This is a genomic window from Propionigenium maris DSM 9537 (assembly GCF_027925155.1).
In the GTDB taxonomy this organism is placed as follows: Bacteria; Fusobacteriota; Fusobacteriia; order Fusobacteriales; family Fusobacteriaceae; genus Propionigenium; species Propionigenium maris.
Map to the genome: position 1 here is coordinate 1 of NZ_BSDY01000018.1, position 56317 is coordinate 56317.

General features: G+C 41.7%; 58 protein-coding genes, 19 tRNA genes and 1 rRNA gene (1 of these 78 cut by a window edge). 61 read left to right on the forward strand and 17 right to left on the reverse strand.

The window, feature by feature from the left end:
- Position 1: 1 nt before the first annotated feature.
- Positions 2-118: ribosomal RNA gene (gene rrf, locus QMG11_RS14730) — 5S ribosomal RNA — on the forward strand.
- A 115-nt stretch (positions 119-233) separates the two neighbouring features.
- Here rrf and QMG11_RS14735 read toward each other — a convergent pair.
- From QMG11_RS14735 to pdhA, 6 genes are all read right to left on the reverse strand, one after another.
- Complete coding sequence (locus tag QMG11_RS14735; protein ID WP_281837020.1) at positions 234-1016, reverse strand: hypothetical protein; 783 nt, start codon at positions 1014-1016, stop codon at positions 234-236.
- An 89-nt stretch (positions 1017-1105) separates the two neighbouring features.
- Positions 1106-2440, reverse strand: a complete 1335-nt coding sequence (locus QMG11_RS14740; RefSeq protein WP_281837023.1) for a DUF1576 domain-containing protein — start codon at positions 2438-2440, stop codon at positions 1106-1108.
- Between the two features lie 131 nt (positions 2441-2571).
- Positions 2572-3948 (reverse strand): dihydrolipoyl dehydrogenase, encoded by a 1377-nt coding sequence (gene lpdA, locus QMG11_RS14745; protein ID WP_281837025.1) that lies wholly within the window; start codon positions 3946-3948, stop codon positions 2572-2574.
- Between the two features lie 13 nt (positions 3949-3961).
- Positions 3962-5260 carry a dihydrolipoamide acetyltransferase family protein gene (locus tag QMG11_RS14750; RefSeq protein ID WP_281837026.1) on the reverse strand — a complete coding sequence of 433 codons (1299 nt, stop codon included), beginning with the start codon at positions 5258-5260 and terminating at the stop codon, positions 3962-3964.
- A 12-nt stretch (positions 5261-5272) separates the two neighbouring features.
- Positions 5273-6250 carry an alpha-ketoacid dehydrogenase subunit beta gene (locus QMG11_RS14755; RefSeq protein WP_281837028.1) on the reverse strand — a complete coding sequence of 326 codons (978 nt, stop codon included), beginning with the start codon at positions 6248-6250 and terminating at the stop codon, positions 5273-5275.
- A complete protein-coding gene (pdhA, locus tag QMG11_RS14760; protein ID WP_281837030.1) occupies positions 6250-7335 on the reverse strand; it encodes a pyruvate dehydrogenase (acetyl-transferring) E1 component subunit alpha in 1086 nt (361 codons plus the stop codon). The genes QMG11_RS14755 and pdhA overlap by 1 nt, the downstream gene beginning before the upstream one ends.
- Positions 7336-7463: 128 nt before the next feature.
- Here pdhA and QMG11_RS14765 point away from each other — a divergent pair, with 128 nt between their 5' ends.
- The 4 genes from QMG11_RS14765 (at position 7464) to QMG11_RS14780 (ending at position 9783) form a co-directional block, all read left to right on the forward strand.
- On the forward strand, positions 7464-7775 hold the full coding sequence (locus QMG11_RS14765) for a GIY-YIG nuclease family protein (RefSeq protein ID WP_281837033.1): 312 nt from the start codon (positions 7464-7466) through the stop codon (positions 7773-7775).
- Positions 7776-7783: 8 nt separating this feature from the next.
- A complete protein-coding gene (locus tag QMG11_RS14770) occupies positions 7784-8323 on the forward strand; it encodes a sigma-70 family RNA polymerase sigma factor (protein ID WP_281837034.1) in 540 nt (179 codons plus the stop codon).
- Positions 8324-8544: 221 nt separating this feature from the next.
- The gene (locus QMG11_RS14775) at positions 8545-9501 is read left to right on the forward strand and encodes a permease (RefSeq protein ID WP_281837035.1); all 957 of its coding nucleotides are present in this window, start codon (positions 8545-8547) and stop codon (positions 9499-9501) included.
- A gap of 84 nt (positions 9502-9585) precedes the next feature.
- The gene (locus tag QMG11_RS14780; protein ID WP_281837037.1) at positions 9586-9783 is read left to right on the forward strand and encodes a hypothetical protein; all 198 of its coding nucleotides are present in this window, start codon (positions 9586-9588) and stop codon (positions 9781-9783) included.
- Positions 9784-9994: 211 nt separating this feature from the next.
- On the opposite strand, the gene QMG11_RS14785 is transcribed toward QMG11_RS14780, so the two are convergent.
- From QMG11_RS14785 to QMG11_RS14795, 3 genes are read right to left on the reverse strand one after another with little or no spacing between them, the layout of a single operon-like run.
- A complete protein-coding gene (locus tag QMG11_RS14785; RefSeq protein ID WP_281837039.1) occupies positions 9995-10726 on the reverse strand; it encodes an amino acid ABC transporter ATP-binding protein in 732 nt (243 codons plus the stop codon).
- Positions 10716-11516, reverse strand: coding sequence for an amino acid ABC transporter permease (locus QMG11_RS14790; RefSeq protein WP_281837040.1), 801 nt, complete (start codon positions 11514-11516; stop codon positions 10716-10718). Before QMG11_RS14790 ends, QMG11_RS14785 begins: the two co-directional genes overlap by 11 nt.
- Before the next feature lie 15 nt (positions 11517-11531).
- Positions 11532-12311: a transporter substrate-binding domain-containing protein gene (locus tag QMG11_RS14795; protein WP_281837041.1), complete on the reverse strand. Its 780-nt coding sequence runs from the start codon at positions 12309-12311 to the stop codon at positions 11532-11534.
- Between the two features lie 218 nt (positions 12312-12529).
- On the opposite strand from QMG11_RS14795, the gene QMG11_RS14800 reads away from it, so the two are divergent.
- The 14 genes from QMG11_RS14800 to QMG11_RS14865 all read left to right on the forward strand — a co-directional run bounded on the left by QMG11_RS14800 (position 12530) and on the right by QMG11_RS14865 (position 17656).
- Complete coding sequence (locus QMG11_RS14800) at positions 12530-14695, forward strand: UvrD-helicase domain-containing protein (protein WP_281837043.1); 2166 nt, start codon at positions 12530-12532, stop codon at positions 14693-14695.
- On the forward strand, positions 14670-15383 hold the full coding sequence (locus QMG11_RS14805; protein ID WP_281837045.1) for a PD-(D/E)XK nuclease family protein: 714 nt from the start codon (positions 14670-14672) through the stop codon (positions 15381-15383). Before QMG11_RS14800 ends, QMG11_RS14805 begins: the two co-directional genes overlap by 26 nt.
- 94 nt (positions 15384-15477) lie before the next feature.
- Positions 15478-15565 (forward strand) — tRNA-Leu (locus tag QMG11_RS14810).
- Between the two features lie 37 nt (positions 15566-15602).
- Positions 15603-15678 (forward strand) — tRNA-Met (locus QMG11_RS14815).
- Between the two features lie 11 nt (positions 15679-15689).
- Positions 15690-15765 (forward strand) — tRNA-Gly (locus QMG11_RS14820).
- 3 nt (positions 15766-15768) lie between these two features.
- Positions 15769-15844 (forward strand) — tRNA-Lys (locus QMG11_RS14825).
- 14 nt (positions 15845-15858) lie between these two features.
- Positions 15859-15935: transfer RNA gene (locus tag QMG11_RS14830), tRNA-Arg, on the forward strand.
- 26 nt (positions 15936-15961) lie between these two features.
- Positions 15962-16038, forward strand: a tRNA-Ile gene (locus tag QMG11_RS14835).
- Between the two features lie 7 nt (positions 16039-16045).
- Positions 16046-16120 (forward strand) — tRNA-Glu (locus QMG11_RS14840).
- Positions 16121-16126: 6 nt separating this feature from the next.
- Positions 16127-16212 (forward strand) — tRNA-Ser (locus QMG11_RS14845).
- A gap of 4 nt (positions 16213-16216) precedes the next feature.
- Positions 16217-16292: transfer RNA gene (locus QMG11_RS14850), tRNA-Phe, on the forward strand.
- An 18-nt stretch (positions 16293-16310) separates the two neighbouring features.
- Positions 16311-16386, forward strand: a tRNA-Val gene (locus QMG11_RS14855).
- Positions 16387-16393: 7 nt separating this feature from the next.
- Positions 16394-16470 (forward strand) — tRNA-Asp (locus QMG11_RS14860).
- A gap of 268 nt (positions 16471-16738) precedes the next feature.
- On the forward strand, positions 16739-17656 hold the full coding sequence (locus QMG11_RS14865) for a DMT family transporter (RefSeq protein WP_281837048.1): 918 nt from the start codon (positions 16739-16741) through the stop codon (positions 17654-17656).
- A 108-nt stretch (positions 17657-17764) separates the two neighbouring features.
- On the opposite strand, the gene QMG11_RS14870 is transcribed toward QMG11_RS14865, so the two are convergent.
- The 5 genes from QMG11_RS14870 to QMG11_RS14890 all read right to left on the reverse strand — a co-directional run bounded on the left by QMG11_RS14870 (position 17765) and on the right by QMG11_RS14890 (position 21345).
- The gene (locus QMG11_RS14870; RefSeq protein WP_281837050.1) at positions 17765-18271 is read right to left on the reverse strand and encodes a hypothetical protein; all 507 of its coding nucleotides are present in this window, start codon (positions 18269-18271) and stop codon (positions 17765-17767) included.
- Positions 18272-18700 carry a GNAT family N-acetyltransferase gene (locus QMG11_RS14875; RefSeq protein WP_281837051.1) on the reverse strand — a complete coding sequence of 143 codons (429 nt, stop codon included), beginning with the start codon at positions 18698-18700 and terminating at the stop codon, positions 18272-18274.
- Between the two features lie 12 nt (positions 18701-18712).
- Entirely contained in the window at positions 18713-19450 is a 738-nt protein-coding gene (locus tag QMG11_RS14880) for a YaaA family protein (protein ID WP_281837053.1), read from the reverse strand.
- Between the two features lie 15 nt (positions 19451-19465).
- Positions 19466-19912 (reverse strand): Smr/MutS family protein, encoded by a 447-nt coding sequence (locus QMG11_RS14885; protein ID WP_281837055.1) that lies wholly within the window; start codon positions 19910-19912, stop codon positions 19466-19468.
- A gap of 89 nt (positions 19913-20001) precedes the next feature.
- Positions 20002-21345 (reverse strand): MATE family efflux transporter, encoded by a 1344-nt coding sequence (locus tag QMG11_RS14890; RefSeq protein WP_281837056.1) that lies wholly within the window; start codon positions 21343-21345, stop codon positions 20002-20004.
- Positions 21346-21501: 156 nt separating this feature from the next.
- On the opposite strand from QMG11_RS14890, the gene QMG11_RS14895 reads away from it, so the two are divergent.
- The 23 genes from QMG11_RS14895 to QMG11_RS15005 all read left to right on the forward strand — a co-directional run bounded on the left by QMG11_RS14895 (position 21502) and on the right by QMG11_RS15005 (position 32981).
- Complete coding sequence (locus QMG11_RS14895; protein ID WP_281837057.1) at positions 21502-21912, forward strand: hypothetical protein; 411 nt, start codon at positions 21502-21504, stop codon at positions 21910-21912.
- A gap of 11 nt (positions 21913-21923) precedes the next feature.
- Entirely contained in the window at positions 21924-22295 is a 372-nt protein-coding gene (locus QMG11_RS14900) for a hypothetical protein (protein ID WP_281837059.1), read from the forward strand.
- Positions 22296-22378: 83 nt separating this feature from the next.
- On the forward strand, positions 22379-22783 hold the full coding sequence (locus tag QMG11_RS14905; RefSeq protein WP_281837061.1) for a hypothetical protein: 405 nt from the start codon (positions 22379-22381) through the stop codon (positions 22781-22783).
- Positions 22784-23149: 366 nt separating this feature from the next.
- The gene (locus QMG11_RS14910) at positions 23150-23569 is read left to right on the forward strand and encodes a MarR family winged helix-turn-helix transcriptional regulator (RefSeq protein ID WP_281837063.1); all 420 of its coding nucleotides are present in this window, start codon (positions 23150-23152) and stop codon (positions 23567-23569) included.
- Positions 23570-23593: 24 nt separating this feature from the next.
- Positions 23594-24958: an MATE family efflux transporter gene (locus QMG11_RS14915; RefSeq protein ID WP_281837065.1), complete on the forward strand. Its 1365-nt coding sequence runs from the start codon at positions 23594-23596 to the stop codon at positions 24956-24958.
- A 157-nt stretch (positions 24959-25115) separates the two neighbouring features.
- Positions 25116-25192, forward strand: a tRNA-Pro gene (locus QMG11_RS14920).
- An 18-nt stretch (positions 25193-25210) separates the two neighbouring features.
- Positions 25211-25286 (forward strand) — tRNA-Gly (locus tag QMG11_RS14925).
- A 5-nt stretch (positions 25287-25291) separates the two neighbouring features.
- Positions 25292-25368 (forward strand) — tRNA-Arg (locus tag QMG11_RS14930).
- A 22-nt stretch (positions 25369-25390) separates the two neighbouring features.
- A tRNA-His gene (locus QMG11_RS14935) sits at positions 25391-25466 on the forward strand.
- A 4-nt stretch (positions 25467-25470) separates the two neighbouring features.
- Positions 25471-25546 (forward strand) — tRNA-Lys (locus tag QMG11_RS14940).
- A 7-nt stretch (positions 25547-25553) separates the two neighbouring features.
- Positions 25554-25637: transfer RNA gene (locus QMG11_RS14945), tRNA-Leu, on the forward strand.
- A gap of 246 nt (positions 25638-25883) precedes the next feature.
- On the forward strand, positions 25884-26621 hold the full coding sequence (gene truA, locus QMG11_RS14950; protein ID WP_281837066.1) for a tRNA pseudouridine(38-40) synthase TruA: 738 nt from the start codon (positions 25884-25886) through the stop codon (positions 26619-26621).
- A gap of 2 nt (positions 26622-26623) precedes the next feature.
- Positions 26624-27073 (forward strand): GNAT family N-acetyltransferase, encoded by a 450-nt coding sequence (locus tag QMG11_RS14955; RefSeq protein WP_281837068.1) that lies wholly within the window; start codon positions 26624-26626, stop codon positions 27071-27073.
- Positions 27074-27204: 131 nt separating this feature from the next.
- The gene (locus tag QMG11_RS14960) at positions 27205-27630 is read left to right on the forward strand and encodes a Fur family transcriptional regulator (protein ID WP_281837070.1); all 426 of its coding nucleotides are present in this window, start codon (positions 27205-27207) and stop codon (positions 27628-27630) included.
- Positions 27631-27649: 19 nt separating this feature from the next.
- A complete protein-coding gene (locus QMG11_RS14965; RefSeq protein WP_281837072.1) occupies positions 27650-28024 on the forward strand; it encodes a desulfoferrodoxin family protein in 375 nt (124 codons plus the stop codon).
- Positions 28025-28036: 12 nt separating this feature from the next.
- Positions 28037-28543 (forward strand): ferritin, encoded by a 507-nt coding sequence (locus tag QMG11_RS14970; RefSeq protein WP_281837074.1) that lies wholly within the window; start codon positions 28037-28039, stop codon positions 28541-28543.
- Positions 28544-28581: 38 nt separating this feature from the next.
- On the forward strand, positions 28582-28740 hold the full coding sequence (gene rd, locus QMG11_RS14975) for a rubredoxin (RefSeq protein ID WP_281837075.1): 159 nt from the start codon (positions 28582-28584) through the stop codon (positions 28738-28740).
- Between the two features lie 103 nt (positions 28741-28843).
- A complete protein-coding gene (locus tag QMG11_RS14980; RefSeq protein WP_281837076.1) occupies positions 28844-29632 on the forward strand; it encodes a lytic transglycosylase domain-containing protein in 789 nt (262 codons plus the stop codon).
- Positions 29633-29777: 145 nt separating this feature from the next.
- Positions 29778-29853: transfer RNA gene (locus QMG11_RS14985), tRNA-Met, on the forward strand.
- A gap of 5 nt (positions 29854-29858) precedes the next feature.
- Positions 29859-29935, forward strand: a tRNA-Met gene (locus QMG11_RS14990).
- A 228-nt stretch (positions 29936-30163) separates the two neighbouring features.
- Positions 30164-30925, forward strand: coding sequence for a glycosyltransferase family 2 protein (locus QMG11_RS14995; protein WP_281837077.1), 762 nt, complete (start codon positions 30164-30166; stop codon positions 30923-30925).
- Positions 30926-30941: 16 nt separating this feature from the next.
- Entirely contained in the window at positions 30942-31964 is a 1023-nt protein-coding gene (locus QMG11_RS15000; RefSeq protein WP_281837078.1) for a glycosyltransferase family 9 protein, read from the forward strand.
- Between the two features lie 3 nt (positions 31965-31967).
- On the forward strand, positions 31968-32981 hold the full coding sequence (locus tag QMG11_RS15005) for a glycosyltransferase family 9 protein (protein ID WP_281837080.1): 1014 nt from the start codon (positions 31968-31970) through the stop codon (positions 32979-32981).
- Positions 32982-33140: 159 nt separating this feature from the next.
- Here QMG11_RS15005 and QMG11_RS15010 read toward each other — a convergent pair whose 3' ends face one another.
- Positions 33141-33722 (reverse strand): DUF6642 family protein, encoded by a 582-nt coding sequence (locus QMG11_RS15010; RefSeq protein ID WP_281837081.1) that lies wholly within the window; start codon positions 33720-33722, stop codon positions 33141-33143.
- A 516-nt stretch (positions 33723-34238) separates the two neighbouring features.
- Between QMG11_RS15010 and QMG11_RS15015 the strand changes: the two genes are divergently transcribed.
- The 9 genes from QMG11_RS15015 (at position 34239) to QMG11_RS15055 (ending at position 44407) form a co-directional block, all read left to right on the forward strand.
- A complete protein-coding gene (locus QMG11_RS15015; protein ID WP_281837083.1) occupies positions 34239-34931 on the forward strand; it encodes a lipopolysaccharide core heptose(II) kinase RfaY in 693 nt (230 codons plus the stop codon).
- A gap of 33 nt (positions 34932-34964) precedes the next feature.
- Positions 34965-35951, forward strand: coding sequence for a glycosyltransferase family 9 protein (locus QMG11_RS15020; RefSeq protein WP_281837084.1), 987 nt, complete (start codon positions 34965-34967; stop codon positions 35949-35951).
- Positions 35952-36037: 86 nt separating this feature from the next.
- Entirely contained in the window at positions 36038-36529 is a 492-nt protein-coding gene (locus tag QMG11_RS15025; protein ID WP_281837085.1) for a MarR family winged helix-turn-helix transcriptional regulator, read from the forward strand.
- 208 nt (positions 36530-36737) lie between these two features.
- Entirely contained in the window at positions 36738-37799 is a 1062-nt protein-coding gene (recA, locus tag QMG11_RS15030) for a recombinase RecA (protein WP_281837086.1), read from the forward strand.
- Complete coding sequence (locus tag QMG11_RS15035) at positions 37771-38331, forward strand: regulatory protein RecX (RefSeq protein ID WP_281837087.1); 561 nt, start codon at positions 37771-37773, stop codon at positions 38329-38331. The genes recA and QMG11_RS15035 overlap by 29 nt, the downstream gene beginning before the upstream one ends.
- Before the next feature lie 66 nt (positions 38332-38397).
- Positions 38398-39129: a lysophospholipid acyltransferase family protein gene (locus QMG11_RS15040; RefSeq protein ID WP_281837089.1), complete on the forward strand. Its 732-nt coding sequence runs from the start codon at positions 38398-38400 to the stop codon at positions 39127-39129.
- A 391-nt stretch (positions 39130-39520) separates the two neighbouring features.
- The gene (gene pflB, locus QMG11_RS15045; protein WP_281837090.1) at positions 39521-41752 is read left to right on the forward strand and encodes a formate C-acetyltransferase; all 2232 of its coding nucleotides are present in this window, start codon (positions 39521-39523) and stop codon (positions 41750-41752) included.
- Between the two features lie 218 nt (positions 41753-41970).
- Complete coding sequence (gene pflA / locus QMG11_RS15050) at positions 41971-42705, forward strand: pyruvate formate-lyase-activating protein (protein WP_281837092.1); 735 nt, start codon at positions 41971-41973, stop codon at positions 42703-42705.
- Between the two features lie 175 nt (positions 42706-42880).
- Positions 42881-44407, forward strand: a complete 1527-nt coding sequence (locus tag QMG11_RS15055; RefSeq protein ID WP_281837094.1) for a SulP family inorganic anion transporter — start codon at positions 42881-42883, stop codon at positions 44405-44407.
- A 46-nt stretch (positions 44408-44453) separates the two neighbouring features.
- On the opposite strand, the gene QMG11_RS15060 is transcribed toward QMG11_RS15055, so the two are convergent.
- Positions 44454-45536 (reverse strand): GTP pyrophosphokinase, encoded by a 1083-nt coding sequence (locus tag QMG11_RS15060; RefSeq protein ID WP_281837096.1) that lies wholly within the window; start codon positions 45534-45536, stop codon positions 44454-44456.
- A 170-nt stretch (positions 45537-45706) separates the two neighbouring features.
- On the opposite strand from QMG11_RS15060, the gene tsaD reads away from it, so the two are divergent.
- From tsaD to QMG11_RS15110, 10 genes are all read left to right on the forward strand, one after another.
- On the forward strand, positions 45707-46720 hold the full coding sequence (gene tsaD, locus QMG11_RS15065; protein WP_281837097.1) for a tRNA (adenosine(37)-N6)-threonylcarbamoyltransferase complex transferase subunit TsaD: 1014 nt from the start codon (positions 45707-45709) through the stop codon (positions 46718-46720).
- A gap of 35 nt (positions 46721-46755) precedes the next feature.
- Positions 46756-47691, forward strand: a complete 936-nt coding sequence (locus tag QMG11_RS15070; RefSeq protein ID WP_281837100.1) for a type IV pilus modification PilV family protein — start codon at positions 46756-46758, stop codon at positions 47689-47691.
- A gap of 61 nt (positions 47692-47752) precedes the next feature.
- Positions 47753-48859 (forward strand): prepilin-type N-terminal cleavage/methylation domain-containing protein, encoded by a 1107-nt coding sequence (locus QMG11_RS15075; RefSeq protein ID WP_281837102.1) that lies wholly within the window; start codon positions 47753-47755, stop codon positions 48857-48859.
- Positions 48860-48876: 17 nt separating this feature from the next.
- A complete protein-coding gene (locus QMG11_RS15080; RefSeq protein ID WP_281837103.1) occupies positions 48877-49758 on the forward strand; it encodes a DUF7305 domain-containing protein in 882 nt (293 codons plus the stop codon).
- Positions 49759-49889: 131 nt separating this feature from the next.
- Positions 49890-51497 carry a cell division FtsA domain-containing protein gene (locus tag QMG11_RS15085; RefSeq protein ID WP_281837105.1) on the forward strand — a complete coding sequence of 536 codons (1608 nt, stop codon included), beginning with the start codon at positions 49890-49892 and terminating at the stop codon, positions 51495-51497.
- The gene (locus QMG11_RS15090) at positions 51487-52011 is read left to right on the forward strand and encodes a type 4a pilus biogenesis protein PilO (RefSeq protein WP_281837107.1); all 525 of its coding nucleotides are present in this window, start codon (positions 51487-51489) and stop codon (positions 52009-52011) included. Before QMG11_RS15085 ends, QMG11_RS15090 begins: the two co-directional genes overlap by 11 nt.
- A gap of 16 nt (positions 52012-52027) precedes the next feature.
- Positions 52028-52504, forward strand: a complete 477-nt coding sequence (locus QMG11_RS15095; RefSeq protein WP_281837108.1) for a hypothetical protein — start codon at positions 52028-52030, stop codon at positions 52502-52504.
- A 15-nt stretch (positions 52505-52519) separates the two neighbouring features.
- Positions 52520-52870 carry a hypothetical protein gene (locus QMG11_RS15100; RefSeq protein ID WP_281837110.1) on the forward strand — a complete coding sequence of 117 codons (351 nt, stop codon included), beginning with the start codon at positions 52520-52522 and terminating at the stop codon, positions 52868-52870.
- Positions 52871-52888: 18 nt separating this feature from the next.
- On the forward strand, positions 52889-54196 hold the full coding sequence (locus tag QMG11_RS15105) for a type II secretion system protein GspD (protein WP_281837112.1): 1308 nt from the start codon (positions 52889-52891) through the stop codon (positions 54194-54196).
- A 12-nt stretch (positions 54197-54208) separates the two neighbouring features.
- On the forward strand, positions 54209-55654 hold the full coding sequence (locus QMG11_RS15110) for a hypothetical protein (RefSeq protein WP_281837114.1): 1446 nt from the start codon (positions 54209-54211) through the stop codon (positions 55652-55654).
- Positions 55655-55663: 9 nt separating this feature from the next.
- Here the strand turns inward: QMG11_RS15110 and QMG11_RS15115 are convergent, their stop codons facing one another.
- Positions 55664-56317 carry the final stretch of a carboxypeptidase-like regulatory domain-containing protein gene (locus tag QMG11_RS15115; protein ID WP_281837116.1) on the reverse strand. It continues 894 nt past the right edge of the window, so the window shows 654 of its 1548 coding nt (coding positions 895-1548); the start codon falls outside the window, past its right edge; its stop codon occupies positions 55664-55666.

Sequence of the window (56317 nt, forward strand, 5' to 3'; positions counted from 1 at the left end):
GCTTGGTGAGAATAGCTACGGAGGTACACCTGGTCACATATCGAACCCAGAAGTTAAGCCCGTAAACGCTGAAAGTACTTGGGGGGCAGCCCCCTGGGAGGATAGGAACTTGCCAAGTTTTTTTTATTTAAAGAGCCTTTTTACTTAACTGTGGAAGGGTTCTTTTTGTGTATACGGTCAATAATAAAGAGAAGAAAATAAAAAAAGCTGCCCAAATCCTTAGGCAGACATCTTTATTTAATCTTAAATGTACTTCTCTTATAATCCCAGTAGGCTTTTTCTAGTTGAGCTGCAATATCCCCAAAGAGAGTGAAGCACATGTCGAGGAACTCTTCGTTTATTGTAACCTTATTATTGTTCTTAGGAGTAATAATCTTTAATAGTTCCTTCTGAAGGTCATCTGGGATATCGGTATCTAAGTTATGAAGATAGTTGTTTCTAACCTTTCTTACAGTATTGATACTGTGCCACTGCTTTTGGCTAAGTTTTATATCCAGGTGACACTTATTCTTCAGAAAAAGAATATACTTATTTATATAAGGAAGTTCCTTCTGGGTGTTGCTGCTTAAGTTTACCTTGTTGATATAGGAGAGATCCTTTACCAGGTTACTTAAAAGGTTTTCAAACATGGTAAATATAATGAGAAGAATAGAAAGGTAGTGCATCTCATAAAAATAATCAACATCTGCAAAGTGACATCTATCGTACTTCTTCAGGTCCTCTTCAGGAGTCTCTCCCTTTCTCTTACTTTTCTTTAAAATATCCTTGGAAGTCTCTAAGTAATATTTTATATTGAGGTTATTCATCTCAAAATATCTCTGAAGGCTTCCCATTCTGGTTTCAAATTCTGAAAAGACCTTTGAAAAATCTTCGTTGGATTTGAAGTAGGGATTGATTATACAGTGGGAGAAGGGATCTACCTTGGGACAAAAACATTCTCTCTCCTCCTCTACTTCCACCTCCTTCTTAATTTTCTCTTTGTGATCTCTATTAAATAATTTCTTTATAAAATTCACTAAAATACCCCCTTAAAATTTCTTTTATTAATGATAGTATACATTATTTCAAATAAAAAAGGAAAGCTCTAGGCCTTCCTTTTAATAAATTAATCTATGAGACTATCTTTTTTATCCTGTTCCCTCATCATCATAGTATAGAGTTCCTTTTTCTTAAGGTAGTACTTCTGTGTCCTCTGATCCTTGTGCTCCTTAAATGTTCTGATTATAGGAAGCATGACTCCTGCAACGATACCTGCAGAGAATCCGTTATTATACAGGTTAAGTCCACCATGCACCACACCTATGTTTCTTACTACAGCAAAGTGAAGCCAGCCTGCAACAGTTCCCCAGAAGACTCCATAGACACCTGAAATAGGAGCCAGAGAAGTTCCAAATAGAGCTGAAAGGGCGATAACAAAGCCGTCGCTTGTAGTTCCTAAACTTGCAAGATAAACTCCCAGAAGGATGGGGGTAATATTTCTAAAGTGTTTACCGAAGGCACCAAATCCTACTACAGTTAGAATACCAGCAAGAAGGGGACCGTTTAATGTTTCTCCTAGAGCAACAACAAATCCTGTGGCAACAAAACCGATGATTCCCATATTGATATAGGTAAGTCCGTAACCATACTTAGCTACATAGTCGGCTTTATGACCTGAATCGGCGATTAGCTCCTTGTAGCCTTTAAAGGAGTTTCCGTTGACATACCATCCTATAATTATGAGAAGCAGGAACACAGAGGAGCATATGATCTTTATATCCATATCATACTCTATGGAGATAAGCTTCTGTGGAGTTACAGTAAAGTGGTATGCCTTAAGGATGGAGGTGATAACAGCTCCCAGTATACCTCCGGTAAATCCAAGGTTGTAGAGGTTGAAGCCTTCGTGGAATCCAGCCATCTTTTTAGCTAAAGGTGTAGCTACAAATCCTATGACAGTTCCCAGTGCTATGGCATTGATATATGAAAACTCATTTGCCTCTACTCTGAATGCAACTTCACTTATAAATGGTGCAAGGGCACTGGTAAACATGATAGTGGGAAGTATCTCCCTGAAGTTGATGTGCTCATACTTACTGTATAATATTCCCCCTATATAGATAGGGAGGATGTTGATCATGTTTTTTCCAAAGAATGAAAATCCATAAACGGTAAAAAATGCAGCCAGTACAAGACCTGTAATCTTAACTCTCAGAAGTTTAACCAACATAAAGTTGAAGAGACATATGAGAGTTGCATTGATAAAGGTAGCAGCCAGTCCTCCTATTACAAGGAAATCTGTAATAAGTACAGCTGGAGATGTAACAATTTTTACTAAACCATTGATAATGTTTTCGTTCTCCCCAATGGATAGATATGTAAATATCACCACAACGAACATAATCAAGGTAAGGGTTAATTTTTTGGCCTTTAAGAGACGCCCATTATTAAAATTATCCATTAAACCTCCTAAACAGTTAATATTAGGTATTTTATTATTAATTACAAAAAAAGTCAATTAAACATGGGAGGGACAGGTGAGTAAAGAAATAAAAACCTGAGTAGTGAACACCACTCAGGTTTTTTAATCTCCTACATATGGATAGGTTTGTGTACAGCTCCGTGGGCAGCCTCCATAACAATCTCTGAAAGGGATGGATGGGGGTGGATAACCTTGGCCAGGTCATGAATAGTTCCCTCAAGCTCCATGGTTGTAACGATCTCCGAGATCATATCTGTAGCTGTGGGAGCTATGATGTGCACTCCCACTATTTCCCCATACTCTCCTTCAGCAATTATCTTGATAAACCCGGTATTCTCTCCCTCGGCTAAGGCCTTACCATTAGCTGAAAGGGGAAACTTGGAAACGATAACCTTGGTAAATTTCTTTCGGGCATCTGCTTCATTGTAACCAGCAGCAGCCATCTCAGGAGAGGAGTAGATACAGTTTGGAACCTTGTTGTAGTTGATGGTCATATCCTTCTTCTTTAGGATATTCTCCACAGCCACGATCCCCTCAGCAGAAGCTACGTGGGCCAGGTTAAATACTCCATTTAGGTCACCTATAGCATAAACTCCAGGGACATTGGTCTCCATCTTATTGTTGGTTACAACCCCCCTTCTATAGGTTTTCAGAGAGAGGTTTTCCAGCCCCTTTAAGTTTGCATATCTTCCTATACTTACAAGGAGATGGTCTGGAGTAAGGGTTCTTCTTCCCTCCTTTCCCTTAACTGTTATCTCTTTCCCATCTACCTTTATGATAGAGGAGTTGTAGAGGATCTCAACATCTGACTTTTTAAGAATTTCCTCCATCTCAGCAACTACATCGTGATCCATAAACTCCAGAATCTTGTCGATATTCTGTACTATGGTAACCCTTGTTCCAAGGGAGCTGTAGAGGGTAGCAAACTCCACACCTATAACTCCTCCTCCAAGGATAACCAGTTCCTTTGGGATGGAGGGCAGCTCCAGGGCTTCCCTACTGGTAACCACAAAGTTACTTGCCAAGCCCTCCTTTATTCCTGGAATCTCAGGAATTCGAGGGGTGGAGCCAGTGGAAAGGATGAGGTTTTCACACTTGATAACCTCGCCTTCGACCTCTACACTATTTTTATCTATAACCGTACCAAATCCCCTGTAGATATCTACACCATTCTTTTTGAGAAGGTACTCCACTCCAGATGTGAGCTTCTCCACTACCTTTTCCTTTCTGGAGAGCATATTTTCCCAGTTGAGGGTAACGGCAGAGAGGTCTGGGATATCCACTCCATACTTGGAGGAGTTTAGGATATATTGGTAGACCTTGGCATTTTTAAGGAGGGTTTTGGTGGGAATACACCCCCAGTTGAGGCAGACCCCTCCAAAGTTATCCTTCTCCACAATGGCAACCTTGCCTCCCAGCTGAGCTGCCTTTATGGCTGCCACATATCCTCCAGGTCCGCTTCCTAAAACTATTATATCGTAATTCATATGCAGTAACCTCCTAACTCATAAGTAACAGCTTTGGACTGGAGAGAAGTTCCTTTAACCTGTTGGCAAATCTGCCGGCATCGGCTCCATCTATTATCCTATGGTCTATTCCAAGGGAAACAGGCATAAAGTGCCTGGCAACAATTTCACCATTATCTCCGAAGACAGGCTTTCTAACTATCTTCCCAATTCCCAGGATGGCAACCTCGGGATACTTAATTATAGGGGTCCCAAAGAGGGAACCTATAGCCCCATAGTTGGTTATAGAGAAGGTTCCTCCATGAAGCTTGTCTAAGGAGATGGTATGGTCTCTGGCTTCCTCTATGAGTTTATTCATCTCATGGGCTACATCTAGGATACTCAAGTGATCTATCCCCTTTACCACAGGAACAAGAAGTCCCCTGTCTGTATCGGTGGCGATTCCTATATTGTAGTACTTCTTGTAGATTATCTTCTCGTTGGCCTTGTCATATACCGAGTTAAATATAGGGTACTCCTTCAGGGCGATGGAGAGAGCCTTTATGATAAAGGGAAGGTATGAAAGCTTAATTCCCTTGATCTCAGCAGACTCCTTGGCTTCCCTCCTGAAGGCAACAAGGTCCGTTACATCAAATTCATCCATCATAACGGCATGGGGAATATTTTGCTTTGATTGGGTCATGGCATCGGAGATAATCTTTCTTACAGAGGAAAGCTCCATCTCCTCCACTGGGCCGTCAAACTTAAACTCCGTAGGTTCCGGTGTAGGATGGGTAACAGCCAGGCTCTTCTTAGGCTGTTTAGAGGCATAAAACTTCTTTATATCCTCCTTCATAACCCTTCCATTGGTTCCGCTTCCCTCCACCTGGGTAATATCTACTCCCAGATCCTTGGCCATCTTTCTGGCAACTGGAGTGGCAAGGACCTTTTTCTTCTTCTTAGAAGCTGGAACAGCCTGTGGCTCATGAAAGCTGGGAATGACATCGTTGGAGACGGTTATCTCTCCAACCACTCCCGCTCCCTTTTCCTCAACACCTACAAGCTCCTCTACCTCCAGTTCCCCTTCGGACCTCTTCCTTACCTCAGAGATCTTTCCGGCGCCGTCATCTATAACAACTACAACATCCCCCACCTTTATGGTGTCCCCTACACTGGCCTTAAGGCCGGTTATCCTTCCTGCCAGGGGAGAGGGGATCTCAGCATTTACCTTATCGGTTTCCACAAGAAAGAGGGAATCTCCGTTTTCGATGAGGTCCCCCTCCTTTACCAGCCATTCAAGGAGTTTTCCCTCGTGTATTCCCTCTCCTATATCGGCAAACTTAAATTCAAACATAATCTATCCCTCCTAGAAGTTCAACAGTTCTTCAACCTTATCTACAATCTGCTCCGGTGTAATTATAAAGTGATGCTCTCCCTTAGCCAAAGGAACTGTAATGTCAAATCCAGTAAGTCTTGAAGGCGGTGCCTCAAGGTTCAGGAAGGCCTTTTCATTGACCACTGATATGAGCTCTGCTCCGGGACCAAAGGATTTTACAGCTTCGTGGACCACAAGAAACCTTCCGGTCTTCTTTACAGATTCTATAATGGTTTCGGTATCCATAGGGGCGATAGTTCTCAGGTCGATTAGATCCACCCCGATTCCCTTCTCCTTGAGTATCTCCACAGCTTTAATTGCCTCGGGAATAAGAGCTCCCCATGCCACTACAGTGATATCATCCCCCTCGGTTACAACCCTTGCCTTACCGATTGGAACTTCATAGATCTCATCTGGGATCTCCTGCTTAAAGGCTCTGTAGATCCTCTTAGGTTCTAAAAATATCACCGGATCGGGATCATTTATGGCAGCAACGATAAGTCCCTTTGTATCGTAGGGATTTGAAGGGATGACTACCTTTAATCCGGGGATATGGGCAAGGACTCCCTCTATACTCTCTGAGTGGTGCTCTAGGGCTCTGATTCCCCCTCCATATGGCATTCTTATAACCATGGGCACTGTATACCTTCCACGGCTTCTGTTACGCATCCTGGCAGCATGAACCATTATCTGGTTGATGGCGGGAAAGATAAATCCCTGGAACTGAATCTCTGCCACGGGCTTAAGGCCGTTTATAGCCATTCCTATCCCTGAACCTACGATTCCAGCTTCAGTAAGAGGAGTATCGAAACATCTCTTCTTACCAAACTTCTCCTGGAGTCCCTTTGTAGCTCTGAAAACTCCACCCTCAAATCCGCTGTCCTCTCCAAAGACAAGGATAGTGTCATCCCTCTCCATAGCCTGGGTCAATCCTATATTAAGAGCCTCTATATTGTTAACAACAGCCATTACTTACTCCCCCCTTCCATATACTTCTTGTACTCCTCATACTGCTCCTTCAGCTGGGGAGTCATCTCAGCATAGGTATATTTAAAGATCTCCCTGAGTTCCATCTTTCCAATGGATTCAACCCTCTTAAAGGTTTCCTCCACAAGGAGGTCGAACTCCTTTCTTGCTCTCTCCTCCTCCTCCTCGCTCCAAAGGTTATTCTCTATTAGATAAGCTTTTGTTCTGATAAGGGGATCTGTGGTGAGCATCTCCTGGTGGTAGGATTCCTCCCTGTAGATTGTAGGGTCATCAGCAGTGGTATGGGGACCTATCCTGTAGGTGACAGCTTCGATAAGGGTAGGACCCTCTCCCCTCCTGGCTCTCTCCACAGCTTCCTTTGTGGCAGCATAGGTAGCAAAGATATCGTTTCCATCTACCTGTATACAAGGGATCCCTGCAGCTATTCCTTTCTGTGCCAGGGTTTTAGCCTTTGTCTGGGCAGATGTTGGAGTACTGATGGCAAACTGGTTATTCTGAATTATAAAGACATTTGGAGTGTTAAAGGCACCGGCATAGTTTATTCCCTCGTAGAACTCTCCCTCGGATGTTCCCCCGTCTCCGATGTAGGCAAGGACCACTGCGTCCTCTCCCTTGTACTGGATGGACATTCCAAGTCCTGTGGCATGGTTAAACTGGGAACCGATGGGAACAGCTACTGGAAGGAGGTTCACTCCCTCTGGAATACGGGACCCCTCCTCATTTCCACACCAGTAGAGGAAGATATTTTCCATGGTTTGCCCCTTCCACAACCAGGCAGCATTTTCCCTGAAGGCTGAGGAGATCCAGTCCTTTTTCTCTGTGGCAGCTACTGTGGCCACCTGAAGCCCTTCCTGCCCCAGAGACGGTGCAAAGGTAAGCATCCTTCCCTGTCTCTGGTACTTCAGGGACTTTTCATCCTGTATTCTCGACAGGAGCATAGTCCTGTACATCTTTATAAGGGTTTCATCTGGGATAGAGGGCATATACTCTCTATTCACAATCTTTCCTGACTTATCCATTACCTGAAACATCTCGCCCTTTAGCGGGTTATATATATCGGTTAGCATCTCTTCCCTCCTTTGAATATTTAGGCTATCTAGCATATACCCCAAAAGGAGGTAATTCCTTATTTTTTTCCTCGAAAATGTTGATTTTTTTCCAGAGGAAGGGTAAGATTTATTTACGAGGTGAAGGAATGAAGGATATCTATTATATATATATATTGAGGTGTGAGGGAGACACCCTCTACACCGGTATAGCCAGGGACTACAGGGCCAGATATGAGAAGCACCTGGCTGGGACGGGGGCCAAGTACACCAGGAGCAGAAAGCCTGTGAGGATAGAGAGGGTGTGGCAGACCCAGGGAAGGTCAGCAGCCAGCAGGGTGGAGTATTTTCTGAAGAAAAACCCCAGAAAAACTAAGGAGAGATTTATAGGAGAGGCCAACCTCTTTGTGGAGAGGGTTTTTGAGAAGCTGGATATAGATATTGAGATAAGCAAGGATTAGGAGGCACAGTGGAGAGGAAGTTGCTGGAGAAGTGGGAGGAGCTAAATGAACACCTGCTGCTCTTTATAAGAAAGAGGATAAAGAACATGGAGGATGCAGAGGATATCCTTCAGGAGGTTTATATTAAACTCCATGAAAATATAGGTTCCCTCAGGGACGAGGAGAAGATGGTCTCCTGGATCTATCAGATAACCCGTAACACCATAAATAACTGCTACAAGAGGTGTTACAAGATCAAGGGAGTTGAGTTTGAGGAAAACTATCACCTCACAGAGGAGGAGGAAGACAACCTCAACGATGAGATAATTGTGAGTATGAAGAGGTTTATGGAGGACCTTCCAGAGGACTACAGGGAGGTTATAAGGCTTCATGAGTTTGAGAACCTCACTCACAGGGAGCTGGGAAACCTTTTGGGGATGAATGAAAATACCTCAAAATCAAAGCTCAAGAGGGGAAGGGAGAGGCTGAGGAAGCTTCTGGATGAGTGCTGTACCTTTCAGCTGGACAGGTTTGGAAATGTTCTCAACTATGAAAAAAATAAAAAGTAATTAAACTAGGAAAAACAGGCTCTAAGGGGTCTGTTTTTTTAGTGTTAAGGAAAGTATAGAACTTATAAAAAAGTCCTGAAGTAGTGATTGTTTCAGCCGATTATCAGGATGCAACGTCACGTTGCTTTTTATTTGCTTTAAAAAATTTATAAAAAAGTGCAACCTTTTTTGAAGTTTGGACTCTATGTAGGTGTAGATGAAAAGATTTAAAGGAGGAAGATATGTTTAAGAGTTTGGATGCCCTCTGGGCAAAGTTAGTGGAAAATGTTTTTGGTTTATCCCTGGAAAGCAGAGCGGGAGAGGTGGTATGGTACTTCTTCCATGCAGCCAGCACCATAATAATCCTGTTGGGAGTAGGGATATATATTATCTCAGTTATAAGAACCTTTATCTCCATAGAGAAGATAAAGAGGTTTATTGAAAATCACGAGGGACCAAAGTCCAATTTGATGGCATCTCTCCTGGGGATAGTGACACCATTTTGTTCATGCTCAAGTGTACCTATCTTTATAGGATTTATAGAGGCAGGAATCCCCACTGGGGTAGTGTTCTCCTTCCTAATAACATCTCCCATCGTCAATGAAGCAGCCTTTGTAATCCTTATGACTATATTCGGATGGAAGATAGCGGTAATCTATGCTGTTTCAGGAGTGGTAATTGGAGTGGTGGGAGGACTTCTCATAGGCAAGCTGAAGATGGAGAGGTATATAGAGGAGTATGTATTTAAGATGCATATAGAGGGGAAGGCAGAGCCTGTATATAGGGGAAGAGAAAGGTTTTCCTATGCATGGAGGGAGTCTGTGGATATCGTAAAAAAACTGCTTCCATATATAGTTGTGGGTATTGGTATAGGAGCATTCATACACGGATGGGCACCAACAGATCTATTGAGTAGGTATGGAGGTAAGGGAAATATCCTTGCAGTGCCAGCAGCAACCCTTCTGGGAATTCCTCTCTATACAGATGCAGCAGGGATCATTCCAATAGCTGAAGCCCTCATAGCAAAGGGAGTGGGAGTTGGTACTACCATGTCATTTATGATGGCTGCTGTGGCTCTTTCCCTTCCAGAGATGCTCCTTCTGAAGAAGGTTATAAAACCTCAGCTAATAGGAGTGTTTGTGGGAATAGTGGCAGTGGGAATAGTAGGGGTAGGCTACCTCTTTAATGCAATTGTATAATGTAAGGAAAGTTGAAAATTAGAAGTAAGATCGAAGTTTAATTAAGAAATTATCGTTTTTAATATAAATACAGAGGAGGAGAACATGTCGTTATTAAAAAAGTTTTTTCAAAAAGAGGAGAAGAGAAGGGGAGGAGGCTGCTGCACCTTTAACCTAGAGGATGAGATAGCCAAGGTTAATACTCAAGATAAAAAGGAGGAAAAGAAGAGCTCAGGCTGTGACTTTAATCTGGATGCAGAGATAGGCAAGGCTAAGAATAGGAAGAGTTCCTGTTGTGGATAGGATAAAAAAGCTCCCAAAGGGGAGCTTTTTTTTATCCGGCGATAAGGCCTAGGATGTAGATTGAAAACAGTAGCCCCAGTATCAGCATAAAAAAGAAGATAAACTTATTCATAGAAACCTCCATAACTTTATTAAGAGTATAGGGGAAATGGGGAGAAGATGTCAATTGAAGGGAAAATAAATACCCCCTCAATCTCTTGAGAGGGTAGGGTTAATACTTTAGAGTTTTTCCCAGAAAGGATTTAAGTTCCTCGGACTGTGGATTTTCAAAGAGCTCCTTTGGGTGTCCCTGCTCGATGATGGTTCCCTTATCCACAAAGATAAGGTGATCAGCTACATTCCTTGCAAACCCCATCTCATGGGTAACAAGGATGAGGTCCTTCTTCTCCTCCTTTAGCTCCTTGATGGAATCCAGCACCTCCGATGTAAGGATTGGATCCAGAGCCGAGGTAGGCTCATCTAGAAGCATGAACTTTGCCTGAAGAGCAATGGCTCTAACTATGGCAACCCTCTGCTGCTGACCTCCAGAAAGCTGGTGAGGCCTTTTATGCATATGCTCTCCTAACTGGAACCTGTCAAGGAGCTCGGAAGCCCTTGCTCCAGCTTCCTTGAGGGAGAGTCCATGGACCTTCTCCAGGGGCAGGGTTATGTTCTGAAGAGCTGTAAGGTGGGGGAAGAGGTTGAAGGCCTGAAAGACAACACCTATTCCCTTCCTGTAGCTCTGGAGACTCTTGTAGTCAAAGTTAAGTGGTTCGGAGTTTATGGTAATCTTACCCTCCTGGGGGATCTCAAGTCCTGCCAGGATTCTCAGAAGGGTGGATTTACCCCCGCCCGAGGGACCGATTATAGCCAGGGAGTGAATATCCGCAAGCTCCAGGTTGAGGTTATTCAGGACAACCTGTTCTCCAAAGCTCTTTGTAAGGTTTTGTATACTAATTTCCATAAGCCATCTTCCTTTCTAGATATGTTGAGAAGTGTGAGATAGGATATGTAAGGAGCAGATAACCTACAGCTAACACACAATAATTTTCCACTGTTGCAAAGGTTATGGAATCTATCTCCTGCATAACCTTTGTAAACTCAACTACAGCAATGACTGAAAGAAGAGATGAACTTTTTACAAGAAGAGCCAGCTGCCCTGCAAGGGGGGGAAGGATTCTCCTAAAAACCTGTGGAAGTATTATATAGTAATATTTCTGAAACTTATTAAAACCAAGACTGGTAGCAGCTTCCCACTGGGTCCTGTCGATGCTGTCGATACCGGCTTTAAATATCTCTGAAACAAAGGCTCCTGAGAAGACCGACAGGATGAGTACTCCCATAAAGTATCTATTTTCTATCCTAAAGGCTGTTCCGATAAAGTAGTAGATAATGATAACCTGCACCAGCAGGGGAGTACCAATAATTATCTCTGAGTATACCGTTGAAAAAAATCTCACAAAGAGGATATTGGAGACCTTTCCCAGATAGATAATGAGACCAATAAACATACTTAGAAAGAGGGAGAAGAGACTTAGAATAAGGGTTGTTTTAAAGCCCTCTAAGACCCTGGGTAAAAATTCTATCACCACTCCCCAGTCAACCATGTAGTTTTCAAACCTCTTAGCAGTAAAGGAGAAGATCCCTCCAAAGATTCCCACCACTATAATCGCATTTAAGGCCAGGGAAAAAATATTTCTGTCTATAAAAAGCTTAAAGAAAATATTGTTTTTATCTTGAGTATTTACGTCCATATGCAGCTCCTTCTCTTAGAAGAAGAATTTAAGTCCAGTTTCCTTTTCAAATTCTTCAGCCTTTTCTTTTAAGTATGTATCTCTAATCCTGTCAAAGGTACCGTCCACCTTTGCTTCAGCAATAAACTGATTTATCTTTTCAAGGAGTTCAGGCTGTCCCTTTCTGATGGCGATTCCCCATCCATTTACATTTGGCAGAGGCTCCATGATAGTTCTGGTTGTATCGGGATACTTTGCGTGGTACCTTGCAACTGCAAGGGGGTCATAGATGATGACATCTGATTTTCCCTGGGCAACATCCAGCACTCCCTGACTCTCCTTATCGAAGTTTCTTACCCTTGCTTTAGGAGCATAGGTCCTAGCCCATAGAGCTCCAATAGTACCAGTTTTGTTGGCAATAACAACCTTTGGATTGTTAAGATCAGCAGGGGACATTACCTCTGAATCCTTGTGAGCCAGCATAACAAGTTGTGCTGTAGTATATGGATCGGAGAAGTCCACCCTTCTGGCTCTCTCCTCATTGATGGTCATAGAGGAGATTATAGCATCGATCTTTCCCGAGTAGAGAGCAGGAATAAGTCCCGGATAGGAGGTATTCTCGATTACTACCTCTCTCCCAAGTTTCTTACCCAGAGCTTCTGCAATGGCAACACTTGCTCCAGTGGGATTTCCATTTTCATCGATGGTTTCAAATGGGGGATACTCAAGCTCCATTCCAACTATAAATGGTTTCGTCTCTGCGTAGGATACCAGGGAAATACTTAAAACAATTAAAAAGATTAACAACTTCTTCATCTAAACACTCCTCCTATTTTTTATTAATTTAGTAAACAATATACTATATTATTCTGGACTAGTCAATGGCTGTGGAATCAGCATAAAATATAGTCCGGCCATATAGTTAATACTCCAATTACCTAAACTTCCTTTATGAAGATTTTTAAATAAAAGGGTGGCGCAGAGGTTTTTAGAGGAAGTATAATAACCATAGGAAGAAATTGGAGGGAGAGTTTATGAAGGTAAGATTCAGAGAAGATCAGAGAAAGATAATGGGATACACAAGGGGATATATGGGAATCCCAGCAGTGCCAGGAGCAGGAAAGACCTTCATCCTGAGCCACCTGGTAGCCAAGCTCGCCAGAGAGGAGCTTCAGGAGGGGGAGGAGATCCTGATCCTTACATATATGAACTCTTCAGTTATAAACTTTAAGGAAAGAATAAGAGAGGTACTGGGAGAGGAGGGGGCCCAATATCTAAAGAGGATAAGGGTTATCACCATCCATAAGCTTACCAGTGAGATATTGAGGGAGAACCAGGAGAGAACGGGACTGGCCAACGACTACAGCAACCTAACCCAGGCCAACATGTACTACCTCATGTCCCTGGCTGTAAACGCCTACAAGAAGGAGAAGCAGAAGGATTTTGAGTTCTTCCTGGATGTAAATGAGAAAAATGAAAGAAACTATAAGAGGTGGAGTGATGAGCTTGTTCAGATGACCCTGAAGCTGGTATCCAAGTGTAAGAATGAAGATATCTCCCCAGAGAGGCTCTACTCCATAACTAAAAAATACAGGAGGGAGAGCATCCTCAGGGTGGGAGGAGACCTCTATTCCAGATACGACAAGCTGTGTAAAAAGGGAGGATACCTGGATTATGATGATCTTCTCTACCTGGCCTACAGACTCCTCAAGGAGAATAAGGAGGTAGCTGAAAGATACAGGAAGAAGTATAGATATATACTGGAGGATGAAGCTCAGGACAGCAACAGGATACAGAATAAGATTCTGAAGCTAATAACCAATGGGAACTTTGTAAGAGTGGGAGACCTGAATCAGAGCATCCTGGCAACCTTTACAAACTCCAGCCCCCAGCTATTTTCAGACTATCTGAAAGCACATCCAACAGCGCCCATGTTTACAGCTGGAAGAAGCAGCCGGGAGATATGCAATCTGGCTAACTTTTTTGTAGAGGATACCAGGAAGAATCATCCTCTCAAGGTAGCCAGGACAGCTCTTGCTAACCAGAAGATATCCCCTGTGGCTGCAGGGGACTATCCTCCCAACCCTCAGATGGATGTCTATGGAATAAAGGCTATCTCTGAGGATACCGAGTATAGAGAGATGAATAAGATGGCTGCATTTATAGATGCATTCAGCAAGAAATATCCTGAGAAGAGGGTGGCAATACTATTCCCCAAGAATTATCAGATAGAAAATGCAGCCAAGCTCTTTAAGAAGAAGGGAATGAAGTTTCAGATCCTGGCTGATATATCTGAGAGGCTGGTAGAGACCCTGGATTTCCTGGGAGATCTTCTCCTGTTTCTCTCGAGACCCTACGATGGAAGAAAACTTGTAGGAATCCTTGCCCACCTGGTGGAGCTGGATCCTGAGAGGGATTCCAAGCTCATGAGATACCTGGAGGGAATCTCCATGGAGAAACTCTTCTTTTCACAGGATGAGCTCAACATATCGGAGGAGATGAAAAATAATGAGCACTGGGAGGAGATATCTAAAAATATCAGAAGGATGAAGATACTTCTGGAGTTTCCACAAAACTCCCTGGAGAGGCTTCTTCTCTTTTCCGGAGAGATATTTAACTTCACAGCTGAACAGCAGCTGCTGATAGAGAAGGTGAGCGGGGATCTGAGAAGGATATTTAAGCTCAACCCCCGTTGGAGTATCTATGACCTGGCCGGAGAGCTTAAGAAGACCAGGGCCAGTGAGTTCACCTACCTGGCTAAGAGTGTGGAGGAGGAGACCGAGGAGAAGATCGAGGAAAGGTATAATATAACCCTTACTACCTACCATAAGAGCAAAGGGATGGAGTGGGATATGGTGTGGCTCTTCAATGTAAACTCCAACTCCTTCCCGGCATACCTTTCAGATAATGATTACGGAAGGCAGAACTACCTGAAGAAGGAATATGAATACCCCAGAGACTATATGGAGGGGGAGTTCAGGAGGGAGTTTATAAGCAGGGAATATGAAAACATCTCCATAAAGAGAAAGAGCGAAAGGATAGCAGAGTGTACCAGGCTCATCTATGTAGGGATAACAAGGGCGAGAGAATACCTCATATTGAGCTGCAATGAAGGTCACGATAACTACTACTTTAGAAGGATTAGAGATTTTATAGAATCGGAGAGGGAGATATATGAAGGATATAAGAAGGGAGAGTAACTTTCTCTACACCCAGAGTTCCCTGGCTACCTTTGAAGCTTGTCCCTACAAGTTTAAGCTGAGGTATTTTCAGGGGCTCTACTGGTCGGAGGATGATGAGATAAGAGAAAGTTTTAGGAGAGGAAATGAGTTTCACCTCATTGCTGAGAGGTATTATATGGGGATGGAGGAGATGATAGGGGAGGTGGGAGATGAGAAGCTCCTAGAGGACCTGGAAAACCTAAAGAAAACCTATCCCCTGAGGGAGGGGTGGAGATACTATCCTGAATTTGAGATAAGGTATAATGAGGAGGGAGTGAGGCTCCTTGGAAGGTATGACCTTATCCTGGTAAAACCCCAGAATAAACTTCAGATTGTGGATTTTAAGACAAACAGGAGAAGGCTGGAGGAGAAGGATGTGGCAGAAAACCTCCAGACGAGGATATATTTATTTCTTTTATGGGAAAACTACAATCTTATCCTGGAGAATGCCAGAAGGATAAAAAATATAGAAATGGTTTACTACCAGACTGAGAACCTAGACAGCAATATTACTATAAAGTATGATGAAAAAAAGCATGAGGAGAACAAAAAATACATAAAAAAAATCATGGAAAAAATAGAAAGCTTTTCCTTTGAAGGCCTTGAGAAACAAAGGGTTAGTCATTGCAGGGTGTGTGAGTTTGAAAAAATTTGCTGGAAAAGCTAAAAAAAGTGTTGACGAGTGTTGGCTTCTATGATATTATTATTCTTGTCTTCAGGGGGACGAAAAAAACTTCTGAAGCGTAAAAAGCTGAATATAAGCCTGGGTGGCGGAATAGGTAGACGCAAGGGACTTAAAATCCCTCGGTATCTGATACCGTGCCGGTTCGATTCCGGCCCTAGGCACCATTTCAACTTTTGAACTTAATATCACCAACACAAGTGTCGCGGGGTAGAGCAGTTGGCAGCTCGTCGGGCTCATAACCCGAAGGTCGCAGGTTCGAGTCCTGCCCCCGCCACCAAAAACAAACATGCGGGAATAGCTCAGTTGGTAGAGCGTCAGCCTTCCAAGCTGAATGTCGCGAGTTCGACCCTCGTTTCCCGCTCCATATGCGTCACTAGCTCAGTTGGTAGAGCACTCGACTTTTAATCGAGTTGTCACAGGTTCGATCCCTGTGTGACGCACCACTCATTTTATAAATGAGCCTGTAGCTCAGCTGGATAGAGCAACGCCCTTCTAAGGCGTGGGTCAGGGGTTCGAATCCCTTCAGGCTCGCCATTTAAACTTAATAGTTGCAAAAATATGGATCTATAGCTCAGGTGGTCAGAGCACTCGGCTCATAACCGAGTGGTCGTTGGTTCAAATCCAACTAGATCCACCATTTTTTTGCCCCGTTCGTCCAGTGGTTAGGATACCAGATTTTCACTCTGTAGACAGGAGTTCAATTCTCCTACGGGGTACCAATTCTTGGAGGATTAGTCTAATTGGTAAGGCACCGGTCTTGAAAACCGGCGGTGTTAAAGCCATGAGAGTTCGAGTCTCTCATCCTCCGCCATGATGCCCAGATAGCTCAGTCGGTAGAGCAGGGGACTGAAAATCCCCGTGTCCGTGGTTCAAATCCGCGTCTGGGCACCATTTAAAACTTTATAACATGGTCGCATAGCTCAGTTGGGAGAGCACCTGCCTTACAAGCAGGGGGTCACTGGTTCAAGTCCAGTTGTGACCACCATAATAATGGGGGTGTAGCTCAGTTGGTTAGAGTGCCTGCCTGTCACGCAGGATGTCGCGAGTTCGAATCTCGTCACTCCCGCCATTATTAACTTGGACCGTTAGGTTCTTTTTTTTTATTTTTTTGTAGGAATTCAAAAGGAGAAGGATAGTAAAATGAAGATATTGAAGAAGTGAAAAGCTCTGGTAATGCTTCTGTTTATACTTAGGAGGGATGGACAGCTTACAGAGAGTTTTACTGATCAGATAAAAGCCTTTGACTTCTGGGGATATACATATGAAATTAGAAAGCTTGAAAAAGATAGAGTTCATAAGAAATTAAATTATTTATTTTAAAGGAGGCATGTAGGGCTATGAAATTTAAAAAGATTCATGGGATGTTGATGGGAGTACTTTCATGCTTTCTCTGGTCTACAGCCTTTGCAGGAGTCAAGATAGGATTCAGGCATCTGCCTGCCCCCCTTACCTTTGCAGGTTTGAGATTTACCCTGGCAGGATTGATTTTGATTCCATTTTGCTGGAGAAGAAACACTCTGCAGCTTCTAGCCCATCACAGGAAGCTGATAACCTATGTGGTGCTTCTGAATACTGCCATAGGATATGCTCTCTACTATACAGCAATGAGATATGTAGCAGGAGCCACGGCCTCTATAATAATAGGGACCGGCCCTCTTATTACAGCTTTGATGACCCACTTCCTCATGGAGGATGACAGGTTGGACAAGGGGAAGCTTATGAGTATCCTTCTTGGAATGGTAGGGATAGTGGTTATAATGACAACCAGTAAGCCAGTTACAGCTGTGGGAAGAAGGGAGATCTTCGGGATAATCCTCCTCCTTACCAACTCGGCCCTTACCAGCTACGCCAATATAAAGGTGGCTGAGATGAAGGGGGGAATAGACAGTAGATTCCTTACATCCAACCAGATGTTATGGGGAGGTTTAATTCTTCTTTTGGCTGGAAGGATCTTTGAGGGGAGCTACTCCCTGAATCTGCCAGGAGAGTTTTACCTGAGCCTTATATGGCTGGCAATGGTATCAGCAGCAGCTTTCTCCATGTGGTTTATGGCCATTCAGATTCCCGGGATCAAGGTGTCGGAACTGAATATGTGGAAGTTCTTGATACCTGTGTTGGGAGCAATAATCAGCTGGATAATGCTTCCAGAGGAGAGTCCTACTCCTATCATCTTAGTGGGAATGGCACTGGTATTTACAAGCCTTGTTATGTATACCATCAATAATAAAAGAGTAAAGAAGCTCAAAGAAGCATAAAAGTCCTGCCTTTCGGCAGGACTTTTTTTAATAAAAAGTACAGAATTATAGATTGACTCCAAAAAAACATTTCATAAGATCATCAAGGGTGGAGCGTCACGCTCCTTTTTATGGAATATTCAGGTTAGCTATATTTCTGTATTCGATGATAAGTTTACTATCGATCATATTACCATCCTCATCCAGGGTATCTACTCCCTTAAAGAAGACCATAGTTTCCCTGTCTGGTCTGAATACCTGAGAGTTTCCAGTGAGCTTAGTAGTAACAAGATCCCTCTTTATAGGTTCTGCATATAGTGGCTCTCCCATCTTTGAAACAAGGGTATCATAGATGTCTCTTATTTTACTTGTGGTATCTATCTTCTCATTGTCGAAGATGATCTCTATCTTGTAGAGACTTCCATCTATAAGGTGGAAGTTGTAGGAAGCTACAGAATCTTTAGGGTTATCTAATACATATACCTCTACTCCCTCCTGGAAGGATTTCTCCTCGTGAACTCCAGGATAGGAAAACATTATGTCAAAGACCTTATCATTCCACCTGAGGTTTGGAAAGTCCACAATGGAAAAGGTCAATGTGTACATACACAAAAATAAAACTATTATTTTCTTCATCTACTTCTTAACTACCTCCATCTCCAGGTGGGGAATACCGGCTTCCATAAAGATATCTCCCTTACCTGTAAAGCCTAAGCTCTCGTAGAATGGGATAACACTCTCCTGGGCGTGAACGGAGATCCTTTCTGCCCCTACTTCCCAGGCTTTATCCATAAGTCCTGTAACGATATCCTTTCCCAGTCCCTTACCTCTATAATCCTTATTAACGGCTACTCTCCCTATGTGGTATCCGCTTTCATCCTCGTAGAGTCTTCCGGTGCCTATGGGCATACCAAAATCTGAAACGATACAGTGGTAGGCTTCCTTATCTTTCTCATCGGTCATGAGAGACTTATCTACCCCCTGTTCATAGTGGAAGACATCCTCTCTTATCCTCAAGGAGGTCATAAGCATAAGCCCTCCCTTTCCAATCTCTCTTTTAAACATTGCAACTCCTTCCTATCTTGTAAATATGTATTTTTTATCGGTGGAAAGCTCCTGGTTAAAGGAATAACCCTCCTCCTTGAACTCCTTCAGGTCCTTCCCTTGGGAGATCTTATTTTTGACTATATACCTACCCATAACTCCCCTGGCTTTCTTGGCATAGGTGCTGACAGCCTTAAACTTTCCGTCCCTCTCCTCCTTGAAATCGATATCTATGATCTCATAGGGGAAGGTTTTTCTGTCTATAAGCTTTGAAAACTCAGTGGATGCAAGGTTGATCAGGAGGTTCTCTCCCTTAGCCTTCATTAACTCTGTGAGGGTATTATTTACCTCCTCCTTCCAGTAGGCATAGAGAGTTTCCTCCTCTAAAACCTTTACAGTCATATCCAGTCTGTACTCCCTTACGAGGGAATCAGCTGGAAGAACTCCATAGAGGGCTGAAAGAACTATAAAGTGTTCATCTAAAAAGGTTCTCTCCTCCTGGGAGTACTCCTTAACCTTCATCCCCTTAAACACAGCTCCAGTATAAGCTTCAATGGCTTTTTTATAGCCGGAGGTATGGAAGTTGGCGTAGATATCCACCACAGATTCCAGGGTTTTTCCCTTGACCTTCATAGTTTTAGACAAATCTTCCGGGGAAAAAGTTTTTAACTTTTCCAGTAAAAACATGGTTTTTTCAGAGAAGTTGTTGTGTGGAAGCTCTACAGAACCGGTCATATCCATAGTTTTACTGGGTGACAGTATTACAATCATCTGGTCCCTCCTTTTTTATTTTTTAGTCTGGTAAACTTCACCATTTTTTTTCAGGTTAACGGTGAGATAACCCTGTTTTACAAGCCTTTTAACACAGGCATTTATCTCGTTGTTCTTATATTTTTTAAAGAAGTTTCCCTTGATCTTATCCATGGTTTTGGGGCTGATCCTGCAGAACTCCAGGACCTCCATGGAGATCATATCCTGCATTTCATTTATTGCCTTTAGGGGGGTAACCAGAGTGGATCCGGGATTTGTGGCCACTGTGTAGGTGAGGTATCCCCTGTGGCTGTCGAGGAATTCCCTGAGCTCCTTCTTAATTACTCCTCCCCTTCCGCTGGATCCATATCCGTGGATTACAGTTATCTCTTCCCTGTATCCACCCCTGAAAGCTTCATTGTATTTATCTATGAAAAAACGAATAGCTTCATTCCTGTTCATCTCGTGAAGATCGATGACCATAGCTTCCTCCTTATAAAGCAAAGATATCTTCCTACTATTATATATGTGGTGCAGAGGATTGGCAAATAAAAAAGAGAGGATAACCTCTCTTAATTACTATCCTTGATCTTCAGATCCCTCATGGTTTTCTGAAGGTAGATAACCATAATAAAGCAGGCTACAGTGTCTGAGAGGGGTCTGCTGAACCATATACCGTTGATCCCCATGAGCTGGGGGAGGATTATCACAGCAGGAATTATAATTACAATCTTTCTCAGAAAGTTAAAGATAAAGGCTGTCTTAGCTTCTCCCAGAGCCTGGTATACCCCTGAGATGATTATGGAGCATATCATGAGGGGAACCACTGAAAATCCAAACCTCATAGCGATGACTCCTATGTCTATTGTAGAGGGTTCATCCACAAAGATCCTCAGAATGGGAGTGGGGAAGAGCTGAACTATGGCCATGAGAAGGGCCGACAGAAGCACACCGTAGATTAGGGTAAGCTTTATTGCCTCCCTTACCCTGGAGTAGTTTTTAGACCCTAAATTGTAACCGATGATGGGCTGCATTCCCCCCTGGGCGATACCCATAACCACCATTATAATGAGAGAGTGAACTGTCATAAAGATACCGTAGGCTGCAATGGCATCGGATCCGGCGAACCTGTTTAGCTGGGAGTTGTACATTCCCATAACCACAGCATTGGAAAACTGGATAAGTCCCGCTGAAGCTCCCAACTTTACTATGGACAGAACGATGGACCTTCTCAGTCTCAGGTGGGGGAGCCTTATGGTCATAGGATATCTTCCAGAGAGGAAGAACCTCAGGTTAAAGACGGCAGCTATCCCTGAGGAGATGAAGGTGGCAAGCCCTGCTCCAAAGACCCCCATATTTAGGGGAAAGAGGAAGAGGTAGTCCAGAATGATATTCAGGATAGCCCCTATTGCCGATGTGGTCATGGCGTACTTTGGGAAGCCCTGAGCCCTCACTACCCCGTTTAAACCATAGGTGAAGCACTGGAAGAAGATTACAGGGATAAAGATCCTTCCGTAGCTCACAGCATAGGAGAGGGTTTCCCCCTCACCGCCCATAAGGCTCAGGATCTCAACCAGAAAGAACTCCTGGGTAATGGTTATTAGGGTACATACAATGAGAAAAAGACTGATCTGGTTACCTGTGATCCTTGCACACTCCTCCTTTTTACCCTCTCCGAGCTTTATGGCCACCAGGGTACTTCCTCCTATACCTATGAGGCCTCCTAGAGATACAGCTATCTGGGAAAAGGGAAAGGTAAGGGTAACTCCTGCAAGGGCCATGGCTCCAAGCCTCTGACCTATAAAGATACGGTCTATAACCGAGTAAAGCATAACAATGAGGGAGCCTATGATGGCAGGTATAGAAAATTCAATAAGGAGCTTACCTATGGGCTCCCTTCCTAAACGTTGATTCATGATTTCTCCTTTTTAAAATAATATTCAGACATTATAACCTATTCTTATAGGAAGTCTAATAAAAAAATCATTAAAGAGCTCCTGTAAACTTTAAATTGAAGAAAATTGATTTTTAAAGTATAATATACTTTTAATAAGCTGATTATAGGAGGAAGTATGAAAAAGGGTGTAAATAAAAGTAAACCAAAGGGAACTAAGTGGGATAAGGATAAGAAGGTAAAGAAGTCCAAGAGATTTGAAGAGGACAAGATGAGAAGAAGAAGGGCCGAGAACAAGAGAGCCAACGCTGAAGCGAGAAAGGAAAGAAAGGCTGAGCAGGCTATAATGGAGAAGGTAGCAGGAGCTAAGATGGTAGGTTTCAGAAGAGGAATGCTTCTTGTGGAGATCAATGGAGAGGTAGAAAAGAGAGCCCTGATCCACTCTAAGAAACTGGAGAAGAGGATACTTGAACTTAAGATAGGAGATATAGAGATCAAGCTATTTGGTAAGAATGTAAAGCTTCAGAATATAGAGGGATTTGAAGAGATGAAGGAACAGCTTATGTGGGAGCTAGAGGCTATTCTTTAAAGGGGGATCAGATGAAAAAGATTGTATTGAAGTGTCCTAAGTGCAGAAAGAAGATGAAGATATCGGATAAACCTGCAAAGTATAGGTGCCCCCACTGTAAGGAAGTATATAAATATACAAAACTTAAGCAGATGACTGGAAGGGTAACAAGGGTATTTACAGGAATAGGAACTACAACCAAGGACATAAAAAATGGTTTTGTTTACAAATATAATACAGCAAAAAATACCTATAAATACATGAAGAGTATGAAGCAGAATATGAAAAATAATCCAAATTGGTCCAACTACCACAAGGAACAGCAGGAGATGAAGGAGATGAACAAAGCCAATAAAGCTAAGACTGGTTTTAAAAGTTTCCTGAATAAATTTAAAAGAAAATAAAGAAAAGTTTTCTTTTGGAAAAAGGAAATATCTTGAAAGAATGTATACCTTCTTAAGTCTATAAAAACCTAAGGAGGAGATGTATGAAAAAGACTTTGCTGATTTTAATGTTCGTGGTATTATCAAGTTTATCTTTTGCAGCTCGTGGAGATAAAGGATCGGGAGAAGATTTCTACTCACTTTATAACTCAGCTTACAAAGCAGTGGAAACACCTGGAATGCATAAGAACGTTGGCTTAAAAGAGGGTCATGGAAAGATGGTAAAGGACATCATCAACAAGGGATGGTATGATATCAAGATGCTTGAGGTAGAAAAGTTAAAGCATGTATTTGCTATTGATAAGCTTCTTGTGGATGGTCCAGGAAACAAGGAAAAGATCGATGAGCACATTGCTGAGATCAGAAAGATAAAAGAAAAGATGGATAAAGTTTATGAAGATACTAAAAAAGAGTGTGAAAAGCATATGGACTTTTCAAAAATGAAATAAAATATGATATATAGATAAAAACTCCTGAATTTTTCAGGAGTTTTTTTATTGTTAAGAAAGGTTTACAACTATTAGATTGATTCCATTATAAAAAGCCTTTAAATAAAGCTAACAAGGGTAGAGCGTGACGCTCTTTTTTATTTTTTACAAAAAAATAAAGCCTTAACCCCTAAGATTTTGAGATAAGGTGGTTCCCAAGAAAAACTTAAGGGGCAAGACTTATGTGAGTCCATTCTATCAAATAGAATTATAAAAAGTAAGTGACTTTGTCCACCTAAATTAAAAAAATTGACATATATTTAATTCTTTAGTAAACTGTTTAGATATAAACTGTTTAGAAGTAAACAACTTAATGAGGTGAGAGCTATGATTGTAGGGGGATACCTGTCTGTAATATACAGGCAGAGACAAAATTTTATGAGGGAGAGACTTCAGAACCTGGATATAGGGGTGACGGATTACCCTATACTGCTTATACTAGGGCATCGTGAGGGGCTGGGGTGTAATGAGATATCCAAGAAATATTTTATAAATAAAAGCCTTGTTTCCAAGAGTATCTCAAAACTCATTACCCTGGGTTACCTGGAGCAGAGGAGAGACCCGGACCACAAGCAGCGTCTAAACACCTACCTTACCCCTAGAGGGAGGAAGGTTATTCCTGAGATAAGGAGTTATTCAAGGGAGTGGGAGGATGAGTTTATGGGGGGGATGACCCCTGAGGAAAGGGAAGTATTAAAAAAATTACTTAGCAAGATATATGAAAGGTCTCTGGACTACTTAGATTAGGAGATCTTTAATTTGGGAGGAAATATGAAGAATGAGCGATTGAAGGAGGAGAAGATATCCAAGCTTCTCTGGGAGTACTCCATACCAGCTGTAATGGGAACACTGGTATATATACTCTATAATATTGTAGACAGAATATTTATAAGTTTTGGAGTGGGGAGGCTTGCCATAGCAGGTCTGAGTATAACCCTGCCTATGTTTGCCTTTATCCTTGCAGTGGGACTCTTTGTAGGGGTAGGGGGAGGAGCCCTTATATCTATCAATTTAGGAGCAGGAAAACCCCAGGAAGCGGAAAGGATACTGGGAAATGCAGTGGCACTCTTCCTTGGAGTGGGGACAATTATGGCTGCAGGAGGAATGTTTTTCCTGGATGATATACTAAGGATGTTTGGGGCGACCCCTCAAAACCTTCCCTATGCCTACGACTATATGACGGTGATCCTCTATGCCCTTCCCTTTCAGCTTTGCTTTATTGGCCTCAACCATATAATCAGAGGTGAGGGAAACCCCAAGACAGCTATGAAGATGAGCATCATAGGGTGTGGGTTAAATATCATACTGGATCCTCTATTTATCTTTACCATGGATATGGGGATCACAGGAGCGGCCCTTGCCACAGTGCTCTCCAATGTAGTTGTAGCAGGGATGCAGCTCTACCACTTTATAGGAGGAAGGAACAGACGGATAGATCTGAAGCTAAAAAATATTCCTCTGGAGAGGGAGATAGTGAAGGGGATAGCCAATATCGGAATAGCTCCCTTCATAATGCAGATGTCCAACTCTGTGGTGGTTATATTTATAAATAAAAATCTGAATACCTATGGAGGAGATATCGCCATAGCAGCTTATGGGATCATCAACAGTATAAATGTCCTCTTCTATATGCCTATAGTGGGGATGTACCAGGGGAGTCAGCCTATCCTGGGGTTCAACTATGGAGCCAAGGTCTATCACAGGGTAAGAGAGGCCTACAAGCTCACCCTGAAGGTGGCCTTTGGAATCTCCCTTACAGCCTTTATCCTGGCTATGTTTGTCCCTGAGATACTTATAGCTCCCTTTATAAACGATGACGCTGAACTGTTCCAGCTCACTGCCAGATCACTCAGAATAGTCTTCAGTATGGTATTCTGTGTGGGGTTCCACCTTATCGGAGGAAGCTACTTCCAGGCTGTGGGAAGAGCAAAGGTTACCACCTTCTTAAATGTGGTGAGGCAGCTTATCCTTATGATCCCACTAATCTACATACTGCCAAAGTATTTTGGAGTAGACGGGGTATGGATGGCTGTCCCTGTAACGGACCTTATCCTCTCCATAATAACTCTATTCTTTGTGGTAAGGGAGTTCAAGAGGTTGAAGGAGATCTCGGTAGTTTCAGAGGTAGGTATTTAAAGAAGCCCCTATTAGGGGCTTCTTTTTTAGTGCAAGAGTATTAAAATAAGGGGAAAAACAAATAAAATAAAAAAACTTTGAAAAAAGTGTTGACGAGATTTAGCGATTGTGGTATTATTATTCTTGTCCGCGAGAGAGCGAGACAAAAACAAAGTAACGGAGCATAGCGCAGCCCGGTAGCGCACCTGCCTTGGGAGCAGGGGGTCGCAGGTTCAAATCCTGCTGTTCCGACCATTTATATTTTACATGTATGCGGGAATAGCTCAGTTGGTAGAGCGTCAGCCTTCCAAGCTGAATGTCGCGAGTTCGACCCTCGTTTCCCGCTCCATACATGAGCCTGTAGCTCAGCTGGATAGAGCAACGCCCTTCTAAGGCGTGGGTCAGGGGTTCGAATCCCTTCAGGCTCGCCATTTACAATTTAATATATGCGTGGTGAGTGTAGTTCAGTTGGTAGAGCGCTTGATTGTGGTTCAAGTTGTCGCGGGTTCAAATCCCGTCATTCACCCCAATATGCGTCACTAGCTCAGTTGGTAGAGCACTCGACTTTTAATCGAGTTGTCACAGGTTCGATCCCTGTGTGACGCACCACTCAAATGCGGGGGTGGCGGAATTGGCAGACGCGCTAGACTTAGGATCTAGTGTCTTTGACGTGGGAGTTCAAGTCTCCCCCTCCGCACCATTTGAAGATCAACAGTTCGAAAGAGCTGTTTTTTTATTTATCTATAAATTTTAAATATACTTAATTGTCTATAGGCTGGTTTAAAAGTGAGGATAGTTTCTCTGAGTTTTGAAGTTAACCACGATACCCTGCTGCTAATAGTATTGAACTTTTGAGAACCAGGAAGCTCCTGGTTTTTCTTTTGCATAAAATTAAGGGTAGTTTGTGTTATAATTATATAGTAGTTTTTTGTAAATAGGAGAAGGTATGAGAAATATAAAGATAGTTTACAGATATGACGGAAGTGACTTTTATGGTTTTCAAAGACAGCCCAATAAAAGAACGGTTCAGGGGGAGATAGAGAAAGCCCTCAAGGTGATCCTCAGGGAGGATATGAATATAATATCAGCTGGAAGAACGGACAGGGGGGTTCATGCCCTTATGCAGGTTTCCAACTTCCCGGTGTACTCCACTATCCCAGAGGACAGGCTTTTTAAGGCTCTTTCAAACCTACTTCCAAGGGACATAGATCTCATCTCTCTGGAGGAGGTGGATAAGGAGTTTCATTCAAGGTTTGGAGCTGTATCCAGAGCCTACAGGTACAGGATGAGCTGGAGGAAGGATGCCTTCAGAAGAAGATATATCTCCTATATAAACAAGGAGGTGGATCCTCAGAAGCTGGAGGAGATACTTCAGCCCCTTATAGGAAGGCATAACTTTGAAAACTTCAGACTGAGCGACTGCATAGTCCATAAGCCCATAAGGGAGATATGGGAGATAAGGTGCACTCCCATAGAGGACGGAGTAGAGGTGTATATCAGAGGAAACGCCTTCTTAAAATCTCAGATCAGGATAATAATAGGTACAGCTCTTGCTGAATACTTTGGAAAGGTGGAGCCTGGGCATATAGCAGAGAGGCTGGCCAACCCTGAAAAGGAGTACAGTAAGCTTATGGCAGAGGGAGCAGGCTTATACCTCTGTGATGTAGAGTATGAGGAGAGATAGTTTTGGAACTAGTAGAGGTTAGGTGGCAGGACAGGGATCTCATAGATGAGATAATCCACATAGAGATAGAGGCCTTTGGGGCAAACGGCGGAGTGGATGAGTGGATCCTCAAGCCTATGGTCAGGTATGGAAAGGTATTTGTGTTAAAGGATAGCAACAGGGTAGTTAGTATAGCCGAGTTTATTCAGAAGTTTGACTCGGAGGAGGTCTTTCTCTATGGTCTTTGTACCAGAAGGGAGAGCAGAGGCAGAGGTTATGCCAGTGAAATATTGAGAAGATCAGAGGAATTTTTTAGGAAGAGAAACATAGGTGAAATAGGACTTACAGTGGCTCCAGATAATGAAGCTGCTATAAACCTCTATAAAAACTTGGACTACGATGTGATAGAGCTTCAGAGGGACGAGTATGGCAGAGGGGTAGACAGATTATTTATGAAGAAAAAAATTAAATAATAAAAAGAAATAAAAAAAAAGTAAGTATAGCTATGTAGACCCTTAAAAAACCTTGTATTTCTTGACATTTCAGCAAAAAAGATATAAGATTAATAATGAAATGATTACAATCTGTTTGTTGAGGAGGAAATATGAAGTTAAAAGTAGAGGATATAGGAGCGTATCTAAAGAGTCACGATATAAAACCATCATTCCAGAGGATGAAGATATTTGAGTACTTAATTACTCACAGAAACCACCCTACAGTGGAGATGATCTACAAGTCGCTGGTGAAGGAGATACCGACGCTGTCGAAGACAACTGTTTACAACACTCTTAACTTATTTGTGGAGAAGAAGATTGCCATAGTAATAGTTATAGAGGAAAATGAAACAAGGTATGACGCAGATATGGAGATCCACGGACACTTTAAGTGTGAGGAGTGTTCAGCGGTATATGATATCGATGTAGAAGCAGAGAAGATACAGATCAAGAGTCTGGATAACTTCCAGATAAATGAGCACCACCTATATTTTAAGGGAATTTGTGAAAAGTGTTTAGAAAAGAAGTCTAAATAAATTACAGGGGGGAGCAAAAATGGAAAAAATGGCTATGTACAAGTGCGATACTTGCAAGGGAGTTGTAGAGGTAGTTACACCAGTTTGTGACGAAGCCTTAAAGGGGTTTAGCAGATTAGAGGAGAAGACTGAGGACGCAACAACTGAAAAGCATGTTCCATATATTGAGGAGCACGAGGACGGGTATGTTGTAAAGGTAGGTAAGGAAGTGGAGCATCCTATGACAGAGGAGCACTACATTCAGTTTATTGAGCTACTTATAGATGATAACAGACTTTACAGAGCTTACTTAAAGCCTGGAGATAAGCCTATGGCATGCTTTACAGTGTCTAAGGGGGAAAAGGTAGCTGCAAGAGAGTACTGCAATATCCACGGTCTGTGGAAGGATAGATAGAGGGAGGCAGCTATGAATAAAAGAGTAGAGGAAGTACTAAATGAGCAGATAAACAGGGAGTATCATTCGGCATATCTCTACCTGTCTATGTGTGCTTACTTTGAGGAGAAAAACTTGGGTGGTTTTTCAAACTTTATGAGGGTACAATATCAGGAAGAGGTAAGTCATGCCATGAAGTTCTTCGATCACATTATAGAGAGGGGCGGAAGAGTTACTCTTAAGCCTGTAGAGGGTGTAAAAACCGACTGGACCGATGTTATAGAGGTCTTTGAGGATACCCTTGCTCACGAAAAGTTTATAACTAAGTCTATAAACGGGTTACTGGATGTAGCCTATGAGGAGAAGGACTATGCTACTATAAACATGCTTCAGTGGTATGTGGCGGAGCAGGTGGAAGAGGAAGCCAATGTTTCCGGTATATTAGAGCAGCTGAAGATGATAGAGGGTAAGGGTGCTGGACTATTTATGCTGGACAGAGAGATGAAGAACAGAACATTTGTAGATTCAACGAAGGAATAAAATAACTTTTCATAAAGGAAAATAAAGGGGGAATAAGCATGGAAAAATGGGTATGTGTTGTATGTGGGTATGTATACGATCCTGAGGTAGGAGATCCAGATTCAGGTGTAGAGCCAGGAACAGCTTTTGAAGCTATTTCTGAGGACTGGGTATGCCCTCTGTGTGGAGTAGGTAAGGATCAGTTTGAAAAGATGTAATATTAAAAAGGTTCCCGAGCTTAGCTCGGGAATTTTTGTTTTTTGAAGGAAACTCTCTCACCAGACCTAATAAAAGATTAACTGAGAATGAGGAGGTAGTGCTATGAATAGAGACAGATTAAAGTTAGTTTCCTTATTCGTATTCTTCATTTTGACCATGTCTCTTCTGGTAAAGCTCTACAACAAGGAGAGGGAGTATATAAGGAAGGAGAGAGAGTATACCCAGCTTTTAAATGAGAGCAGACAGATGCTGCTGGAGTCGGACCTGGAAAAAAACAAGGTAAAGCAGGAGGCTCTCATAAATGAAGGTAATCTCAGAAGGAGGATACTGGAGCAGGAGGAGATAATCAAGGTTCAGACCGAGGAGCTAGAGGAGCTGGAGGAATTCAGAGACATACTGGATACGGTAAAAAAATTCAGCGGAAGAAATATGGGAGAGAGGGAGGAGAGGGTTACAGCCCTTTCCATCTACAGGGCGTCTAAGGAAACCAGGCTGGACTGGAAGGTGATCAGCGCCCTTATAATGACTGAGAGCAGCTACAGGGCCAATGTGGTATCTGTAGACCCATCCTACGGCCTTATGCAGTTAAAGCTTCCTACAGCCAACTATATGGCCCGTAAGGAGGGAGCTAAACAGATGAGCGCAAGGGAGCTACTGGATATACAAAACAACGTGGAGTATGGGAGCAAGTATCTTCTCAGCCAGGTCATAAAGTTTTCTTCATTGTCCGACGGGATCATGGCCTATAACTTCGGCCCCGGAAGGATGATGCAGCTTAAGAGGGGAAGCAAGAAGAAGATAGAGTCGGTGTATCTGAAAAAAGTAAAGAGATATCATAAAAAAATAGATAATTTTCTGGAGGAGCAGAGGATCAGTATGAATCTTGACTAGCATTAACGGGGGTTAGGGTGGTTAAGATAAAAATATTGAAAAAAAGTTCAGAAAAATATAATTTGTTGTTGACATTGTTTAAATTATGTAATATAATTATTCTTGTCTTGAGAGAAAGGACTAAAAAAATATCTCAAAAATATGTCGCGGGGTAGAGCAGTTGGCAGCTCGTCGGGCTCATAATCCGAAGGTCACAGGTTCGAGTCCTGTCCCCGCCACCAAATATGCCTAGATAGCTCAGTTGGCTAGAGCACTCGGTTCATACCCGAGCGGTCGAAGGTTCGAATCCTTTTCTAGGCACCATTGATATATTCCATGTAGTACTTAAGCCCCCCTTTTTTTAAGTCTATATGTTTTAGTCAAACTTGAGCGACCCACTCAAGAAATTCTTTTAAACCATGAATGACCTATTGAAAAGACTGAGTTACCCTGCTCAGTCTTTTCTATTTTTTTGTAAAAAATAAAAGAAGATATAAAATAGGGGATAAAAAGTGGTATAATTAATGGACTAATGACTATAAGGTGATGAAGATGAAACTATCAGTGGGGATAATAACCTATAACGAGGAAAGAAACCTGCCCAAGACTCTGGAAGCAGCTAAAAAGATTGCAGATGAGATAATAATAGTGGACAGCCACAGCACTGACAGAACTGTGGAAATAGCAGAGTTCCATGGAGCAAGGGTGTACCCTGAGGACTGGAAGGGATTTGGACCTCAGAAGAATTCAGTAATAGATAAGTGTCAGGGGGAGTGGATACTTCTTATAGATGCAGATGAGGAGCTTTCTCCTGAGTTAACAGATAAAATAAAGAGGATAACAGAGGGCGAGTCAAAGTACGACGTCTATGATATAAACAGGTGCTCAGTGTGCTTTGGAAAGGAACTGAAGCACGGGGGATGGAGCAACCAGTATGCTACAAGACTGTGGAGGAGAGGCCAGGTAAGGGTAAGCGACAGCCTTGTACACGAGGAGTTTGTAACGGAGTCTGAGAAGGGAAGGATAGGAGAGAAGATCTACCACTACTCCTACCTGACTATGCACGACTACTTTGAAAGGTTTAATAAGTATACAACCCTTGGTGCCCAGGAGTACTACAGAAGAGGGAAGAGGGTAAACTCCCTTCAGATAGTACTGAACCCAATCTTTAAGTTTATAAGGATGTATATTATAAGACTGGGATTCCTAGACGGGATAGAGGGATTCACCATAGCCAGCACCAGCGCTATGTACTCTATGATAAAGTACTTTAAGCTGAGAGAGATGTATAAAACAGATGCCTATAAGGGATAGTTCAGGGAGAGTTTAGATGGAGATTAAGAGGATAATAGTAGCGAGAACAGATAAGATAGGGGATCTTGTGCTTTCAATTCCCAGCTTTTTCATGCTCAGGAAGATGTATCCAGAGGCGGAGATAGTGGTGCTGGTAAGGAAGTACAACTATGAGATAGTAAAAAACCTTCCCTATGTGGACAGGGTTTTAAAGATAGACGATTACAGACAGAGGGAGCTGCTGGAGAAGATAAAGCACTTTAAAGCAGATGTGTTTATAGCTCTCTACAACGATACCTTTGTGGCTAAGCTGGCCAAGGCCAGCAGGGCAAAGTGGAGGGTTGGACCGTTATCCAAGATCAACTCATTCTTTACCTACAACAAGGGTGTATGGCAGAAAAGGTCCAAGTCTGTAAAGAATGAGGCAGATTACAACCTGGACCTCATAAGAAAGCTGGATCCAAAAACCTTTGAGGAAAGGTATGAGATAAATACAGAGATCTTCCTGGGAGAGGAGCACAAAAAAGCTGTAGGGATCTTCCTGGAGGAAAACAGTATAGAGGGGCAGATACTTGTGGTGAACCCATTTATGGGAGGGTCGGCTAAGAATATAACCGATGACCAGTATGTGGAGCTCCTTAAAAGAGTAAAGGAAGAGAAGCCCCAGTTAAATATAGTGATTGCATGCCACATCTCCGAGGAGGAGAGGGGTCAGAGGGTAGTAGACGGAATAGAGGATGAGAAAACCTACCTCTTTGCCAACGGGGGAGATCTCCTGAACCTGGCTGCCCTTATAGAGAGAGCAGATGTGTATTTTGGGGGATCTACAGGTCCTACCCATATTGCAGGCTCCCTTAAGAGAAAAATTGTGGCCCTCTACCCCAACAAGAAGACCCAGCATCCAACAAGGTGGGGAGTCTACGGCTGGGATGGTGTGGACTATGTGATACCAGATGAAGGGAATAGCTCCGAGGACTACTCCCACAAAGACTTTGACAGCTACAGTGAGGAGCATCGGAAGAAGCTGATAGATCTCATTGTAGGAAAGCTAGGAGGGTAAGAGATGAATGTACTTATAATACAGACAGCCTTTATAGGTGATGTGGTGCTCTCCACACCCTTAATCGAGAAGGTGAGGGATGCATACCCCGAGGGAAGGATAACCTATGTTACCACCCCCGTGGGAGCCAGCATACTGAGAAACAACCCCAACCTAGAGGAGATAATAGAGTATGATAAGAGGGGAGAGCACAAGGGGATAAGGGGTCTTATGGCCCTTGGAAAGAGGCTGAAGTACAAGAACTTTGACCTTGTTATATGCCCCCACAGATACCTGAGAAGCAGCCTCCTGGCATGGCTTACGGGCTGCAACAGAAGGCTTGGCTACGATAATGCAGCAGGGAAGTTTCTCTTCACTGAGAAGATCCACTACGATAAGGATAAGCACGAGGTGGAGAAGCTCCTTTCCTTTGTAAAGGGAAATGAGAGCAAGAGATATGAGATAAAGCTCTATCCCGGTCGCAAGGAGAGGGAGAGCATTGAGAAGATCTGGAGGGACAGAAATATAGAGGGGAAAAAGGTAGTTACCATAGCTCCGGGAAGCAAATGGTTTACCAAGAAATGGCCGGTGGAATACTTCAATGATCTCATTGAGAGGCTCGGTAAAAGAGATGACATCGTCATGGTCTTCATTGGCGGGAACGACGAGCTTTTCCTCAATATAAAGGAGACGAAAAACACTGTAAACCTTATTGGGGAAACAAACCTTCTGGAGGTGGCGGAGATAGCCAGAAGAAGTGATATAGTTCTGACAAACGATTCCTCACCTATCCACATAGCTTCAGCCTGGCCTGAAACTCATATTGTGGCAATATTCGGAGCCACAGTTAAGGAGCTGGGATTCTTCCCATGGTCCCTTAACAGCCAGGTTATAGAAAACAAGGGACTTCCATGCAGACCATGTGGTCTTCATGGAGGAAAGAAGTGTCCTAAGGGCCACTTCAAGTGCATGCTTGACCTGAAGCCAGAGATGGTGATGGAAAAAATAGAGAAAAAACTTAATGAAATAAAAAGATAGTAAAAAGCCCCTAGAAGTAGGGGCTTTTATTATGAGGTTATAGAATTTTTATTGAGTTTAGATAAAGTTTCAAAAAAGCTATTAGATGCATTTTTGAGGTATATAGATCATGGTTCATCTTCTTTATTCTTTTTAAGAATACTCTAAATTCTTTTTAACTTATATAAATTGTGTAAAATGAGTTATTTCGCATAAACCGTCTTCATGTTTTTTTAAAACGCTGTTTAAAGCTTTTTTGATACTGTTCTCGTGCAATAAAGCTTCGAATAAAATCATCTCTAACGCATAAGAAGTTATAAAATCAACATCTTCTGAAAAACCAGTTATAGCCTTAGCTCCAGTAAGTTCGGTAAATTCATTTAGCTTTTTATTTGTAGTTTTCAGAATACTACAGGAATCAAAATGTACAAGATTATTTTTAAACAAATCTTCATCGATCTCTTCACATATTTCAGCTAATTCTTTTAGAGATAATTCAACTTCAGTCTTCCCACTACCAAGAGTTATTTTGCCAGTTTTACCATGCCCACAAAAGACTATAACATTGAAATCATTTTTAGGCTGACTTAGTTTTTTGAACTTACTTAAGCAATATTTAAGCTCCTCTTTTGTATTAGCAGTTCTATATATGTACTCAAAGTCTGGATAAACGCTTTTAATACACTCCAATAAAGGTAAAATTGATGTTTCTTTTTTGACGCTCTCTTCCCAGTCCGACTCAATACAAAAAAGTTTCTTCATAACTCACTCCTTAATGTTTTTCGATATTTATTGTTAATATTAGTTGCAACTTTTTTAATATTTAAAACTTTAAAAGAACAGACAAAATAGATATTTTTAAGTCTTTTTAAATTTTTTATAATTTATCGTTCAAAAGTTTTTTTCTACTAAAGATAAAGAACTTTTTGATTTTTCACCGAACTTTCAAGTCGCAGAGCTTTTACAGGAAAGCACCTGCACTGAGCCGTCCAACAGAATAAGTTCCGCAGGGAACCGAGGACTGTAGCTCATAAAGGTGGTAAAAGAAATATATACCAATCAGACGTTTGAAAGTTCTTGAACTTTTGGTTACTTTTCTTTCAAGAGAAAAGTAACGACCACTATTAATGGTATCCCTTATACTGTACCTTTTCAAAATACAAAATATAAAAGATTCCCCTAATTGAAAAATACTCTTAAAAGTGATAAAATTAAAAATACTGTAGTAATGAAACGATAGTCAGAAACTCTTTAGTATATGAGAGGTCTGGGGTGAATATGAAGAAGAAAAACGATGGAAATATAAGGCTCTACTACTCTGATGACAGATACCTTTCTCTGGCAGAGGATATCCTTGCAGGTAATCTGGATATTATCAAGGTCCTTAAGGACGACAACAGAAGCAGGGTCCTCCTTGTAAACTATCAGGGAGAGAAGCTGGTAGTTAAGGAGCCCAAGGAGAAGAACAGAAGAAGGTGGCAGAGGTTTCTTTCTATCTTCAGGGGAAGCTCCAGCTACCTGGAGATGAAAAACTGCAACAAGATAATAGAGGACGGTTTTCTGGGAGCAAGGGGTATCCTTGCTGTGGAAGTAACCAATAAATTATGGGTTGAGGACTCCTACTTTGTATCCAGCTATATAGATGGAAGAGAGGGGAGTATAGAGCACCTGGAGGAGATAGGCCGGGAGCTAAAGAAGATCCATAAAAGGGGATACCTTCACGGGGACTCCCAGCTTGTAAACTTTATGGTGGGAGAGGGTGGAAGGATCTACCTCATAGACTGTAAGCTCTCTAAAAATATATACGGCACCTTTGGGAGCAGATATGAGTTTATCTACCTAGAGGAGAGCTGTCCTGGGGAGATAGATATCTTCCCCAAGGATGATATCTACTATAGAGGGGCAAAGATGCTGAACAGCTACCTTCACTGGTATGGAAGAACCAAGAAGAGGCTTAGGGGCAAGAAGTAATTTAACAACAATAAAGGAAAAGGGAGAAGGAAATTGAGGATATTAGTGATCAGGCTGAGTTCTATAGGTGATGTGGTGCTGACTACACCTGTATTAAAGGAATTTAAAAAGAAATATCCCCATTCAATTGTAGATTTCGTGGTTCTGGATAAATTTAAGGATTCCATAGAGGGGTCTCCTTATATAGATAACCTTATACTTTTTGACAAGAAAAGATATAAGGGGCTTAAGGGAATAAGGGAGTTTGTTTCTACAATTAAGGAAAATAAATACGACTATGTCTTTGATCTACACTCGAAGCTAAGGTCCGTGGGGATCTGCTTCTTTTTAGGGGCAAAGACCTATAGATATAAGAAGAGGGCTCTGTGGAAAACTCTTCTTGTGAAGATGAAGCTTATCAGGTACAGGGCAGATGATACCATTGTAAAAAATTACTTTGGAGCCTTTGAGAAGATGGGAATCTCCTATCAGGGGGAGGACCTGGATTTTACCTTTGGTAGCAGCGACCTTGCCAAGGTAGAGGAGTATAACAACTTTGTAGCAATGGCACCGGGAGCCTCCAAGGAAACCAAGAAGTGGACGGTAGAAGGCTTTGGTAACCTTGCCAAGCTGATCCATGAAAAGTATGGAAAGGATATAGTTCTTGTCGGGGGAGCTGGAGACAGGGAAAAATGTATTGAGATAAATGAGGTGAGCGGAGGAATCTGTACAGATCTTTCGGGAGAGCTCTCTCTAAAAGAGAGCGGAGCACTGCTGTCCAAGGCAGACTACCTGGTAACCAATGATTCAGGACCATTTCACATCTCCAGGGGTGTAAAGACAAAGGCCTTTGTAATATTTGGCCCAACAGATCCGGGGATGTTTGAATATGATGAGTATGGAACCCTTATCTACAGGGATGAGCCCTGCTCACCATGCAGCCTTCACGGAGATAAGAAGTGTCCCAAGGGTCACTTTAACTGCATGAAGAAGCTGAAAGCAGAGGATGTACTGGAGATAATAGAGAAGGAGATAGGCTAGAAGCCCATCTCTTTTTTTGATTTTAACGGGGAAATGGTGTAGAGTGTTGGAAATAAAGAATAGAAATTATCGATTGGGGGATTTTTATGTTTGGTGAGGGAGCACAAGGAAAAAAGATGCTTGTGGAGGTGGTAATCTTCTATAGGAATATGATGAGATTTATGGAAGCTAACAAGTGTTTAGAACCAGAGATCACAGTTACTGAATTATTTTTTATACTTTACTTAGAGAGCAGAGAGGGAATCACCTACTATCAGCTGTCCAGGGAGCTACCCTATGATTCCAAACTTATATCCAGAAGTGTTAGAAACCTTGAGGAAAAGGGGATTATTGAGAGAAAGAAGGACGGAAGGAAAAAGAATATTCAATTAACATACCTTGGAACTAAGTATATTGAGAATAGCTACGGAGGAAGGGATAACTTCTTAAAGGTTTTAGAGGAGAAGGGGTTATCTAGGGAGGAACTATTTTCCTTTTTTATGACCATGGGGAAGTTTTCCAGGATACTGGAGTCAGAGGTTAAGGATATAGAAGGTTTATTTGAACCTCCTTTTAGCGGGAAAATTAAAGATGTTTAGTATAGAAAAACTATGAAAAATCAAAAATAACGTTTTAAGTGCTGAAAAACCCAAGGGATATACAAAAATAAATTCCCCAGATCACCTCTAGGGTCCTTAGAGGAATAGGAAGGTATTTGCTATAATTAGAGTGTAAATAGTTCAAAGAGTTGAAAGGCATAGATCAATATAGTAAAATCATAGTGAAGAAACCATAAGGGGGTTAAGAATGGCAAGAGTAAAAAAAGAAGCAAATGATAAAGAAAAAGCACTTGAACTTGCAATGAAGCAGATACAAAAAGATTTTGGTGAGGGATCTATAATGAAGCTTGGAAGCAACCTTCATATGAATATAGAGACGATCTCCACTGGAAGTGTGAACCTGGACCTGGCACTGGGACTTGGAGGAGTACCAAGAGGAAGGATAGTAGAGGTATATGGAGCAGAGAGTTCTGGTAAAACGACGATAGCCCTTCATATAGTTGCAGAGGCGCAGAAGGCCGGAGGAGTTGCTGCATTTATAGATGCTGAGCACGCACTGGATCCTGCTTACGCCAAGGCACTGGGAGTAGATACAGATGAACTTCTTATCTCTCAGCCAGATAACGGAGAGCAGGCTCTTGAGATAGCTGATATGCTGGTAAGATCTGGAGCGGTGGACGTAATTATCGTTGACTCGGTAGCGGCATTGGTACCAAAGGTAGAGATAGAGGGAGAGATGGCAGACCAGCAGATGGGTCTTCAGGCAAGACTGATGTCTAAGGCTCTGAGAAAGCTGACAGCTACCCTGAATAAATCCAAAACAACTATGGTATTCATCAACCAGATAAGAGAGAAGATCGGTGGATTCGGATTCGGTCCTCAGACAACAACAACTGGAGGAAGAGCCCTTAAGTTCTACTCATCGGTAAGACTGGAAGTAAAGAGAATAGGAAGTGTTAAGCAGGGAGACAGTGTAATAGGTAACGAAACTGCTGTAAAGGTAACCAAGAATAAGATTGCCCCTCCATTTAAGGAAGCTAAGTTCCAGATTATGTATGGTAAGGGAATATCCAGAGTGGGAGAGATCCTGGATATTGCCATAGCCAACGATATAGTGTCCAAGTCGGGAGCATGGTTCAGCTTTGGAGATATAAGACTTGGACAGGGTAAGGAGAATGTAAAGACAAGACTTGAAACTGAAACAGATCTACTGGAGCAGGTGGAGCTGCAGGTAAATAAGGTGCTATTCCCAGAAGCAGAAGAAACTCAGGAAGTGACAGTTGAAGATACTCAAGGTAGCGAGGAATAAACTCTATCTTGAGAGTAATCTAGAGGAGCAGGAGATAGTAGATGTAAGTCCAGAGATAATATCTGAGATGGATCTAAACAGGAAAAAGGAGCTTAGCAGAGAAGAGTATAGGAGAGTAATCTACCTGGCTTCTCTTGCTAAGTCTATTTTTTTACTCTCAAGAAGAGATTACAGCAGAAAAGAGATGCTTGGGAAGCTGAGGATGAAGTTCCGGGAGTACGGGATAGTGGAAGAGGTAGTGGAAAAGCTGGTGGACAGGGGATATATAAATGACCTGGATTACGCAAGGGCCCTCATAGAGAGGAGTAGGGAAAGCAGGAGAAAGCTGGAGTACCAGTTGTCTATGAAGGGAATAGGCAGAGAGGTTATAGCTGAAGCCTTTGGAGAAGCTGACCACGATGAGAGGGATGAGCTGAGAAAACAGCTGAAAAAGGTGGCCAAAAGGGAGAAGGATAAGCAGATAGCCTATCTCATGAGAAAGGGCTTCAGATACGAGGATATAAGGGAAGTAATGAGGGAAATAGAGGAGTAGGGTTTACAAAGATGTAAAAAGGTGTTAAAATTACAGGTGTAATATTACTTGAGGAGAGTGATAGAGGTGCTAGGATTAATTTTAATAAGCTTAACAGGCCTGATGTGGTTTGTAGTAATGACGATAGTATATATACCTGTAATATGTCTCATGGGTGAGCAGAAGGGAAGTATGCTGGCCAGAAAGGAACTGAAGAGGTTTTCCAGGATGCTTTTGGGAGCTACCTTTGCCAAGGTAGAGGTTATCTATGAGGATGAGGAAGCTATTAAAGCTTTGGACAAAAGCAGCGGAATAGTTGTGGTTTCAAACCACCAGAGTAATCTGGACCCCCCTCTTATAAATGGTTACTTTCCCATGGACTTAGGATTTGTAGCCAAGAAGGAGATGGCAAGCTGGCCCTTCTACGGAATATGGATGAGAAAATCCCACTGTATCTTCCTAGACAGGAGCAATCCCAGAGAGGGGATAAAGAGTATAAAGAAAGCAGTAAAGATAATCAAGTCTGGTTATCCAACGGCAATATTCCCAGAGGGAGCAAGGAGTCTTACAGAGGAGATGGGAGACTTTAAGAAGGGAAGCTTCAGGCTGGCAACGGATACCAATGGTATAATTGTACCTGTAACGGTAAAGGGTACCTACGATATTCAGAGAAGGGGAAGTATCTGGATGAAGATGGGAAGAAAGGTTAAACTCATCATAGACAAGCCCATAGATGTAAAGGAATCCAGTATGGAAGAGAGGAAGATGCTGGATATCAAGGTAAAAAAAATAATAGAGGAAAACTATAGGAGATATTAATTCTCCTATTTTTTTATGAGAGAAATTTGTGATATAAAAAACTTGACTGAACATGTAAAAAAACTTGCTTCACTTTGTTAAAGATGTTAAACTTTTTGTAAAGTGTAATTGTTACAAAATAAAAACAAAAACACCGTTTTCCGAAAAGTGTGGTGTGAAATACAATTAAACAACAAAATGTACTTTTAGGGTACACAAAATATTGAAAAAAACTTTTTATTTTTATGAAAAACAACGGATTTTAGAGGAAAAATATAAAATACTAGTGAAAAAATTATAATAATGTTTGACACAGTTTCAATTTCATGTTATATTCACGGTATAAAAGTGTTAAATCATACTAAACTAAACTATCAATTATATACTTCGATTAATCAGGAGGTAACGAGACATGCTAAAGCAATGGGCAGGATTTACTGGTGATCTTTGGAAGAAAGAGATCAACGTAAGAGACTTTATTCAAAACAACTATACTCCATATGAGGGAGACGACACATTCCTAGCAGATGCGACAGACGCAACTAAAAAGCTATGGGATAAGTTAACTGTGATGTTCAAGGAAGAGCAAGAGAGAGGTGTACATGATGTAGAAACTAAAACTCCATCAGCACTAGACGCTTACGGACCTGGATACATCGAGAAGGATCTTGAGAAGATCGTTGGTGTACAGACTGACGCTCCTCTAAAGAGAGGAATCTTCCCAAGAGGTGGACTAAGAATGGTTCAATCTTCTCTTGAGGCGTACGGATACGAGATTGATCCAGTAACTGCTGAGATCTTCTCTAAGTACAGAAAGACTCACAACGAGGGAGTATTCGCAGCTTATACAGATGAGGTAAAAGCAGCAAGAAGATGTGGAATCGTAACTGGTCTTCCAGATGCATACGGTAGAGGAAGAATCATCGGAGACTACAGAAGAGTAGCTCTTTACGGAACAGACAAGCTTATCGCAGACAAGATGGCTCAGCACAAGCAACTTGATGTTCCTGAGATCACAGAAGATATCATCAGAAACAGAGAAGAGATCATGGAGCAGATCTCAGCTATCAAGGCATTCACTAAGATGTGTGCTTCATACGGAGTAGACATCACTAAGCCAGCTGAGACAGCACAGGAAGCAGTTCAGGCTGTATACTTCGGATACCTTGGAGCAATCAAGGACCAGGATGGAGCAGCAATGTCACTTGGTAGAACAGCTACTTTCCTAGACATCTACATCCAGAGAGATCTAGAGGCAGGAAACATCACTGAGCAAGAAGCTCAGGAGCTAATCGACCACTTCATCATGAAGCTTAGAATCGTAAGATTCCTAAGAACACCTGCATACAACGACCTATTCTCTGGAGATCCTACTTGGACAACAGAAGTACTAGGAGGAGAGGGTGTAGACGGAAGAACTCTTGTATCAAAGACTTCATTCAGATACCTAAACACTCTATACAACCTAGGACCTGCACCAGAGCCTAACATGACAGTACTATGGTCAACTCACTCTCCAGCTAACTGGAAGGACTTCTGTGCTAAGGTATCAATCGATACATCTGCAGTACAGTATGAGAATGACGACCTAATGAGACCTCAGTTCGGAGACGACTACGCTATCGCTTGTTGCGTATCTCCAATGAAAGTTGGTAAGGGAATGCAGTTCTTCGGAGCTAGAGTAAACCTACCTAAGGCTCTACTATTTGCTATAAACGGTGGTAAGGACGAGAAGTCTGGAGCTCAAGTAGCACCTCACTTTGCACCTATCACATCTGAGTACCTTGACTTTAACGAAGTTGTAGAGAGATACGACGAAGTTCTTAAGTGGCTTGCAGGAGTATACACAAACGCTCTTAAAGTAATCCACTACATGCACGACAAGTACAACTACGAGGCATTCCAGATGGCTCTACACGATCTTGAGATCGAGAGAACTCAGGCTCACGGAATCGCAGGAATCTCAATCGTAGCTGACTCACTAGCTGCAATCAAGAACGCTAAGGTAAAGGTAGTTAGAAACGAAGAGGGACTTGCAGTTGACTTTGAAATCGAGGGAGACTACGAGGCATTCGGAAACAACAACGAAGAAACTGACGCATTCGCAGTTGAGTACACTGAGAAGTTCATGAACATGATCAAGCAGCACCAGATGTACAGAGGAGGAAGACCTACTCAGTCACTTCTTACAATTACTTCAAACGTAGTATATGGTAAGAAAACTGGAGCTACTCCAGACGGAAGACCTGCTGGAGCACCATTCGCACCAGGAGCTAACCCAATGAACGGAAGAGATACTAAAGGAGCTATCGCAGCACTATCTTCAGTAGCTAAGCTTCCATTCCAGCATGCAAATGACGGAATCTCTTATACATTCGCAATTACTCCAGCTGCATTAGGAAAGGAAAAGGCTGACAGACAAGCTAACCTTGTAAACCTAATGGACGGATACTTTACTCCAGAGGGTGGACAGCACCTAAACGTAAACGTATTCGACAAGTCACTTCTTGAGGATGCAATGGCACACCCTGAGAAGTACCCTCAGCTTACAATCAGAGTATCTGGTTATGCAGTAAACTTCACGAAGCTTACTAAAGAGCAGCAGCTAGATGTAATCTCTAGAACAATCAACTCAAGAATGTAATTTTACATAATATAAAAGAATAGGGGAAATCCATCTGGATTTCCCTTATTTGTTGATTGAAGTCTGGACAGAGCGATGGATCATCAAGAAAGTTATAGTAAAAAATTAAAAATATGTTAAAATATATTACTAATAATCGTTTTTTTAATAGAGTTGTTTAAGGTTTTCTTTAGAAGGTTTTGTTAAAAAAATGATAAATTATTGTAGAGGTGTTAAGGATGGGAAAGATAAAGGGAAAGCTTCATTCATATGAAAGCTGCGGAACAGTAGACGGACCAGGATTAAGATATGTAGTTTTTACTCAGGGATGCCCTCTGAGATGTAAGTATTGTCACAATCCAGATACCTGGAAGATGGCAGATGCAACCTATGAGGAGAGTGCAGAGTTTGTATTCAAGGAGATCGCGAGATATAAGCCCTTCTTCAGAAATGGTGGCGGAATGACTATGACCGGGGGAGAGCCTCTAATGCAGCCAAAGTTTGCAAGAGAGGTATTTAAGCTGTGTCAGGAGGACGGAATCCATACAGCTGTAGATACATCTGGATTCTACCTCAACGACGAGGTAAAGGAAACTCTAAAGTATGTGGATCTGGTACTGCTAGACCTTAAGTGTATGGACCCAGAGATCTATAAGGATCTAACTAAGGTAGATCTAGAGCCTACTCTAAAGTTTGCCAAGTACCTGGCTGAGATCGGGAAACCAGTATGGGTAAGACACGTGCTGGTACCAGGGATAACTGACAGAGATGACCTGTTAGAGAAGCTGGCTGACTTCATGGCTACTCTTGGAAATATAGAGAAGGTAGAGATCCTTCCATACCACAGTCTCGGAGAGTATAAGTGGGAAGAGATGGGGATGGACTATGAGTTAAAGGGAGTAGAGGCTCCAACTCAGGAGAGAGTAGAGAATGCCAAGAAGATAATCGGAAGTAGAGGATTATCTGTAAGATAGCTCCATGTGAGATATTAAAGACCCTTCGGGGTCTTTTTTTGTACATCAAATATGGCTGGATGTAAGAAAATTGCATTTTTTTAAAAAGTATGGTAAAATGCAGCTTGGTACGCAGAAAAAAATTAAAATTAAATTAAAAACTTTAGTTTTATTAAATAAAAAATTGGGAGGAAATATGAGGAGTTTTTTAGGTAAAGACATTAGTGTTAAAAATGAAATACTGGCCGGCCTGACGGTAGCTCTTGCTCTAGTGCCAGAAGTTGTCGCTTTTGCCTTTGTAGCAGGAATAGATCCGCTGGTAGGTCTGCATTCATCAGTTATAATAGGACTTTGTGCAGCTATCTTTGGAGGGAGACCAGGGATGATATCTGGAGCAGCTGGAAGTATTGCAGTTGTTTTAGTGGCGCTGGTTGCTAAGTATGGTGTGGAATACCTTTTTGCCACTGTTGTGGTAATGGGAATAATTCAGATACTGGTGGGAGTATTTAAACTTGGTAAGTTCGCCAGAATGATACCTCACTCTGTAATGCTAGGTTTTGTAAATGGACTGGCTATAGTAATATTCCTGGCACAGCTTAACCAATTTAAGGTGGATGGTGCCTGGATGCAGGGAACACAGCTCTACGCAATGATTGGTCTTGTGCTACTGACTATGGCAATAGTGCACTACCTGCCAAAGTTTACCAAGGCTATACCAGCATCTCTGGCAGCTATAGGTGTTACTACAGGGATGGGAATGTGGTTAAACAAGATTGGAATCCACATGCCGAATGTACGTGAGTTTGCCCAGGGAGGGATTGCAGGAGGACTGCCTACATTCCACCTGCCTCAGGTACCTTTCAACCTAGAAACTCTTGAAATTGTAGTTCCCTTTGCAGTAACAGCAGCAATGGTAGGATTGATAGAATCTCTTCTGACTCTATCTCTAATAGATGATCTTACAGATACAAGGGGTCAGACAAACAAGGAGAGTATCGGACAGGGAATCGGAAACCTGATAAATGGATTTATGGGTGGTACTGGTGGATGCGCTATGATCGGTCAGTCTATGATTAATATCACCAGTGGCGGAAAGGGAAGGCTATCTGGTGTAGCCACAGCCTTAGCTCTGCTATCCTTTGTCCTATTTGGTTCGGGGGTAATCGAGGTAATACCACTGGCAGCCCTTGTAGGGGTTATGTTTATGGTGGTAATTGAAACCTTTGCATGGGAAACGCTTAAGTTTGGAAAGAGAATACCTCACAAGGATTTCATTATAATCATTGTTGTGGCTGGAATAACTATAGCTCATGACCTGGCTCTTGCAGTAATTATAGGAATTATAATTTCAGCACTTATATTTGCCTGGGAGAAGGGAAAGAGGATTACAGCAACAACTAGAGTTAATGAAAAGGGAATTAAGGTCTATGATCTTGATGGTCCTCTATTCTTTGGATCGGTAGCAAGCTTTAAGGAGATATTTGATATTCAAAATGACCCTGAGGAGATAGCTATAGATTTCAGAAACTCCCATGTGAATGATCACTCGGCTATAGAGGCGATCAACAGTATTACAGAGAAGTACAGGAAGGCTGGAAAGGTACTACACCTTAAGCACCTGAGCACCGACTGTTACAAGCTTCTTAAGAATGCTGAGGAGATAATGGAGATAAATATAATGGAGGATCCTCTCTACCACGTAGCAGATGATCAGCTGGATTAAGAAATAAAAAAGCTGCAGGTCCCAAATGGGACTCTGCAGCTTTTCTTTAGATATCAAAGTCTACCTTTTCCCTTAATAGCATAAGGGAATCCAGCGATTCCTCGCTGAGGTTGTAGATAACCTTGAGGCGATCTCTGCTTTCAAAGAGAACCAGAAGCATATTCAGTATGAAGGTGCATCCTGAGTTTACCACATATGAGAGCTTAGACCTCATCTCCTTGTCGGCATAGGTAAGGAATGCAGCCTGGTTGCTGAGAAGACAGTGGATAAGCATATCGATGTGTTTTATCTCGTGGAGACCAAACTTAATGGCATACTTCAAAAGTTTCTTCTCCAGCTTCTCCTCCTTGGCAACATCAAAGGTATTGTAGTGCTGGATCTGCATTATATTAAGTATTTCAGCGATCTTCTTGTCGTTATATTTGAGATAAAAGTTAATTGTGGAAAGGTCCAGACGAAGGTTGTAGTTTTTAGCTGAGAACTTTTCCTCATAAAATCTTTCCAGAGCTCTGACTTCGTCCCTGATGTGGCAGAAGTCACTGTCTGCCATCTCGAAGAGGGCACTGAGCCTGAAGAGTTTTCTTTTTATCTTCGTAGGTACATCGATAAGGGTTTTATATCTCAGTCTGTGATCTACCTCAGCCCATACATGCTGAAGGTAGCTACGGATCTGCACCTCAAACTTCAGATTATTCACAACCTCCCTTACCTCTGGTAGGAGGTCTTCCTCGGGATGCTTGTATGAACATACATAGTGAAGGGAGATATATCCCATCCTGTCGTAGTCCAGCTTTTTAAATTTGTTGCTGGAATTTTTCAGATCTATATTGAAGTTCTTCTTCAGAATATTTATAAGCTCGTCATTTTCATCCTTGTATATAGTTATAAGTCTTATTCCCAGGATATCTGTCATATCCTTAAAGGCATCCTTATACTTGTCCTTCTTCTTTTCTAATTTCTTCTTAAAACTTTCTACTTTTTTTACTCTTCCCTCTATCTTTAAATCTATCTGGGGGTTTCCCTCAAAAAGTTCCTCTAGGGTATCTGTAAGTTTCTCCAACTGGGCTAAAAAGTAGGGTCTGTATTTTGAGAAAATATCAGAAGAATTTATTATCTCCTTCTCAGTCATATCAATCCTCCATAAAAATTGTCCATATTTAAATTATACACTAAAATTACCCAGAACCAAACTAAATGGAGAACCTTAAGGATGGTATAATATCTTTATTATTAAGGTTAAATGCTGTATAATAATATATTGTAGTAAAGAATAATTAAAGGTAGGGAAAAGGAGAAAATATGCTAATTTTAGGAATAGAAACTTCATGTGATGAAACGTCAATATCGGTAGTAAGAGATGGAAAGGAGATCCTTTCAAACCACATATCCTCTCAGATAGAGATCCACAGAGAGTATGGGGGAGTAGTGCCTGAGATCGCATCGAGACAACACATAAAAAATATAGCAGCGATCCTGGATAAGAGTTTAGAGGAAGCAGGAGTAGGTCTAGATGATATCGATTACATAGCGGTAACCTATGCACCAGGCCTTATAGGGGCTCTTCTTGTGGGGCTGTCATTTGCCAAGGGACTTTCCTATGCACACAATATACCTATCATACCTGTACACCATATAAAGGGCCACATCTACGGAAACTTTGTAGAGCATTCTGTAAAGCTTCCGTGTATAGCTCTTGTTGTATCTGGAGGACACACAAACATAGTCTATGTAGATGAGGGTCATAACTTCACAGACCTTGGAGGAACCATGGACGATGCCGTTGGGGAAAGCTACGACAAGGTATCTAGAGTACTTGGACTAGGTTACCCAGGGGGACCTGTAATAGATAAGTTGTCATATGAGGGAGATAAGGACGCAATTCCTATGCCTGAACCTAAGGTAGATGGATATCAGTTCAGCTTCTCTGGTGTAAAGACATCTGTGATCAACTATGTAAATAAGATGAAGATGAAGGGAGAGGAGTTTAAGCCTGAGGATCTGGCAGCTTCCTTCCAGAACAGAGTAGTGGATATCCTGTGTAAGAAAACCATAGCAGCAGCTCTGGATAAGAAGGTAGAAAATATAGTAATAGCAGGAGGAGTAGCTGCAAACTCACTGCTGAGAAGCGAGCTTACAAGAAGAGCTAAGGAGGAGAATGTAGCTGTTTACTACCCTTCTATGAGGCTTTGTACAGACAATGCTGCAATGATAGCTGTAGCTGGATACTATAAGCTGAAGTATGGAAAGGAAGAGAACAAGCTTGGAGACCTAAAGTTAAATGGTGTAGCAAGCATGACTATAGACCAGGATTAATAGACCCTTAAAATTAGGAGTAGTTTGGAGGTAGGATGAAGAAGAGGGGAGTGACCTATACAGAAATACTGGTGGCGATAACTATATTTTCCCTGGGGATAGTTCCTCTCATGCTTAGCCTGAACAGTTCCTTTGAAGCTACGGTGTTTAACAGGGACTATACCAAGGCACTGGAGTATAATGCCCAGCTCATAGAGGAGATAAGTGCCATGATGCCCACCAAGGTGGGAATAGATCAGTATTCTTCTGCAGGAACAAGCAGCTCTAGAGAGGTTCTATATAGTGAAGTAAAGGATATGCTTGAAAAAAGGAGTGAGAATAGCACAAACACTAACAGTAAAAAAGGGATCTACCATCTGGTCAAGTGGAATGATGAAAGCCAGAGGTTTGATTTTTCTCAATACAACTACCAAGAAGATGTAGATAAGAGTCTCTACAGAATAGTTGAAGTTGGAGACCTTAATGGTAATCCAGAGGATGAGGTCAGAGAATTTGATGTTTTTATAAGATGTTACAATGCTAATGATAATGAAGACTTTGTAGAGGATAAGATGGTTATAAACCTAAAGGAAAGGGAGGCGAGTACTCCAGATGGAAAAGATCCGTCGGGAGGTACAGATTCCGGAGGTTCAACAGGGGTTGACTTGTCATATGAAGGAGCAAGTGGAGGCATTGACTTAGCAAAAGGCTCAAGAGGAACACTTGTTGTTACTCCAAAACATAGCGTTAAGGCTACATCGATTGAAGTTCAGGTAGAGGGGTTGCATCCTGGCAGCAAGCCTTGGAATGTAAGTACTATAAAATATAAGATAAATGATAGAGGAAGTTTTGTTTCTATGAGCAGAAGAGGAAACACCTTTATCGCCAATGTCGAAGTTCCAGTTGGGGCAAAAATAAAATTTAGACTAATAAATACTGGGAATCAGAAGACAAAGGATATAAGGTTAAAATATCATTTAAGGAATAACTAGGGGAACTAGAATAAAAGTATTATAAAAAACCAAGTTACAAGAGCTAGGAGAGGGAGTTGCTATGAAGAAGAGAGGCTACACTCTGGTAGAACTTATGGTTTCCATGGCTATACTCTCCATCGTTTTGGGGTCTATTAGTCTGATAATAACTTCTTATGTGGAAACCTATGATGCAGGAATGAAGTATGAAGAGGCGGGAAAGCAGAGGCAGACCTTTTTCAGCTATATAGTAAGTGATCTCAACTTAGAGGAGTATGATGGAAACTCTAAAAAAGATGATCCTCAAAAGAATACTGAAAGTGACGATGAAAAACACTTTTCAATATCAAAGATTTTAGACAATGGAAAAACAAAGAAAATAATAATTAGGGAAAGAAGCTGGGATGAGGAAACTCCTAAGAATGAGATAACCTATGAATTTTTAGATGAAGGCATTAAGAGAAACGGAAGCTTTATATTGAAAAAAAACAGGAACTTTGACCTTCAAGGGATGGATTTAAAAATCTATAAGAATGAGATAGTAGCAGACAGTAAAATTAGCAGCAACCCAATAGACTACTTAAAGGGTGGAAGTGAAGTAGATATAGCTACAGAAAAAAAACTTCCTGTAGATGAGGGCGATACGAAGAATAGTTATTACATAGAGGCCATCTTAAAGGTAGGAGAAGACAAAGATATAAAGAGAGGTTATGCATTTAGGTTTTCTAATGTAAAAAAAGGTAATGGGAGTGAAGTTGATCCTGAAGAACCAGAAGGGGATAAGGATATAGTTAAGCCTCCGGGAGTAGGGGCAGGATCTGGGAATTCCAATGAAAATAAGTTAGAAATACCCGACAACTCAAGATACTGGCTTATTATAACATTCGACTCGGAAGCCTTCTGGAATAGAACTGAAGATGGAACTGAGTGGGATGAGATAACCAAGGACTATGTGTTTCAAAAAGTAGAGTTTTACAGTCCTTCAAATGACTCTGTACTGCACTCTAAATACGATGTAATTGAAACAGTGGAGGAATCAAGTTATTTTCATGAGAAAAGAATGAAGTTTTATTTTGAAGTGGAAGCGGGAGCTTCCAAGGGGAATAGCGGAAATATGCATCTTCAAATTCACCCAAGCAGTAGATATAGAACTCTGAAATACGAGTACTATTTTAAACACAGGTATTAATAGAACAGGAGTAAACTATGAAAAAAGGTTTTATATTACCAGTAGTCATGATACTTATGACGATGCTTATGGCTGTTTCCTTAGTTTTAAGCAAGGTGGCTGAAGATAAAACAAAATCCCTTAAAGCTCAGGAAAGTGGATATTATACTGAAAAGAAAATAACCATAGAGCTGGAGAAAAACGACGAGATAATACATCCTGGGAAAAAGCTTTTTCAAGATGTTATAAATATCTATAATGGAGAGGGAATAGAGTTTAAAAGCGGTGGCCATACAAGGAAGAGTACCAATGGAAGGTTTGCCAGGATAAAAGCTAATATAAGCAATAGTTGTAGATTAGTTGGAGGAGTAGAAGGAAATAACTTTGAGTGTGATGAAGACACAGAGTTGCTGACTTCAAGTTATTCGCTACCAAGTATAAACTTTGGAGGTAGCATATATGAGATAGGGGCGGGAACAGAAGAAACACTTATACCAGGAGCAAGATATGAAGAGTTTCTGGTTAAGGGAACTGCAATCCTTCCTAGAGGAGTTTACTACATAAAGAAGTTGGTCGTAGATGGTGGGAAAATAATATTGGGATCTGGAGCCAATGTAAAGATCTATAGCGAAGAAGCCATAGATATAAAGGGAAGTGTTAATACAGGAGGAAATCCATCCCAACTTCTCATAGTAAATAAAGGAAGTTCAGATACTAAAGTAACAGGTTCTAGTAGGGTAAATGGTTTTTTCTATACGGAGTCTAAAGTTGTACTGGATGGTTCCAGTGAAGTATATGGTGCGCTGATTACAGGAGGGCTTGCACAGATAAGCTCTAATTCTTTTATTGAATATGACGAAGCTGGAGCAGCTAAGTTTAAAAAGGAACATATAACAGAGAAGGAAAATATCGGTTGGTAGAGGTAATAAGATGTTTTGGGAGATATCCAATTACCTGATAATATAGTTTTATTTTTTATTATAAAAGAGCAGGAAAAATTTTCTTTAGCTTTCTACTTGAGAGAAAGTTATAAGATCAGGAGAAAGAGTTTATGAAAAAGAAGTTATCCATAGAGTTACAGGAAAATTTAATAAGATTTATGGTGAGCAGCCACAGGAAGAATAAGCTCGAAATCCTTGAAATTCTAGAGACGGACTATGAACTGGAACCAGTTGAAGAGGAGAAGCAGGAGCTCCCTGTTACAGAGGAGGAAGCTCCAAAAGAGGGGATAGAAAAAGCTGTGGCTAAGATCCAGGAAGTGGTTAAGAGGCAGAAGTGGGAGAAGTTGAAGAAGAACCTACTCTACACTGTAGGAGACCTTAGCCACCTCAATCTGGAACTTCCTCTGGTGCCAGATGATGAGATGGAGGATGCAGTTAAGAGAAAGCTTGTTGGTGAGAAGCTCCTCAAGGAAGATGAAGAGGTAGCCTTTGAAGCTATAGGGGCAAGTGACAGCAAGGGACTTTACGGTGTATATGTACAGGTTATTCCCAAGGACCTTCTAGCTAAGCTTCAGCCCCTGAAACTTCAAGGAATCGACTTTGAAGTGTTTACCGTTAACAGGAAGCAGGTAGGTTATACCAACCCTAAGGAAAGCACTATGTTTTTGGATATAGGCAAGAGGAAGACTACTATAACCATATATCACAGGGAGCGTCTGGGGCTCTATAGAACTATAAATATAGGAACTGAGGACATCATAGGAGAGATCTCCCAGGTCCTACAGGTGGATATAGAGGAGGCAAGAGACCTCTATGGGAAGCATGGACATGTGAATATTAACAAGGGGAGTCACCTCATGGATGAGGGTGAGATAAGAGGCATGGATCTCGCAGAAGCCTGGAGTAATGTGATAAGTAAGATAGAGAGAAAGGTATTTCAGTATATGGACTACTTCCAATTCAGGCATGCTGGGGAGGCTCTCAAAACCCTTTACTATAAGGTGGATGATTCCGCCGGAAACGGATTTGAGGAGTTCCTGAAGGAGACCTTCTATCTGGAGCATGTGTTTTTATACAACCACTTACTGGGAGTAGATACGGAAAAGCTAGAGGAGGGAGTCTCTGCTGAGTGGTCAAACCTTCTGGGGACTGTGGAATCTAAGTATGGGGTTAAGTTTATAGGGAAATCCTTCAAACTTCCCTTTAAGGCAAAAAAGAACCCTATCTACGTAGCCATTGGTATAGCTTTTATAATGTTTATGGGAATGAGGTATGGATACTATAAGCTTCAGGAGGTAGACCAGATGAAGAGGCTGGACTCTATATCTGAAAGACAAAAGTTAATAGAAAAGGACCTGGAGGAATACAGAAGCGTAGAAAGGAAGACCAAGGAGCTAAAGAGGGATATCTCCTACCTTTCTGGAATAACAGGTAAAAATACCATCTTCAATAACTTTCTTTCGGACCTTTCCTATGAGGTGGATTCCCAGATATACCTGGAAGATGTAAGTTACAGCGGAAATAAGGTAACCCTTCGGGGGAAGGCGATCTCTGGTACAGAGTATGCAGAGGTCTATATCAATAAGATGCTGAGAGATATAGGGAAGATATCCAAGGAAGCAAGACTGATAAGAACTACAAAACTTATGAGTAATAAGAATGTAAATGATTTCCTGATAGAGGTAACACTTTCAGGAGGTGAGATGGATGGCAAGTAAGAATGACCAGCAGATAATAGTTTTACAGGTATTGATCTATCTCATAGTCTATGTATTATTTCAAAATATAACGATGGTAAACCTGAAGAAGAGGGTAGAGGGAAATGAGACCAGGATACAGAGGGCTCAGGCAGATTATTTAGAGGGAGTAAGATCTGTAAACTCCCTGGAAAGAAGTTACAGGGAGTATTACAACCTCTACTTTACGAGAAACTATATGAGTTCTAAGCTTATAAATAAGGGTGAGGAGAGGTATCTTGGGGAGAAGATAACCGACTTGAGTATGTCTAACAATATAAAGCTTTCCAATATAAACTTTACCGACTCTGTGGAAGATAATACTCAAAAGTATGTTTTAAGCACTCAGTTTACGACGGATTTTTATACATTGAAAAGCTTCTTAAACGATATAGACAATCTGGAGAAAAATATCAATCTGGATAGCATAACAATACGTAGAAGCGGGAATGAACTGGATATTTCAGCGTCCTTCTCGATCTACCTTTCAAGATAGGAGCTGGGGAGTTTAGATGGAGATAAAATTAAATTTTAACGGGATTAAGGAGAAGGTTAAAAACCTCAAAAAGAGAGAGATCCTTATAGGGGGAGTTGTAATCTTTGCTCTGATGATCCTTTACCTAAAGTTTTCCAAGAGGGAAGATAACTTCCATATTCTTATGGAACTTCAGCCTAACAGAAGCTTTGTAATTGAAGACGTTATGGAGGATGAGAGAGCGAAGGTATATGACGCTATCAAACAAGAGGAGGAGAGAAACAAGGGAGTGGGAAGGGACATATTCTTTTCCTATACCGATGGGGACGGTATAGCTCCTACTCTTACTGGAGTAATGATAGGAAGAAAAAGAACAGCAACCTTTTCCAACGGGATGATACTGGAAGTGGGAGATGAGTTCTATGGACACAAGATTAAGAGGGTACTACAGGGGAGAGTAGTAATAGAGGACGGCATGGGAGATGAAAAAACACTAGAAATTCGGAGGAACTAGAGGATGAAACAGCGGATGAAAAAGTTATTGATACTGTGTATGCTTATCACAGGTACTCTGGCCAAAGGGGCAGGATACAACGGGGAGATGATAGCACCAAATAAAAGAGTTAGTGTAGATTACCAGGGAGCAGACCTTGTAAATGTCCTCAGAGGGATCTCCTTTGACAACAACCTCAATATGGTTATAGATGACAGTATTCAGGGAACAGTGACCCTTAGTGTAAGAAATGCCCTTATAGATGATCTTCTAGAGGCAATACTGAGATCCAATGGTTACACCTACCTTCAGAGTGGTAATCTGGTAGAGGTAATGACCGTAGAAAAGGCAGTGGAGACTATAAATACAGATAAGCCTAGTTCTTAGGTATTTAAGCTTGAAAATGTGAATGCCGAAGAGATAATGGGAGATGTGAGGCAGCTCCTGAAGGATGGGGATACCATAATAGAAAACCCCGACAACAACTCACTGACTGTAAGAGCAAGAAGAAGAGAGATGTTTGCGGTAGAGGAGTTCTTAAGGGGGAGAGATGGTAAGAGTATAGAGGAAGTAAGGAAGAACGTGGAACTTATAAGAACCAAGCATCTAAGTCCAACCCAGGTATATGAGGTTCTGGTGGAGATGGGATATAAGGTTGCAGGGGATATAAGGATAAGCGAGACACTAAACGGACTTCTGGTAATAGCCAATAAGAGTGAGGTATCTAAACTGAAGTCGGTTATAGAGAGTATAGATACTCCAGATCACCAGGTGGTAATCGAGGCCAGGATAGTAGAGGTGAGTGAAGGAGATGAAAGGAACTGGGGAATCAGTTGGAGCTACAATAAGGATAATGGCCAGGACAACCGTGGAAGCGGTGGAGATAGTGGCGGAGATGACGGTGGTGGAGACGGAGCTTTTTCTCCAATATCCGGTGTAGATACAGTAATAGATGCTTCTAATATATCCAATGGTATAAGCATTGGGCTGGGACTTCTGGGGAATGACCAGTTTACGGCAATCTACAGAAATATTGTTACTGATAAATCCACAGAGATACTGGCAAAGCCAACCATTACAACCCTCAATAATATGAAGGCCAAGATAGACCTTGTGGATGAGGTTCCATATAAGCAGTTGGAGTATATAGGTGAAAGCGGAGAGTCTACCTCAACAAGCTATGAGTTTAAGGAGGTGGGAATTACACTGGAGGTAACTCCACAGATATCTGAGGATGGAATGATCAAGATGGAGGTAGCTCCTACTATAAGTGAAGTAACGGGTAAAACAGATGACGGAGTGCCATTTATATCTAAGAGAAGTGTGGAAACCAACGTTATAGTGAGAAATGGTGAAACCCTTGCAATAGGAGGTCTTATAAAGGATACCTCAACCAGAACAGATACAAAAAATCCATTCCTGAGCAGGATACCTATAATAGGGTACTTTTTCAGAAGCAGCTCCAACGATAAAAATAAAACAAATCTAATGATCTTTATAACTCCAAAGCTCATACTTAATAGGGAGCTTACAGACAGGATAAATATCGTTGAGGGAACATCAGGAAGCGGAGCCAAAACTGTATCTAGAGATGGACTTCCTGAGAAATCGGTAGCAGAGCTAAAACCGACGGAAGATGAGATGTCTGATAATATAAGCACAGGGATAAACAGGATACAGGAAAAGTTACAGAAAGCGATTTATAACAATTAAAAGGGTGGTACTATGTTTTTAAAGGTTTTAGTACTAAATATTATTCTGACTTTGGGGATCTTTGCTGCAAACTCAGGATATTACAAGGAAACTAGAGTAGGGGAGGAGAGAGTTTACTTTCCTAAGAGTGACACAGAGTATATAGACTACCTGACGGAGAAGGGTGGTACAGAATCCTACTATGAGCTGGCAATAGCTCACCTGAAACTAGGTGAGGAGGAAGCAGCCAAGGGTTACATAGAGCGTTACAGAAAGGCTGAAAAGGATCCAGGGAAGCTTATAAGATACTATAGGCTTCTGGGAGACTATGAGATGGTAGAGAAGGAGTTAGTAGCTCTCATGGAAGAGGCCGATGAGGAAATAAGGCTTAAATACAGGATCCTAATAGAGGATGAAGTGGCAGCTAAGGGGCTCCCAATAGACACCTCGACCTATAGTGTGGGAAGGGTTGAAAGACTCTTCTATCTGAGAAATGACGATGAGAAGTTTAAGAGGTATTTTAACGACCAAAGGTGGAAAAGATCGGAGATAGATGAACTCATATCTCGTTTAAAGGGCCAGGAGCTAGACAGAGGGAGCTCTGCCGAGAGGTTGTTTGAGATGTTTGCAAATGACAGAGATAAGGTAGAGAGGGAGTATCTGAAGATAGAGGATATAGAGGATATCAGAGGATATAGTAATTACTTTACCTATGCTGAAAAGCTGGGAGTAAAACCAGTGTTAAAGAGCCAGACGGAGAAAAACTACTACCTTGAATATAAAAAGGGGAAATTAGAGGAGGATGCATCAACGGGGGCAACTTCAGAAAAAGTAGCGTTAACCCAAGAAGGCAATGCACCTATCTTAGATTTAAAGGATAAAGCCTTCTATGAGAATAGGATAAAAGCTGGAGAGCTGGAGTATCTGGCAAAATATGTGGAGCTCCTAAGAGCAGGAGAGGAAGATGTGGACGCAGTTCTTGAAAATATCAGCAGGGAAGCCTATGCAGCCTATAGGGTAGAGAGGAACCTGCCTCTAGAAGAGTCTGATTTAGAGCTGGGTGCTAACTACCTCTATGGGGCTGGAGAGATATCAAAGCTACTTCCTCTGAAGGAGTACCTATCCAAGGAAAAACTATCTGTCTTATCCAAGAGGAACAGAGAGTTTAAGGAGTTTTATGAGGAAAAATATCCTTTTGAGATGGAGAATATAGATGAAAGAAGGGGAGAGTATCTTTATTTTGCTGAAAACCCAAGTATAAGTGGAGCTACTGTAGAGGAATTACAGCAAAAGAGACATTTGGAACCTCAAGAAAGATACTACCTTGCCGTGTACTACCACAATAAAGGGGAGTATACGAGAAGCTTTAGGGAGACGGAGCAGCTATTTAAGAGGTATCGTCTTTCAGATAGGATATTTAAACTTCATGCAGACAATATAAAAAAGATAAAGGAAAAGGGGACCGACTCGAAAGAGTAGTCCCCTTTTTTAAAACTTTAATTCATAGATCTCCTGCTTATCGGTGACCTCCAAGGTCTTTGTGACTCCCTTCACAGACACTGTAAGAGGGACAGTTGATGGTTCGGTATAGATCATACCATTGGCATCTGTCGTCTTCTCTTTTCCGTTGATTAAAACGGTAGTTTCCTCAAGGGGAAGGTTTGGCTCCTTCATTATCTGAAGGATAACCTTACTTCCCATAGGATCGAGGATGATATTGAAGTTCTCTTCATTTTTATCCAGAGCAAAGGGTTCAGAGGAGTAGCTCCTGTAGCCCTCTACACTTGTATAGATATAGAATTCCCTTGTGGCGGGAATATCTAAGAATTCAAAGTAACCATTGTCTCCAGAGAGGGTAGAGTCAAACCTTCTTCCCTCCTCATCGATAAGGTCTAATCTTCTTCTCTTGATGGGAGAAACTCCGTCTGAAACAATTCCTCTAAGGGAGAAGACCTGCCTGGCTACTCTGATCTCAAGGTTTGAAATTGTAGAGGATTTTTCAATCTTTTGAACTATCCCGTGGTGGAAGTATCCTCCCTTCTCCACCTTGATAAATACTATCCCTGCAGGAGTCTCACCTCTGAAACGTCCATAGGAATCGGTAAAGGTTTCAAAAACCTGATCCTCCGTTTTCATAGTGAC

Bases quoted from the DNA above. Each gene is read 5' to 3' on its own strand.
- QMG11_RS14740 (WP_281837023.1), bottom strand. From the start codon at position 2,440: ATGGATAATTTTAATAATGGGCGTCTCTTAAAGGCCAAAAAATTAACC.
- lpdA (WP_281837025.1), bottom strand. From the start codon at position 3,948: ATGAATTACGATATAATAGTTTTAGGAAGCGGACCTGGAGGATATGTG.
- QMG11_RS14750 (WP_281837026.1), bottom strand. From the start codon at position 5,260: ATGTTTGAATTTAAGTTTGCCGATATAGGAGAGGGAATACACGAGGGA.
- QMG11_RS14755 (WP_281837028.1), bottom strand. From the start codon at position 6,250: ATGGCTGTTGTTAACAATATAGAGGCTCTTAATATAGGATTGACCCAG.
- pdhA (WP_281837030.1), bottom strand. From the start codon at position 7,335: ATGCTAACCGATATATATAACCCGCTAAAGGGCGAGATGTTTCAGGTA.
- QMG11_RS14765 (WP_281837033.1), top strand. From the start codon at position 7,464: ATGAAGGATATCTATTATATATATATATTGAGGTGTGAGGGAGACACC.
- QMG11_RS14775 (WP_281837035.1), top strand. From the start codon at position 8,545: ATGTTTAAGAGTTTGGATGCCCTCTGGGCAAAGTTAGTGGAAAATGTT.
- QMG11_RS14780 (WP_281837037.1), top strand. From the start codon at position 9,586: ATGTCGTTATTAAAAAAGTTTTTTCAAAAAGAGGAGAAGAGAAGGGGA.
- QMG11_RS14785 (WP_281837039.1), bottom strand. From the start codon at position 10,726: ATGGAAATTAGTATACAAAACCTTACAAAGAGCTTTGGAGAACAGGTT.
- QMG11_RS14790 (WP_281837040.1), bottom strand. From the start codon at position 11,516: ATGGACGTAAATACTCAAGATAAAAACAATATTTTCTTTAAGCTTTTT.
- QMG11_RS14795 (WP_281837041.1), bottom strand. From the start codon at position 12,311: ATGAAGAAGTTGTTAATCTTTTTAATTGTTTTAAGTATTTCCCTGGTA.
- QMG11_RS14800 (WP_281837043.1), top strand. From the start codon at position 12,530: ATGAAGGTAAGATTCAGAGAAGATCAGAGAAAGATAATGGGATACACA.
- QMG11_RS14805 (WP_281837045.1), top strand. From the start codon at position 14,670: ATGAAGGATATAAGAAGGGAGAGTAACTTTCTCTACACCCAGAGTTCC.
- QMG11_RS14865 (WP_281837048.1), top strand. From the start codon at position 16,739: ATGAAATTTAAAAAGATTCATGGGATGTTGATGGGAGTACTTTCATGC.
- QMG11_RS14870 (WP_281837050.1), bottom strand. From the start codon at position 18,271: ATGAAGAAAATAATAGTTTTATTTTTGTGTATGTACACATTGACCTTT.
- QMG11_RS14875 (WP_281837051.1), bottom strand. From the start codon at position 18,700: ATGTTTAAAAGAGAGATTGGAAAGGGAGGGCTTATGCTTATGACCTCC.
- QMG11_RS14880 (WP_281837053.1), bottom strand. From the start codon at position 19,450: ATGATTGTAATACTGTCACCCAGTAAAACTATGGATATGACCGGTTCT.
- QMG11_RS14885 (WP_281837055.1), bottom strand. From the start codon at position 19,912: ATGGTCATCGATCTTCACGAGATGAACAGGAATGAAGCTATTCGTTTT.
- QMG11_RS14890 (WP_281837056.1), bottom strand. From the start codon at position 21,345: ATGAATCAACGTTTAGGAAGGGAGCCCATAGGTAAGCTCCTTATTGAA.
- QMG11_RS14895 (WP_281837057.1), top strand. From the start codon at position 21,502: ATGAAAAAGGGTGTAAATAAAAGTAAACCAAAGGGAACTAAGTGGGAT.
- QMG11_RS14900 (WP_281837059.1), top strand. From the start codon at position 21,924: ATGAAAAAGATTGTATTGAAGTGTCCTAAGTGCAGAAAGAAGATGAAG.
- QMG11_RS14905 (WP_281837061.1), top strand. From the start codon at position 22,379: ATGAAAAAGACTTTGCTGATTTTAATGTTCGTGGTATTATCAAGTTTA.
- QMG11_RS14910 (WP_281837063.1), top strand. From the start codon at position 23,150: ATGATTGTAGGGGGATACCTGTCTGTAATATACAGGCAGAGACAAAAT.
- QMG11_RS14915 (WP_281837065.1), top strand. From the start codon at position 23,594: ATGAAGAATGAGCGATTGAAGGAGGAGAAGATATCCAAGCTTCTCTGG.
- truA (WP_281837066.1), top strand. From the start codon at position 25,884: ATGAGAAATATAAAGATAGTTTACAGATATGACGGAAGTGACTTTTAT.
- QMG11_RS14960 (WP_281837070.1), top strand. From the start codon at position 27,205: ATGAAGTTAAAAGTAGAGGATATAGGAGCGTATCTAAAGAGTCACGAT.
- QMG11_RS14965 (WP_281837072.1), top strand. From the start codon at position 27,650: ATGGAAAAAATGGCTATGTACAAGTGCGATACTTGCAAGGGAGTTGTA.
- QMG11_RS14970 (WP_281837074.1), top strand. From the start codon at position 28,037: ATGAATAAAAGAGTAGAGGAAGTACTAAATGAGCAGATAAACAGGGAG.
- rd (WP_281837075.1), top strand. From the start codon at position 28,582: ATGGAAAAATGGGTATGTGTTGTATGTGGGTATGTATACGATCCTGAG.
- QMG11_RS14980 (WP_281837076.1), top strand. From the start codon at position 28,844: ATGAATAGAGACAGATTAAAGTTAGTTTCCTTATTCGTATTCTTCATT.
- QMG11_RS14995 (WP_281837077.1), top strand. From the start codon at position 30,164: ATGAAACTATCAGTGGGGATAATAACCTATAACGAGGAAAGAAACCTG.
- QMG11_RS15000 (WP_281837078.1), top strand. From the start codon at position 30,942: ATGGAGATTAAGAGGATAATAGTAGCGAGAACAGATAAGATAGGGGAT.
- QMG11_RS15005 (WP_281837080.1), top strand. From the start codon at position 31,968: ATGAATGTACTTATAATACAGACAGCCTTTATAGGTGATGTGGTGCTC.
- QMG11_RS15010 (WP_281837081.1), bottom strand. From the start codon at position 33,722: ATGAAGAAACTTTTTTGTATTGAGTCGGACTGGGAAGAGAGCGTCAAA.
- QMG11_RS15015 (WP_281837083.1), top strand. From the start codon at position 34,239: ATGAAGAAGAAAAACGATGGAAATATAAGGCTCTACTACTCTGATGAC.
- QMG11_RS15025 (WP_281837085.1), top strand. From the start codon at position 36,038: ATGTTTGGTGAGGGAGCACAAGGAAAAAAGATGCTTGTGGAGGTGGTA.
- recA (WP_281837086.1), top strand. From the start codon at position 36,738: ATGGCAAGAGTAAAAAAAGAAGCAAATGATAAAGAAAAAGCACTTGAA.
- pflB (WP_281837090.1), top strand. From the start codon at position 39,521: ATGCTAAAGCAATGGGCAGGATTTACTGGTGATCTTTGGAAGAAAGAG.
- pflA (WP_281837092.1), top strand. From the start codon at position 41,971: ATGGGAAAGATAAAGGGAAAGCTTCATTCATATGAAAGCTGCGGAACA.
- QMG11_RS15055 (WP_281837094.1), top strand. From the start codon at position 42,881: ATGAGGAGTTTTTTAGGTAAAGACATTAGTGTTAAAAATGAAATACTG.
- QMG11_RS15060 (WP_281837096.1), bottom strand. From the start codon at position 45,536: ATGACTGAGAAGGAGATAATAAATTCTTCTGATATTTTCTCAAAATAC.
- tsaD (WP_281837097.1), top strand. From the start codon at position 45,707: ATGCTAATTTTAGGAATAGAAACTTCATGTGATGAAACGTCAATATCG.
- QMG11_RS15070 (WP_281837100.1), top strand. From the start codon at position 46,756: ATGAAGAAGAGGGGAGTGACCTATACAGAAATACTGGTGGCGATAACT.
- QMG11_RS15075 (WP_281837102.1), top strand. From the start codon at position 47,753: ATGAAGAAGAGAGGCTACACTCTGGTAGAACTTATGGTTTCCATGGCT.
- QMG11_RS15080 (WP_281837103.1), top strand. From the start codon at position 48,877: ATGAAAAAAGGTTTTATATTACCAGTAGTCATGATACTTATGACGATG.
- QMG11_RS15085 (WP_281837105.1), top strand. From the start codon at position 49,890: ATGAAAAAGAAGTTATCCATAGAGTTACAGGAAAATTTAATAAGATTT.
- QMG11_RS15090 (WP_281837107.1), top strand. From the start codon at position 51,487: ATGGCAAGTAAGAATGACCAGCAGATAATAGTTTTACAGGTATTGATC.
- QMG11_RS15095 (WP_281837108.1), top strand. From the start codon at position 52,028: ATGGAGATAAAATTAAATTTTAACGGGATTAAGGAGAAGGTTAAAAAC.
- QMG11_RS15100 (WP_281837110.1), top strand. From the start codon at position 52,520: ATGAAAAAGTTATTGATACTGTGTATGCTTATCACAGGTACTCTGGCC.
- QMG11_RS15110 (WP_281837114.1), top strand. From the start codon at position 54,209: ATGTTTTTAAAGGTTTTAGTACTAAATATTATTCTGACTTTGGGGATC.